This window comes from Nonomuraea purpurea (genome assembly GCF_042650645.1).
GTDB classification, from domain to species: Bacteria; Actinomycetota; Actinomycetes; order Streptosporangiales; family Streptosporangiaceae; genus Nonomuraea; species Nonomuraea purpurea.
The window spans coordinates 224,275-270,825 of sequence record NZ_JBHSBI010000015.1 but is presented as its reverse complement, the minus strand read 5'-3'; the positions used below and the strand labels follow the sequence as shown (position 1 = coordinate 270,825).

Here is a 46,551-nt window from a genome sequence, read left to right as displayed (position 1 = left end):
ACATTCTCATCGAAGGGCGACGCATCAACGGCTCGACCGTGGCCGCCGGGCCGGCTGGACACGGCATAAACGACTGTGGAGGGCAGGTCAGACCAGGTGAGGCAACTCCGACCCTGGCACAGCCCGAAACCTACGACGCGCACGCGGCGTAGCAGAAGCAGTAAGGACCCCACGGCGACGTGGGGAAGTCCCCGGCATTTACGCCGAGGAGGAGGTCAATTCCATGTCCAGCTCATGTACGTGTACGACACCGTTGAGGATCTCCGCTACCTCCGCTCGCGTGGGTTGCGCCGCGCCCATCTGGCCCGCGATCTCGCTGTCCATGCAGGAAGAGGCCACCTGCCGCGCCCGTCAGCAGCGAAGGCGCCGGATCCGCTGATGCGGTGACAACCTTGCCAGGCGCCGTGGCGCCAGTCCGTCGGACTCGTGGCGAGGGCCGCATGGCAGTGACCACGCTCCCAGAACGGCCAGAGGTCCGGCGATCAGGTGATGGCTTCGGCCAGGTCCACGTGACCGTGGAAGGGTGGGAGTCGTTCGCCCAGGAGGAGGCGGCGGGCGACGTGGGCGATCTGGCCGGCGGCGTAGCGGGCTTCACCGGCGAGTTGGGGATATCCGGACAGGTCGCCTCCGATGAGGCCGACCGAGTCTTTGGCGCGTTCGGACAGGGCCGATGGGCCGCCCAGCCATTCGACCAGGGCGGTGATGCGGTCGGCCGAGGCCGCGAGGTGGGGGCCGATCAGTCCGTGGAAGGGGGGAAGGTCAGGGTGTGTGGCTGAGGGTCGAGGTCATCGGACGCCTTCCGCGGACGCCTCATCGGCTATGGGCACCGTCGCGGCCAGGTCCAGCTCGAAGACCTGGCCGATGAGGTCGACGCCGAAGCTGTGGTGCTGTTCCTGTTCGACCTGGCGGAATCCGCGCGAGAGATAGATGGTGCGGGCGGCGACGAGTGGATGGTTGGTCCACAGCTTCATGCGTTCGTAGCGGGCCCGGCGGGCGAAGGCGATGCACTCGTCCACCAGCCGGGCGCCGAGCCGGTGTCCGCGCGCCGCCGGGTCGACCAGCAAGATCCGCAGTTGGGCCGTCGTCTCGTCCGCGGCGACACAGAAGACGCAGCCGACACGGCGGCCGTCGAGCTCGGCTATCCATGCGGCTTCGCGGGCCGGGTCGTTGTCGGCCGCGTAGTCGGCGACGATGCGCGCGACGAGTGCCTCGAAGTCGGTGTCCCAGCCGAATTCGGCGGCGTAGATCTCGCCGTGGGCCATCACCACCCAGCCGAGGTCGCCCGGCCGTCCCAGGCGGCGTATCGCCATCGTCTCGATCGACCGGTCGCTCATGGCGCCTCCGTGTGGTGCGAAGTCTCTATGTCCGCGACTACTGAAACAGTCGTTTCAGTGCAAGAGTAACCTCATGAGCCAGACAGCGCGACCCTTGTCCGCTCGCAAACAAGAACTCCTCGAACGGGCCTACAGCTACGTTCTTGAGCAGGGGCTGGCGAGTTTGTCCCTGCGGCCCCTGGCGGCCGCCATCGGCTCCAGCCCTCGTGTTCTGCTGTTTCTCTTCGGATCGAAAGAGGAACTGATCAAGGCCCTGCTGGCCCGAGCGCGCAACGATGAGCTGGACTTCCTCGCCAGGACCCGAGCCCAGGCCCAGGGCATCGGCGAGCGGGGCGACCTGGCCGCCACGGTACGCGTCATCTGGCACTGGCTCTCAGGAGAGCCGACGCGACCGCTGCTCAAGCTCTGGGTCGAGGCCTACGCGCGCTCAACGGCCGAGCCGGACGGCCCATGGGGGCCTTTCGCCCGGCAGACGGTCGAGGACTGGCTCGCTCTGCTGACCGCGGTCCAGCCCGAAGGGGCCACCGCGACGACGGCCGCGGCCGAACGCACCCTCGCCCTGGCCGTCCTGCGCGGCGCGCTGCTCGATCTCCTCGCCACCGGCGACCTCGAACGTGTCACCTCCGCGATCGAGCACTACCTGCGCCTCGCGAAGGGATGATCGTTCACTGGAACCGCGGCTGACCCGCGGGAGGTCAGAGAAGGAAGGTGAACAGTGGCGAGCCTGGCGGAATGCGCTCCACCGTGAGCGGGCCGGCCTTCATCCGGACCAGGAGGCTGTCGAGGTCGCCGGCCCGCTCGAGTTCGATGCCGACGAGCGCCGGGCCAGTTTCGCGGTTGTTCTTCTTGACGTACTCGAAGGCGATGATGTCCTCGCCTTCTCCCAGAACCTCGTCCAGGAAGTGGCGCAGGGCGCCGGGGCGCTGCGGGAAGGTCACCAGGAAGTAGTGCCTCAGCCCGATGTGCACGAGAGAGCGCTCCAGCACCTCGTTGTACCGGCTGACGTCGTTGTTGCCGCCCGACACCACGCACACCACCGGCGCTCCGGAGGCGTAGGGCAGGATCTCGCGGGCCGCGGCGCCCGCGAGAGCCCCGGCGGGCTCGGCGATGATGCCGTCGCTCTGGTAGAGATCCAGCATCTCGGTGCACACCGCGCCTTCATCGACCGTGACGACTTCGTCGACCAGGTCCTTGACCAGGGGGAACGTGGTGTCTCCCACCCTTCCGACGGCGGCGCCGTCCACGAAGGTGTCCAGCCGGGGCAGGGCGCGGGGCTCGCCGTGGTCGAGGGCGGCGCGCATGCTGGCCGCTCCGGCAGGTTCCGCGCCCACGATGCGGGTGCCGGGTGAGTGTTCGCGCAGCCAGACGGCGATGCCGCTGATCAGGCCGCCGCCGCCGACAGGGACGATCACGGTGTGCGGTGCCTGTCCGCTCTGCGCCAGGATCTCCAAGCCGACCGTGCCCTGCCCGGCCATTGTCCTGACGTCGTCGAACGGGTGCACGTAGATCGCGCCGGTCCGGTCGCTGTCGGCGTGCGCGGCGCCACTCGCCTCGTCGTAGGTGCCGCCGCCGACCACGATCTCCACCCGGTCGCCGCCGAGCGCCGCGATGCGCTCGCGCTTCTGCCGTGGCGTGGTGGACGGGACGTACACCCGGCCGCTGATCCCCAGACGCGCGCACGCGAAGGCGACGCCCTGCCCGTGGTTGCCCGCGCTCGCGCAGACCACGCCGCGCCGCCGTTCCTCCTGCGTGAGCGAGGCGATCAGGTTGAACGCCCCGCGCACCTTGTAGGAGCGGCAGACCTGCGCGTCCTCGCGCTTGAGCAGCACCTGACCACCGAGCAGATCGGACAGCCGCTGGTTCGGCTCCAGTGCGGTATGGCGGATCACCGGCCGCAACCGTTCAGCCGCATGGCTGATCATCGCGGCGGTGAGGCGGTCGCCCATTCACACTCCTGGCACAGCGGTGGATCAAGGGATGGTGGGAGCCCACAACGGCAGCCGAACAGGCGCCCGGGCACACCGATCACAACGATCCCACCAGGCCATGGTATTCCCACCGCGCCCGCCCCTCAGCCACGACGACGCGAAACCTCCGACGATGTGTTGCGACGCCCATGGATCCCCATCGATTCAGCCCCGAGACGCCGTCAGCATGGCGAACCGGGCTGTCTTGGAGCTGTCTCGTGCCTGTCGGCCGCGGAAGGGCGTGCGCCGGCTACGGACTGACGTGCTGTGACCTGCCGGTCCGCCGCTGGTAGGCGTCGGCGACCAGGACCAGCCACGCGATCTCGTCGTCGAGTGAGCGGTCGGGCTGGTCGGCGGCGCCTTCGTGCGCCGTCTGCTCCCCGTCGAGCGAGCGCGCCAGCGCCTCGGCCGCGGCGGCGGCTCATGCGGCGTCGGGCCGGGCGTCCTGGGCCAGGCCGGCGACGCCCAGGGCGAGCATGCCGTCGCTGATCTCGATCACGCGGCGGTACAACCGGTATTCGATGTCGAAGAAGGCCAGCGGCTCCCGGCCGCGCGGCCGGTGCAGGGCTATCTCCGGCATGGCGGCGTGCAGGCGCGACCACAGGGGATGGAGGCGCCGATAGGCCCGCAGATATCCGAGCCGCTTGCTGACCGTTTCGAGGAGTGTGCCGACCTTCGGCAGGGCGAGGCCGACGGCGCCGAGAACGACGGCCGTCAGCGCCAGCGGCGTGGACAGGAAACGTTCGTCCATCGGCAGGGCGGAACGGGTGAACTGGGCGACGATGTAGAACGCCTTGAACCCGCAGTAGGCGACGCCGGACAACGCGGCCCCGAAAACCAGCAGGCCGCTCAGCCGGAGGTAGGCGGCACTTCGCGGCCGGCGTCCGTACCGCCAGACCGACACTGCGATGTCCGCGCACGCCAGCGCGATCATCGCGATGAACAGGAACATGTACTGCGGGATGAACGGGGCTGTCGAATACCGGTCGGCGAATTCGATGGGCTCGGAGACGTCGACGGGCGCGAGCAGGAACAGCACCGCCATCGCGACCGCGACGGCACCGGCGAAGACGATCCGCCGTCGCACGCGCGCGCCGGCCCCCGGCCGATCGTTCTCCAGGCGCACGAGCATGACGCTGATGGCGCAGCAGGCGCCGATCGTGGCGAGGTGCTGCAGCAGCTTGCCCAGGTTGGGAACGTGGGTCAGCCGGTCGATCAGGGCGTAGATCGGCGGCAGCCCCACCGTCAGCGCGACGCTCATGCCGAGGCAGACGCCGACCAGGCTGCGCAGTCCCCGGTTCCCCGGATTCCTGAGCAGATCGGCCGTCTTCACGGCCAGCACGATCCAGCAGATCACGCCGATGCCGATGTGCGTCAGGCGCAGATACAGCGCGTCTCCCCCGAGCCAGTTCATTTGAGGAGCTCGTGCAGGCGCTGGTCGCGGCCGTCGTCGTCAGGGCCCGTCACCTCGCGGGCGATCAGCCCGGCGAGCAGGGACGCCAGCGTCTCGGCCTCCCGCTCCTCGCGCACCGCGTAGGCGGTCCTGCCCAGCATGCGCTGGATCGCGGTGTCGCCGAGGTTGGGGAGCAGCAGTTGCCGGTAGTCGCCTTCGAGGACGTGCGCGTGCTCGAAGATGAGGTGCGACAGTTCGTGCAGGATGATGTGCGAGCGGTGCACCGGCGAGGTGTTGTCGCGGTAGAGCACGAAGTCGGTGGCCGGGGTGGCGACCCAGATGCCGCAGGGGCCGCCGGAGTCGAGCCCGCTCAGAGGCATCAGGGTGATCGGACGGCGCCGGATCGTCTCCAGGTGCGTGCGAAGGCTCTGCACGGTCAACGGCGACGGCAGTCCGAGTTCCCGTAACTTGGCCGAGCAGGTCCTGCGTAAGCTTCGCCCCAACGACTCGTCCTCTACTTCGCGGGCGGCAGACCCTGCATCTGGCGGATCTGATCGATGATGGTGAGGATGGCGCTGCGGTTCTGCGGCGTCAGGTCCTTGCTGCGCAGGGCGATCTGCTGCACGTCGTTGTCGCGCATCGCCGTCACGAGTTCGAGCTCCGCGTCGATCTTGGCCGCGACCTCGTCGTCGAAGAAGTAGTTGACGCTGACGCCGAAGAACTCGGCCAGTCCTTTGAGGTGGTTGTAGGTCGGGTTGCCGCGCTTGCCGCTGCGCAGGAGCCCGATGTAGGCGTCGGTGATCGAACCGCCGTTCGCGCTGATCCCGGCCGCGACCTCGGTGTTGGAGTACGGCCCCCGTCCGCCGGGATGGATCGTCGCGAACAGGTGGTTGAGCTTGTCGGCCAACGTCCGGCCGCCCTCTTCTGCCACCGCACACTCCCAACTGTTGTTTGAGAACAGCCAGGGTCTCTCAAACACTGGTTGACACATCCCGCCTACACCAGTTTATGCTCCCTTTGCCACATGGGAGATGGGGGAAACGCATGAGGCCAGGCCGTGGCTTACGTTTCGGCGTGCTCGGACACTTGGAGATCACGAAGGACGACGCTCCGGTCATCGTCACCGCACCCAAGCAGCGAATCGCGCTGACCGCCCTGTTGCTCCAGGCCAACCAGCTCGTGACGAGGGACGAGCTGGTCGAGCACCTCTGGGAGAGCCGGCTCCCGTCGGACGTGTACGGCTCCCTGCACACGCACATGTCCCGGCTCCGGCAGGCCCTGGGGGGCGGGGACACGCTGATCGCCTCGCGCGACTCGGGCTACCGCGTCCTGGCCGACTCCGACACGCTGGACGTGCTGCGCTTCCGCCACCTGACGGCGCTGGCGGACGGGGCGAGGAAACGGGGCGACACCGCGCGGGAGTCGCGGTTGCTGCGCGAGGCGCTGGCGCTGTGGCGGGGGCCCGCGCTGGCCGGCATCGACTCCGGACCCTTGCAGCGCGAGGTGGTGCCGGTCCTGGAAAAGGAGCGCCTGCGGGCGCAGGAACGCTGGTTCGAGGTGGAGATCGGCCAGGGCAGGCCCGCCGAGGTGATCGCGAATCTCGAGGCGGCCGTGCGGGCGCACCCGACGCATGAGAGCTTCTGGGCCCAGTTGATCGTCGCCCACGCCCAGGCGGGACGTCCGGCCGAAGCGCGCGCGGCCTACCGCGCGGCCCGGAGCCTGCTCTCCGCCGAACTGGGCGCCGATCCGGGGCCGGAGATCCAGCAGGCGTACCAGCACCTGCGGGAGGGCGGCGTAATAGCCAGGACGGCGCAGCGGTTCGGCGGCGTCCCCGCCCCCGCCGAGCTGCCCGCCGACAACGACGCCTTCACCGGGCGCGCGGCCGAACTGGGCAGGCTCCACGCCCAGATGACCTCCGGCGGACGCCCGCCGGTCGTCGCGATCGTCGGCGCGGCCGGCATCGGCAAGTCGGCGCTGGCCATCCAGGCCGCCCACCAGATCGCCGGCCACTTCCCCGGCGGCCAGCTGTACGTGGACCTGTACGGCGCCACGCCCGGCGTCGAACCGCTGCGCCCCCTTGAGGTGCTCAGGCGGTTCCTGCGCTCCTGGGGGCTGGCGGAGGCGGCCATCCCCGGCTCGGTGGACGAGGCCGCGGCCCGGTTCCGGTCGCTCACCTACGACAGCCGGGTGCTCGTCGTCCTGGACAACGCCCGCGACGCCGCCCAGGTCCGCCCCCTCATCCCCGGCGGCCCCGGCTGCGGCGTGGTGATCACGAGTCGCCGCTCGCTCGTGCCGCTGGTCGGGATCGGCCAGACCCGTCTGGGCGCGCTGTCGGAGGAGGAGTCGTCCCTGCTGCTGTCGCGCCTCGTCGGCCGGGCACGGGTCGGCGCAGAACCCGAGGCCGCGGCCGAGGTGGCCAGGCTCTGCGACGGCCTGCCCGTGGAGCTGTGCTTCGCCGCCGCCCGCCTGGCCGCACACCCGGCGGAAACCCTCGCCGCGACCAGGGACCGGCTCGCGATGGAGCGGCACCGGCCGGCCGAGTACGCGGCGGGCTGACCACACTCACCGGATCCACTGCCCTGACCTGGCATGTCGGGCGCGCCGGGCGGGCAGAAGCGGACAAACGGTCTCTTTTACCCAGAGGGCGGAGCATTGACTGCAAACTTGCAGTGTGACATTGTACTGCCTCAAAGGTGGCCGTCACCTGCGGAAACACACGCACCACGAGATTGAGGTGCCCGTGAAATCACTGTCCAAGCCCTCCCGGAGGTTGGTGATCGCCGTCGGCGTGGCCCTGAGCCTCACGCTCGCGGGCTGCAACTCCGACGTCTCCCAGGTCTACTCCTCCAGCACTCCCCAGAACGGCAAGACGGGCCCCGTCCGCGTCGCCCTGCTCGCCTCCTCCAGCCAGAACGGCTTCAACAAGGCCGTCTACGACGGCGCCGTGGCCAGGGCCAAGGAGTACGGCGACGTCGAGGTGACCGTCTTCGACGGCAAGTTCGACAGCCAGACGCAGTTCAACCAGGTCCAGAACGTCGCCGGCCAAGGCACGTTCGACGGCATCGTCCTGGTGCCCAACGACAACGTGGGCATCGCGGCCGCGATCCCGGCCGCGGCGCGCGCCAAGATACCCGTCGTCACCACGCTGTTCCCGGTGGGGCCGCAGCTCACCGAGCTGAAACCGCAGGTGCAGGGCGTCGTGTCCACGGTCGCGGCCGACACGGAGGCCAACTCCAAGAAGCTCGCCGAAGGCGTCGTGGGCTACTGCGAGGGCAAGAACCCCTGCAGGGTCGCGATCCTGATCGGGCAGCTCCAGTTCCCCTTCGACAACCTGCGCAACAAGGCCTACAGGTCGGTGCTCGACGGGCACGCCAACATCAAGGTCGTGGCCACGGGCCAGGGCAACTACGACCGCGACACCTCGATGAAGGCCATGCAGAACATCCTGCAGGCCAACCCGAAACTCGACGTCCTGCTGTCCAACGCCGACCAGCAGACCATCGGGGCCCAGGTCGCGCTGGAGAGCGCCGGCGTGGACCCGAGCAAGATGTACATCACGGGCGGCGGCGGCAACCAGGAAGCCATCAAGCAGGTACGGGCCGGAAAATGGGCGGCCGACCAGGTGGACTTCCCCAACAGCATGGGCAAGGCCGCGCTGGAGCAGGTGGTCAACGCCGTACGCGGCAAGCAGGTCACCCCGGTCGTGGACGCGAACACGCTGGGCCCCGTACCGGTCATCGTCACCAAGGAGATCCTCGGCCAGCACCCCGACTTCGCCGGCGAGTGGGCTGATTGATGGGGTCCCCCGCGACAGTACGGGAGGTGTCCGTACGCTTCGGCTCCACGCAGGCGCTGGACTCGGTGTCGCTGTCACTCGTCGAAGGCGAGGTGCACGGCCTGGTCGGCGAGAACGGCGCCGGCAAGTCCACGCTCGGCAAGGTCATCGGCGGGCTCTACCAGCCGGATTCGGGCGAGCTTGAGGTGTTCGGCCGGCAGGTCCACCGCTGGGACACCAGGCGGGCGCAGGAGGCCGGGGTCGTCGTCATCGCCCAGGAGCTGTGCCTGGTCCCGGCCCTGACCGTGGCGGAGAACGTGTTCCTCGGCAGGGAGAGCCGCACGCTCGGCGTCCTGCGCGGGGACCTGCGCGGCCGATACCGGGACCTGGAGAAGATCTGCGGCTTCGGGCTGCCGCCCGACGCGCCGGTCCACACGCTCTCGATCGCCGACCAGCAGAAGGTCGAGATCATGCGCGCCCTGGCCCGCGACGCGCGGATCATCGTGATGGACGAGCCGACCTCCTCGCTGACCGCCGACGAGAGCGACCGCCTGCACGAGATCATGCGCCGGCTCCGATCGCGCGGCACCACGGTCGTCTACGTCACCCACTTCCTGGACGACGTGCTCGGCAACTGCGACCGCGTGACGGTCATGCGCGACGGCCGGGTGATCAGAACGGCGCCGGCGGCGCGGGAGACCAAGGCGAGCCTGGTCGAGGCGATGCTGGGCGAGCCCGTGGACATGGTGCTGCCCGAGCGTCCCCCGGCGCCGTCCCCGGGCACGGCTCCTGTGGCCGAGATGCGCGAGGTGCGGAGCGCGTCCGTACGGGAGGTGTCGCTGCTGGTGCGGCCGGGCGAGATCGTCGGCCTGGCGGGGCTGGTCGGCAGTGGACGTACGGAGATCGCCAGGGCGCTGTTCGGCTGCGACCGCGTCGAGTCCGGGCAGGTGCTGTTCGGGGGCGCGGTGGTCACGGCCGCCTCCCCGAGAGCGTCGATCGCCCGTGGCATGGCGATGATCCCCGAGGACCGCCGTGCCCAGGGTCTGGTGCTGCTGCGTCCCGTGCTGGAGAACGTGACGCTGCCGCACCTGCGCCGCTTCTCGCGCGCCGGGGTGCTGTCGCGCCGCGCGGAACGCGCCGCCGTCCGCGAACTGGTCGAGCGCCTCGGCGTGCGGCCGGCCGCGCTCGACGGCGACGTGTCCGTGTACTCCGGCGGCAACCAGCAGAAGGTGCTGTTCGCCAAATGGCTCCTGGGGCGTCCCGGGTTCCTCATACTCGACGAGCCCACCAGGGGCGTGGACGTGGGCGCCAAGTCGCGGATCTACCAGCTCATCGTCGAGATCGCCGCCGCCGGCACCGGCGTCCTGCTCATCTCCTCCGAGCTGGAGGAGGTCGTCGGCCTCAGCCACCGCGTCCACCTCGTGCGGGACGGCTCGATCATCGCGGAGGTCCCAGGCCCTGGGACGTCGGTGGACGAGGTCCTGCAGCGACTGTTCGAGGTGGGGGCGACATCCCCCGGTACAGAAGGAAGGCCATGACCGCGACCGCATCGGCGAGGGCGGCATCCGGCGTGAACGTGCCGGCCCTGATCCGCCACTACGCCGTCCTGATCATGCTCGTGGCGCTGTTCGCGGTGCTGAGCGTGTCGACGTCGTCGTTCCTGACGCTGACGAACCTGCTGAACATCCTCAACCAGAACGCCCCGCTGGCGATCATCGCCGTGGCCGGGACGCTGGTCGTCATCTGCGGCGGCTTCGACCTGTCCACCGGGGCGATCTTCAGCGTGGCGAACGTGGTGGCCGCGTGGGTGGCGCTGCACTTCAACAGCCCGTTGCTCGGCCTGCTCGCCGCGCCGCTGGCCGGCGCCGCGCTGGGCCTGGTGAACGGGGCGGCGATCACCCGGCTGCGCATCCACTCGTTCCTGGCGACGCTGGCCTCCAGCCTGGTGTACGGCGGGCTGGCCGTGCTGATCACCGGAGGGTTCCTGATCAGCGTCCCCGCCGGCGGGTTCACCGCGCTCGGCCGGGGCGGGATCGGCCCCGTCTACTATGCGATCGTCATCCTGGCGATCTTCGCCCTGCTGTCAGGATTTCTGCTGAACCGCACGACCTTCGGAAGGTACGTCCTGTCCGTTGGAGGCAACGCCGAGGCGGCCGAGCTGTCCGGGATCCGGGTGAACCGGATCAAGCTGTACACGTTCCTCTACAGCGGCCTGGCCGCGGGCATCGCGGCGGCGATCGGGGTGTCGCGGATCGGCACCGGGCAACCGCAGGCGGGCGACGGCATGCAACTGCTGGCCATCGCGGCGGTCATCCTCGGCGGCACGAGCATCTACGGGGGTGTCGGCGCGATCTGGCGCTCGGTCTGCGGCGTGTACCTGCTGGCCCTGATCGACAACGGCTTCGACATTCTCAACGCCAACCCGTTCTTCAAGGACCTCACGACCGGCGTGGTCATCCTGGCCGCGGTCGCGCTGAGCGTCGCGAGCAAGCGCCGATGATGGACCTGTCAGCCCTGGTGCTGCCCGACCGCGACCCTGCCGCCTTCGTCTGCGACGTGCGGGCGGCCGAGTCGCTCGGCCTTCGCACGGTGTGGACCTACGACCATCTGACCTGGACCGCGCTGAAGGACCGGCCGTGGCACGCGGCCGTGCCGATGCTGGCGGCGGCCGCGGTGTCCACCTCCCGGGTGCGTCTGGGCACGCAGGTGGCCACGCCCAACTACCGCCACCCCGTCACCTTCGCCAAGGAGATCATGACGCTCGACCACCTGAGCGGCGGGCGGCTGGAGATCGGCGTCGGCGCCGGAGCCGAAGGCGCGGACGCCGCCGTGCTCGGCGACGCGCCGCGTTCCCTCTCCGAACGCGCCGAGCGCTTCGCCGAGTGGCTCGCCCTGCTGGACCGCCTGCTCACCCACGACATCAGCACGGTGCGCGGGCCGCGCTACAGCGCTGTCGAGGCGCGCCAGATCCCCGGCTGCCTCCAGCGCCCCCGCGTCCCGCTGACCGTGGCCGCGACGGGCCCCCGCGCGCTGCGCCTGGCCGCGCGGCACGGCCAGGCGTGGGTCACCTACGGCCCCTACCGGCGTCAGGACGATCCAGAAGGCTGGTTCGCGGCGCTGCAGGAGCAGGGACGGGCGCTCGGCGCGGCGCTCGAAGCCGAGGGCAGGCCGCCGTCGGCGCTACGCAGGATCGCGCAGGTCGCCCTGGACATGGCCTGGCCGTTCGAGAGCCAGGACCGCTACGCCGACTTCGTCGGCCGCCTGCGCGAGACGGGCTTCGACGAGCTCACCCTGCACTGGCCGCGCCCGGACGACGGAAAAGGGATGCCGTCCGGCGCACTGGACTTCGTCGCGGCCACGCACCAGCTACCGAGGAAGGCGGATTGATGAGCAGGCTTGCGATCGACGTCGGCGGGACGTTCACCGACGTGGTGGAGTTGAACACCGAGACGGGCGCGCTCACCTTCGGCAAGGTCCCCACCACGCCGCAGGCGCCGTCGCGCGGCGTCATGAACGCCTTCGGCCTGGCCGAGTCCGGCACGCCGGCGATCACGATGTTCACGCACGGGACCACGCTGGGGCTGAACGCGCTGCTCACGCGTACGGGAGCACGCACCGCCGTGATCGGGACCAAGGGGTTCCGCGACGTCTACCTGCTCGGGCGCACCGATCGCAGGACCAACTACGACATCACCTATCGCAAGCCCCCGGCGTTGCTGGAGCGTTACGACACCTTCGAGGTGAACGGGCGCTGCCGGTTCGACGGAAGCGTGCACACCCCGTTCGACGTCGAGGATGCCCGCCGGGTGGCATCGGCCGTGGCGGAACGGGGCTACGACTCGGTCGCGGTGGCGTTCCTGCACTCCTACGCCAACCCGGAGCACGAACTGCGGATGCGCGAGGTCCTCGAAGAGGTCGCGCCCGGCATCGCCGTCACGCTGTCGCACGAGCTGTCCAGGGAGTACCGGGAGTACGAGCGGACGAGCACCGCCGTGCTGGACGCCTACGTCAAGCCGATCGTCCACCGCTACCTGCGGGAGCTGGAGGGCGAGCTGGCCGGCGGCGGCTTCACCGGACGCTTCCTGATGACCCGCTCCGGCGGCGGGTCGATGACCGCGCAGGCCGCCCGCGAACAGCCCGTGAGCCTCATCCTGTCCGGCCCCGCCGGCGGCGTCATCGGCGCGGCCGCGCTCTCCAGGATTCTGCAGGAGCCCAACCTGATCACCATCGACATGGGCGGCACCAGCCTCGACGCCTCACTGATCCTCGATCATGAGCCGGTGCTGTACCAGGGCGCGGAGTTCGAGGGGCTGCCGATCAACACGCCCTCGCTCTACATCCACACGATCGGCGCGGGCGGCGGGTCCATCGCCTGGCTCGACGAGGCGGACGCCCTGCAGGTCGGCCCCCAGAGCGCGGGCGCGGCCCCGGGCCCCGCCTCCTACGGCAGGGGCGGCACGGCTCCCACCTTCACCGACGCCGCTCTGGTGCTGGGCCACCTCGGCGCCGACAGCCCGCTCGGCGGCAAGCTCGCTCTGGACCACGAGCTGGCCGACAAGGCGCTGCAGCCCATCGCCGCCCGGCTCGGCCTGACCTGCGAGGCGCTGGCCCGCGGCATCGTCCAGATCTCCACGATGAAGATCATGGGCGCCGTCCGGGCGATCACCGTCGAGCTCGGACGCGACCCGAAGGACTTCGCGCTGCTGTCCTTCGGCGGCGGTGGCGGCCTGGTGGCCGTCGAGGTCGCCAGGGAACTGGGCATCGCGACCGTGATCGTGCCGCCGGGGCAGGGCGCGTTCTCCGCGTTCGGCATGCTGCTGGCGGACGTGCAGCACGACTTCGCCCGTACGGCCGTCACACCGCTGGCCACGCTCGACGCGGCGACGGCGGAAGCCGTGTACCGCGAGATGGAGTCACAGGCGGTCGAGCAGCTCGCCGCCGAGGGTTTCGGGCCGGGCCGGCGCGCGCTGGTACGCACGCTCGACGTTCGCTACCAGGGGCAGGAGCACTCGGTCACGGTGGCCTACCCCGATGAGGCGGCCACGTTCGCCGCCTCCGTACAGGCCGCCTTCGCCGCCCTGCACGAACGGCAGTACGGCCACACGATGGACGACCCTGTCGAGGTCACCACGTTGCGGCTGCGGGCCACGGGGACAGTCGAGAAGCCGCAGCTCCCGACCATGGCCGCACGTTCGTCGGGCGGGCCGCGGCCGGTGGGCGCGCGTCAGGTGTACCTGTCGCCGGACGAGCCCGCCGTCGAATACCGCATCTACACGCGCGAGGACCTGCTGGCCGGCGATCGCGTCGAAGGGCCGGCGGTCATCACCGAGCACACGGCCACGTCCGTCATCCACGCCGGCGACGTCGTGCGCGTCGGCCGGTACGGCGAACTGGTCATTTCCGTGAACGACAGCACCGGAGGGCAGCAGTGAGCGACTCCATCACCACCGAGATCATCCGGCACGGCCTGCTCGCCGCAGCCGAGGAGATGGCGCGCAACCTGTGCCGCACCGCGTACAACACCGTGGTCTACGAGATTCACGACTACGGCATCGGCATCCACGACGCCCAAGGGGACGTCGTGGCCGACGCGCCCGGCATCGCGGTGTTCACGCGCGGCAACGACCACGGCATCAAGAGGGCGGTGGAGTTCCTCGGCCGCGACGCGCTGGAGCCCGGCGACGTCTTCATCCTCAACTACCCGTACTGGGCCTCGGCCCACACGCTGGACCCGCTGGTGTTCGCGCCCATCCATCACGAGGGTGAGCTCATCGCTTTCGCCTCCTGCCGGATCCACGTGCTGGACCTGAAGCAGAAGGACCCCGGGTACGTGCTGGACTCCACCGACATGTACCAGGAGGGCCTCTTCTTCCCCTGCTCCAAACTCTACCGGCGCGGGGTGCAGAACGACGACGTGTTCAACATCATCCGCTTCAACAGCCGGATGCCCGAGCGCACCATCGGCGACATCCAGGCGCAGGTCTCGGCCTGCGTGACCGGCGTGCGCCGCACCCGGCAGATCGCCGCCAAGTACGGCGCCGGCGTGCTGGCCACCGCGATGGACGCGATCAACGACCACGGCGAGCGGCTCGCCAGGCTGGCCCTGGCCAAGCTGCCCAAGGGCACCTGGACGGCGCACGACTTCGTCGACAGCGACGGCGTGGACGCCGACCGTCTGATCAGGATGAACGTCACCGTGACCATCGGCGAGGACGAGATGGTCATCGACTGGACCGGCAGCGAACGCGATGTGAAGGGCCCGATCAACCTTCCCGTCGGCCAGACGGAGGCGTTCTGCAGCCTCGTCTTCAAGGCCCTGACCACGCCGGACACCCCGGTCGTCGCGGGCAACTTCCGCCCGCTGCGGGTGGTCACCGAGCCGGGCTCTGTGATGCACGCGGTGCCGCCCATGCCCACGTTCACGCTGTGGACGGGACTGCTCGGCGGCGAGGTCGTGCTCAAGGCGCTGGCCCAGGGCATGCCGGACCGCGTGCCCGCCTGCTCGGGCGGCGACGTCTGCTCCATGATGGGCCTCGGCGTCAACCCGCGCACCGGCGAGGCGTGGCTGGAGGCCACCAACGAGGCCGTCGGCTTCGGCGGCCACGCGGGCGGCGACGGCGAGGACGGCATCATGCACCTGTCCGAGCCCGGCTGCCGCAACAACCCGGTGGAGGTCCTGGAGACCAAGTCGCCCATGTTCATCGAGTCGTACGGCTACCGCCCCGACAGCGGAGGACCCGGACGGCACCGGGGCGGCGTCGGCGTCGGCCGTACGTACCGCTTCACCGCCCCCTCGACCGGCATCTGCCTGGTCTACAAGACCAGAACCCAGCCGTGGGCCATCGGCGAGGGACATCCCGGCCAGAGCAACCACGTCGTCCTCAACCCCGGCACCGGCCGCGAGGTGGTCCAGGGCGGCAGCTACAACCGGCTGGAAGCCGACGAGGTGCTGGTCAACAACACCGGCGGCGGTGGCGGCTACGGCGACCCCTTCCGGCGCGAACCGCGCCGCGTCGCCGCGGACGTCCGCAACGGCTACGTCAGCGCCGAGGCAGCCGAGCGCGACTACGGCGTGTCGGTCGACCGGGCCACGTTCGAGGTGGACGCCGAGACAACCGCACGGCTGCGCGCCGCGAGGAGGGCTGGCGCGTGATTCGGCCAACGCCTGCCATGCGAGACCCCGACATTTCTCAGTAACAACCTGGTAACACCCCCTTTCCTCTCGGCCATGTGACCGATCACACTCAAGCCACAGCTGATGTGACCGGTCACATCAGTGCACCTCCCCACGTTCCCCAGCACGCAAGGAGGTCGGCACAGCTATGAGGAGGAAACATGCATGGTCGGCAGCAGTGGCCGCGGCCCTCATGACGAGCGCCCTGACCACGACGCCGAGCCAGGCCGCGGCCGCGTCCCAGATCGTCGTCGACCTCGCCGCCCCGACCGGCGCGCCCAGGTACGGCGCCACCGGATTCCTGTACGGGCTGGGCGATGAGGGCATCCCGAACGAGACCATGCTGGCCGCGCTCAAACCCCAGGTCACCGCCCAGAAGGCGCCGGACGGCCTGCAGCACCCGAACGGCGACGCCCTCAAGATCGCGCCCATGTTCAAGCGGGCCGGCGGCCGCGACATCCAGATCTACATGCAGGACGTCTACAAGCAGTGGCCGTACGAGAACCTCGGCATCGACGACTACCTGGCCAAGGTGGACACGATGACCAGGAAGGTCGTCGCCGACCCGTACCGGGCCTCCTACGTCTACGTCCCGTTCAACGAGCCCGACCAGATCTGGTACGGCGGCAACCTGACCGCCTTCCTCAACGACTACAGGACCGTCCACCGCAAGATCCGCTCCATCGACCCGGGGGCGCGGATCGCGGGCCCGAACTTCGCCGGCTACCGTTCGGCGGACCTGCGCGCGTTCCTGCGCTTCGCCCGTGACAACAACGTGCTGCCCGACGTGATGACCTGGCACGAACTCGGTGACGACTTCTTCACGAGCTGGAACGAGCACTACGCCGACTACCGCTCGATCGAGTCGAGCCTGGGCGTCAGCCCCCGCCCGATCACGATCAACGAGTACGGCCGCTTCTCCGGCGATCTGGGCGTGCCGGGCAATCTCGTGCAGTTCGTGGCCAAGTTCGAAAACAGCAAGGTCGACGGCTGCCTGGCGTACTGGACGACGGCCGGCGGGCTCAACGACCTGGTCACCAGGAACAACCAGGCGACCGGCGGCTGGTGGCTGTACAAGTGGTACGGCGAGCTGACCGGCACGACGGTGGCCGTCACCCCGCCCGCGCCGGGCGGCTCGCTGCAGGCGCTGGCCGCGTTCGACCAGGGCAAGCGGCAGGCCAGGGTGATCTTCGGCGGCAACAACCCGGCGAGCGGCTCTTATGACGCGAACCTGGCCGTCAAGGGCATCCCGGCGGCGCTGGGCGGCACGGTCCAGGCGACGGTCTGGGGTGTGGACAGCACGGGGCTGAACCCCTCCCCCGGCCCGTACCGGATCTCGGCGACGAACCACACCGTCTCCGGCGGCCAGATCACGATCCCGCTGACGGGGCTGAAGGGCACCTCGGCGTACCACGTGGTGGTGACGCCGGCCAAGGACGTGTCCCCGTCGGCGTCGCGCTACGAGGCCGAGTACGCCGCCCTGTCGGGCGCGGCCCGCATCACCTACGGCGCCGCGGCGTCGTACGTCGAGGGCGGCGGCGTCACGTTCGTGGTGACGGCCCCGTCGGACGGCTACTACAACCTCGGCCTGCGGCTTTCCGGAGGCCCGGCCAGGCTGCGGCTCAACGGCTCCGACCTGACCGAGGTCACGGGCGCGTCCGGCTGGAACACGGTCACCACCAAGGTGTTCCTGACCGCGGGCGTCAACCGCCTGGAGGTGCAGGGCGCCTCCGTCGACTACGCCGACGTGGCCGCGACCACCGGCACGATCACCGCCTACCAGGCCGAGTCCGCCGCCAACACGCTCGGCGGCGCGGCCAGGGTGGCGTCCAACTCTGCGGCCTCCGGCGGCAGCTACGTCGGTTACGTCGGCGCGGGCGCGGCCAACACGCTGCGCTTCAACGACGTCACCGCCCCGAGGGCGGGTCTGTACCGCATGGTCGTCACCTACGCCAACGGCGAGCTCGGCGAGGGCTCCGACAACTACAACTCCAACATCGTCGACCGCTACGCCGACATCTCCGTCAACGGCGGCGCCGCCCGGCGGCACTATTTCCGCAACACGCTGGGCTGGTCGAACTACCGCACCACGGTCGTGGACGTCACGCTGGCCGCGGGCGCGAACACGATCACGTTCGGCAACGCCTCTGCCGGTTACGCGCCCGACCTCGACCTCATCCAGATCGCCGCACCGCTCGGCTAGCACTTTCAGGGAGCAGCAGTCTTGATGTCATCCAACACCAGCGTGGTCTGGGGCCATGAGCGCCTGCGGATCGTGCTGGACGTGTCACCCGACGGCCCGGTCGGCGTGCGCTCGCTGTCCGACGGCGGCCGCGCCGAACAGCGGCCCCGGACGACGCAGCCGCTGGTGGAGCTGCTGCTCCCCGGCGCGGGGCGGGCGCGCGCCTCGCACCGTTTCTCCCGCACGGCCGTCGGCGTCCGCCTGCTCTACCAGGGCTGTGAGCAGCGCGAGGACGGGAACTGGCGCGAGCTCCGGATCGACCTGCGCGACCCGGAGAGCGGGCTGGAGGCCGAGGTGCGCCTGCGTTCGGCCGAGGGCGTGAGCGCGTTCCAGGCGCGCACGCGGGTGACCAACCGGGGCCAGGAGCCGGTGCTGCTGATGGGCGTGACGTCGTTCGCCGCCGCCTTGGCAGGTGCCTGTCCCGATCGGGCCGAGGTGGTGCACGCCGAGAGCGAATGGCTCGGCGAGAGCCGCTGGACCCGAGAACCGCTGCGCAGGCACGTGCCCGATCTCGGGCTGGCCGCGCACGGGCAGGACGGGCGCGGCCTGCTGGCGGTCCTCAGCTCCGGCACCTGGTCCACCGGCGCCCGCCTGCCGACGGGCGGGCTGGTCGACGGCGAGCAGGCGTGGTTGTGGCAGATCGAGCACAACGGCGCCTGGCGCTGGGAGATCGGCGAGCGGCTCGACGCCCCCTACGTCGCGCTGCTCGGCCCGACCGACGTCGACCACCAGTGGCAGCGCCGGCTGCGTCCGGGAGAGTCGTTCACCACGGTCCCGGTGTCGGTCGCGGTGTCCGGCGGCGGGCTCGAAGGGGCCACCGCCGCGCTGACGGCCCACCGGCGGGCGATCGTCCGGCCGCACCCCGACAGGGAGCGGCTGCCGGTGGTGTTCAACGACTACATGAACACGCTGATGGGCGACCCGACCACGGCCAAGCTGCTGCCGCTGGTGGACGCCGCCGCCTCTGTGGGCGCCGAGGTGTTCTGCGTGGACGCCGGATGGTACGACGACGGCGGCGCCTGGTGGGACAGCGTCGGCGAGTGGCAGCCGTCGCAGACGCGCTTCCCTGACGGCATCGAGGAGGTGCTCGGCCGCATCCGCGAACGCGGCATGGTGGCGGGGCTGTGGCTGGAGCCCGAGGTGATCGGCGTGCGCAGCCCGATGGCGGACAAGCTGCCGGCGGAGGCGTTCCTGCAGCGCGGCGGCGTCCGACTGGTCGAGCACGGCCGCTACCACCTCGACCTGCGTCACCCGCGCGCGCTCGCGCACCTGGACCAGGTCGTGGACCGGCTGGTGGAGGACCTGGGCGTCGGCTACTTCAAACTCGACTACAACATCGACCCCGGCGCGGGCACCGACCTGGACGCCGACAGCGCGGGCGACGGCCTGCTGGAGCACAACCGGGCCCATCTGGCCTGGCTGGACGGGCTGCTGGCCCGCCACCCCGGGCTGATCCTGGAGAACTGCGCGTCCGGCGCGATGCGCATGGACTACGCGCTGCTGTCGCGGATGCACCTGCAGTCCACCAGCGACCAGCAGGACTTCCGCCGCTATCCGCCGGTCGCGGTGGCGGCGCCGATGTCGGTGCTGCCGGAGCAGTCGGCGAGCTGGGCCTACCCACAGCCGGACATGTCGGACGAACAGGTCGCCTACGCCCTGTGCACCGGTCTGCTGGGCCGCCTCTACCTGTCGGGCCGCCTGGACCGGATGCGGCCCGAGCAGCTCGGCCGGGTGCGCGAGGCCGTCCGCGTCCACCGGGAGCTGCGCGCCGACCTGGCGCGGGCCACGCCGGTGTGGCCGCTCGGCCTGCCGGGCTGGGACGACGCCTGGCTCGCGCTCGGCCTGCGTACCGAGGCGCACACCTACCTCGGGGTGTGGCGGCGTGAGGAGGCGGCGCCGTCGGTCCGGCTGGAGCTGCCCCACCTGGCCGGCCGGGCGATCGACCTGGACGTGCGCTTCCCCCGGCACCTGCCGGCCTGGGACGCCGACTGGGACCCCCGCGCCGGCGCGTTGACGCTGGTCTTCCGCGGCGAGGAGCCGTTCGCCGCCCGAATCCTCCGCCTCACGAACCACCGATGAGAGATCACCATGAACAGATGGACCGCTCTTGCCTGCGCGGCGGCGCTCGCGCTCGGGCTCGCCGCCTGCAGTGACCCCTCCGTCGAGGCCCCGGCCGCCACGGCCGCCGCCGCGACCTGGCCGGAACCGACGGCGAAACTGGACGGCGTCAAGCTGACGATCTGGGCCGCCCAGAACAGCAACACCGTGCCCGGCAAGGTCATCGCGGGCTTCCAGCAGGCCACGGGCGCCACGGTCGAGGTCGTGACGATCCCCGACCCGTACGAGCAGGGCATCCAGACCAAGGTCGCCACCGGCGACAAGCCCGACCTGGCCTTCTGGCAGCCGACCGCGTCGATGCTGACCGCGATCAACGCCAAGACGAACCTCCAGCCGCTGACCGACGCGCCGTGGCTGACGCGGCTCGCCCCCGACCTGCGCGACATCACCGGCATCCTGGACGGCGCCAGGTACGCCGCGCTGATCACCAGTCCGGCCGTCGAAGGCGTCTACTACAACAAGGAGGTCTTCGCCGCCAACAAGATCACCCAGACGCCGAAGAGCTTCGACGAGATGGTCGAGCTGGCCCGCACGCTGAAGTCCGAAGGCGTCACCCCGTTCTTCGAGATGGCGGGAGACAAGTGGGCGACGCAGTGGTGGGTGCAGGTCCAGCTCGCCGACGCCGCCAAGGACGGCCTGTGGGAGCGGATCAACACCGGCAAGGAGACCTTCACCGGCCCGACGGTCGTGGGCGCGATCAAGACCTACAAGTCGCTGATCGACGAGGGCCTGTTCAACCGCGACATCAGGACCGCCACGTTCGAGGACCAGGGGGCGGCGCTGCTGTCGGGCGAGGCGGCGATGGCCGTGCAGGTGAACTCGTTCTTCGGCCGGCTCCAGGCGAGCGCGGACACCGCGACGCTGAACAGGAAGATCGGCTTCTTCCCGATCTCGCCGTCGGGCAACGTCGGCACGTTCATCCCCGACCAGTCCAACGCCCTGGTGGCGTTCAGGACGGGCGACGCCACGAGGGAGGCCGCGGCGCGGCAGCTCATGGCGTACTGGATGGGGCCCGGCTACCAGGACTTCGTCGCCGACCGCGCGACCGTCTCGCTGCAGCCGTCCGTGCCGAACCCGCAGGGCGTGCCGCAGGCGCTGCTCGACGTGCACGCCGCGCTGCCTGGCTCGGTCGGCTCGATGCAGGCGCTGGCGATCGCCAACCCCGACCTGTACCTGAACCTGGCCGACATGATCACCGGGACGATGACGCCGGAGAAGGTCGCCGCGGCCACGCAGGAGCAGTTCGCCCAGCTCGCCAAGGCGGCCGGGGCGAGCGGCTTCTGAGGGCCCCGCGCATGCTGACGACCGCGCGGCCTCCGCGCACCCTCGCCGCCGGGCCCCGGCAGGCGATCCGGCGGCGAACCCACCCGATGTGGTTCATGGCTCCGGCGTTCGCGATCCTGCTGCTGTTCTTCTTCCTGCCGACGCTGTTCAACTTCGTCTACGCCTTCACCGACTGGTCCGGTTTCAAGAGTTCGATCCGCCCCGTCGGCATGGACAACTTCACCGACCTGGCCGGCAACGGCACGCTGTTCCGGTCGTTGCGGATCACGGTCGTGTACGCGGTGCTGGTGGCGATCTTCCAGAACGCCTTCGGCTTCGGCCTGGCCGTGCTGCTGGAGCGCGACACCCGGCTCAACCGCGTGGCCAGGGTGTTCTTCCTCATCCCCGTGCTGATGTCCGCGCTGGCCGTCGGCTACGTCTTCCAGGCCCTGCTCAAGCCGGCGGGCGGGGTGAACCAGCTTCTCGGCGCGCTGCTCGGGACCACGGTCGACTACGCCTGGCTGGGCGACACCACGTGGACGATCGTGGTCGTCGCGCTGATCCACTCCTGGAAGTGGATGGGCCTGTCGATGCTCATCTACCTGGCCGGGCTGAAGACCGTCCCCGAGGACATCGTGGAGGCCGCCAGGATCGACGGGGCCACGCGCTGGCGCACGTTCTGGTCGGTCCGCTTTCCGCTGCTGGCGCCGGCGATCACGTTCAACGTGGCCACGGCGCTGCTGGGCTCGATGAACGGCTTCGACGTGGTCCAGGCCACCACCGGCGGCGGCCCGGCGCGGACCACGGAGATCCTCAACATCTTCATCTACCGCACCTTCGGCCAGGGCCTGTTCGCGCAGGCGACGACGATGAGCCTGGTGCTGTTCCTGCTGGTGGCCCTCATGGCCTTCCCGGTCATTCATGTTCTGCGCAGGCGGGAGGAGATCCTTTGAGCGTGAGCGACGCGCGGATCTGGACGCGTCTGCAGCCGCTCGTCACGCCCGTGCTGGTGGCGCTGTCCATCGGCATCCCGCTCTGGCTGGTGCTGGTGACGGCGGCCAAGTCGCGCGGCGAGGCGCTCCAGCCGGACCTGTCGCCGCCGGCCCAGTGGCACCTGCTGGACAACCTGCGCCAGGTGTGGACCGACGGCGAAGTGTTGCCGGCCGCGCTGGGCAGCCTGCTCGTCGTGGCGCCGTCGGTGGCCGGGGTGCTGCTGTTCGGCTCGATGGCCGCCTGGATCCTGGCCCGCCGCGCCACCAGGCTGAACGCCGTCCTGTACGCGCTGGCCATCAGCGGCATCGTGCTGCCGCCCGCCGTCGTCACCGTGGTGCTGCTGCTGCGCCAGCTCGGCCTGGCCGGCACCGCGGTGGGGATGATCGGGGTCTACATGGGCATCTACATGTCCACGGTGATCTTCTTCGTGACGGGGTTCGTCCGCACGATCCCGGCCTCGCTGGAGGAGGCGGCCCAGATGGACGGGGCCGGCCCGCTGAAGATCTTCCGGCTGGTGGTGCTGCCGCTGCTGCGCCCGGTGCTGGCCACCGCCACGATCCTGGTCTGCCTGTACGTCTGGAACGACGTCTTCTACGCCTTCTTCGTCGTCGGCGGGCGGCTGGACACCTTGCCGCTGAACCTGTTCCGCGTGGCCAGCGCGGGGCTCTACCTCGACAACTGGCACCTGATCTTCGCCTACGTGCTGCTGATGAGCCTGCCGTTGATCGTGGTGTTCGCCGTCACCCAGCGCAAGATCATCGCGGGTATCACCAGCGGGGCCGTCAAGTAGCACCGCTTCGAGCCAACCTCGGGAAACGCGAGACAGACTGATTTGGAGAGGACGTTGTAGCACGAGTCGAGGAGTGAGGCATGGCCTGGCTGGATGGCGTGCGCGGCGACCGCGCGTTCGAAGGGGCGGGCCCGCTCGCTCCGTGGGAGAAGTCGTGGGAGAACTCGTGGGACAAGGGGCCGCACCGGCTCGCGCCGCTGCCGGCGCAACTGCTGGTGGGCGGCGCGGCGGTGCTGCTCGGCGCGGTCGTCTGGCACACGCTGCTCGAGGACTACGGCGTCCGCAACGTCACGGCGGGCACGCTCGGGCTGGCCGTGGCGATCTCCGTGGTGCTGGCCAGGCTCTGGCCCGTCGCCGCGTGGTGGTTGTCGCTGACCGCCGCCGTGCTGGCCGCCACGACCTCTCATCCCGCGCTCATGGACGTCGTGTGGCCCCCGCCGGTGCTGGCCGCCCACGCCAGCGTGCTCGGCCTGGCCGGGTTCGGGGCCCGTCAGCGCTTCCTGATCCAGATGTGGCTGGTGACGCTGGGCGCGGGGGTGGCGCTGTGGGCGCTGCTGCCCGGCGAGCAGACGCCGGTGGGGCTGATGGACATGTCGCTGCTGTCCGGCATGGTGCTGATCACCGTGGGCGCCTGGGGCGGGCGCCGCCGCGCGCTGCGCACGGCCGCGCTGGCCCACCGCAGGACCCGCGAGGAGCAGGCCAGGTCCGCGCTGCTGGAGGAGCGGGCCAGGATCGCCCGTGAGCTGCACGACGTGGTGGCCCATCACATGTCGGTCGTGGCGGTCCAGGCCGAGGCGGCGCCGTACCGGGTGGCCGATCCGCCGCAGGAGCTGACCAGCAGTTTCGCCACCATCCGGGCCAGCGCCGTGGAGGCGCTCACCGAGCTGCACCACGTGCTGGGGCTGCTGCGGAACGACACCCCGTACGGCGCGGGGCCGCCGCCGACCCTGGAGCGGCTGGGCGAGCTGGTCGGCCGGATGCGGGAGACCGGCATGCCGGTCAGCCTGGTGGTCGACGGGGAACGCCGCCGGGTCCCGCCGGGGGTCGAGTTGTCGGCGTACCGCATCGTCCAGGAGGCGCTGAGCAACGCGCTCCAGCACGCGCCGGGTGCCGAGGCCGGCGTGCGCATCCGGTACGGTCCTGACTGCCTGCGCCTCGACGTCGACAACGGCCCGCCGACGGGGGTGCCGCGCTCGGCCGACCGGCCGGGGCACGGGCTGCTCGGCATGCGCGAGCGCGTGGCCATGCTGGAGGGGCGGTTCACGGCCGGGCCGCGCGACGACGGCGGGTACCGCGTGACCGTGCTGCTGCCGCTGACGGGAAGGGAGGATGGGTGACGATCCGGGTGCTGATCGCCGACGATCAGGCGATGGTGCGCGAGGCGTTCGCGATCCTGCTGAACGCCCAGCCCGACATGGAGGTCGTCGGCGAGGCCGTCGACGGGCACGACGCGGTGGCCAAGGTCGCGGCGCTGCGGCCGGACGTCGTGCTGATGGACATACGCATGCCGGGCCTGGATGGCCTGCAGGCCACGCGGCGGGTGATCGAGCAGACCAGGGTGCTGGTGCTGACCACGTTCGACCTCGACGAGTACGTCTACGAGGCGCTGCGCGCCGGGGCCAGCGGCTTCCTGCTGAAGAAGGCCTCGGCGCGGGAGCTGAGCGAGGCCGTGCGCGTCGTGGCCGGCGGAGACGCGCTGCTGGCCCCCTCGGTGACGCGCCGGCTGATCAGCACGTTCGCGCGGCAGGGCCCGCCTCGGCCGTTCAGCGGGCATCCGTACGGGCCGCTGACGCAGCGGGAGACCGAGATCCTCACGCTCATCGCCCACGGGCTGTCCAACACCGAGATCGCCGAACAGCTCGTGATCGCCGAGCAGACCGTGAAGTCGCATGTCAGTAATATCCTGACCAAGCTGGGGCTGCGGGACAGGACGCAGGCGGCGGTGCACGCGTTCGAGACCGGCCTGGTGACCCCCTACCTGAGAGCTAGATCGGAATTTCCCCCCGCAGCGTCATGACCGGTGACGAGGCCGGCCCGTAGTTTCCGTCGGAAGACATCTCCCGACGGAAAGGGGCCCGGTGGCCAGGCTCGCCGACCTCATGCACCGCTCTGTCTTCAAGGCGGTCTCCCTGCTCGGCTCGAAGGGTCAGGGGGCGGTCCTGCGCCGGTACTTCGACTGGTGGCACCGCCGTCCAGACCCGTGGCACCTGTCGACGGACTCCTACGAGCGCCGCAAGTACCTGACCACGCTCGAGCAGGTGCCCGCCGGGTCGTACCGGCGGATCCTGGAGGTCGGCTGCAGCGAGGGCGTCTTCACCGAACTGCTGGCCACCACCTACCCGGAGGCCGAGGTGACCGGGGTCGACATCTCGGAGACGGCCCTGGAGCGGGCGCGGGAGCGGGCGGGCAACCTCGGCGAGCGGGTCAGATTCGTCCACGCCGACCTCCTCGAACACGACCTGGGAGAGCGTTACGACCTGGTGTTCTGCGCCGAGACCCTCTACTACGTGGGCCGCGGCGACCGGCTGCGGCACGCCTCCGACCGGCTCGGCGCGCTGCTGGCGCCCGGCGGCCTGCTCGTCCTGGTGCATCCCTGGCCGGAGTCCCGGCGGCTGCACGGGCCCGCCGACGCCGCGCTGTCCAAGGTCGGCGAGCGGGTCGACCACGAGGCCTGGCGCCCCTACGCGGTCTCCCTCTACCAGGGGTCGACGCGGGCGGCCCTGGACGTCAGCTGATCACCGAGATCCGGTCGGCTCGCGCATCAGGAGCTGGTCGAGCTTGGCGTTCACGGCGGCGAGCTCCTGTTTCATCTCCTCCAGTTCGGCCTGGGTGCGCGACTCCGCCATGGACGGCTCGGTGTCGTTCATGGCGTTGACGACCACGGCGATGAACAGGTTCAGCGCCACGAACGTGGACATCAGGATGTAGACGATGAAGAACAGCCACGCCCATGGCTTGTCCTGCATGACCTCCTGCGCCATGTTCCCCCAGTCGTCGCCCGTCATGATCTGGAACAGGGTGAACAGCGAACGGGGCAGGTCGTCGAAGCGTTCCGGCACGATGTCGCCGAACAGCTTGGTCGCGATCACCGCCGCGATGTAGATCATCAGCACGAGCAGGCCGATGATCGAGGCCATCCCCGGCACCGCGGCCAGCAGGGCGCTGACCACGCGCCGCATGCTCGGCACCGCCGAGACCAGCCGCAGCGCCCGCAGGATCCGCAGCGCCCGCAGCACCGAGGTGGGCCCGGAGGCGGGGATCAGCGCGATCGCCACGATGACGGTGTCGAACCAGTTCCACGGGTCGGTGAAGAATGATTTGCGGTAGGCGAACAGGCGGGCCGCCAGCTCCACGATGAACACCGTCAGCGCGATCCGGTCCACGGCGTGCAGCAGCCCGCCGATCTGCTCCATCAGGTACGCGCTCGTCTCGCAGCCGATCGTGATCGCGTTGACGACGATCACGAAGATGATCGCCCTCTGGGCGAAACGATGTTCGAGCACGGCACGGACGCGTTCCTGCGCTGACAACGGCGATCGCTCCCCTGCGATGTAGGCCACAAACGGTGATCATCGTAGGGGGAGCTGGCCTCGCTTGCGGCTTAAATCCGACACTCCGGTAACGTCCTCATGAAGGCTTCGGCATGAATGAGCAGGACAGGATGGTGATGTGTCCGTGACGACGGACTCGGCGGCCCGAATCTGGCGGTGGCGATGAGCGTGGCGCTGGGCTTGGTGGCCATCTTCGTGCTCACGGCCGCCACCGGCTACTTCGTCGCCCAGGAGTTCGCCTACGTCAGCGCCGACAGGCTGGCCCTGTCCGCACAGGCCGCCGCAGGCGACAAGAAGGCGGCCAGAGCGGTCAAGGTGATGGAGCGCCTGTCGTTCATGCTGTCCGGGGCGCAACTCGGCATCACCGTGACCGCCCTGGTGGTCGGCTTCATCGCCCGTCCGGCGCTGGCCGAGCTGATCGCGCCGGGGCTGACCGCGCTGGGCCTGCCCGAGGCCGCCGTCGGGGCCGTGGCCCTGGCGATCGGGTTCGCGCTGGCCACCATCATCCAGATGGTGCTGGGCGAGCTGGCCCCCAAGAACCTGGCGCTGGCCAAGCCCGAGCCGCTGGCCCGCGCCCTGGCCGGCTCCACCCTGGCCTACCTGGCCGTCGCGGGCCCGATCATCAGGTTGTTCGACGCGACGGCCAACAAGCTCCTGCGCGCCGTCGGCATCGAGCCGGTCGAGGAGCTGCACCACGGCGCCACCCTGGAGGAGCTCGGCCACATCATCGGCGAGTCCGAGGCCCACGGCAAGCTGCCGGGCAGCCAGGCCGACGTGCTGGAGCGGGCGCTGGCCTTCTCCGACCACACCGCCGAGGAGGTCATGGTGCCGCGCGTCGACGTGGTCACCATCAGCGGCGCGGCCACCGTGCCCGAGCTGGACGAGCTGATCGCCGTCCACGGCCACACCCACTACCCGGTGCTCGGCGAGAGGATCGACGACGTGATCGGCCTGGTCAGCCTGCGCGACGTCGCCGCCGTCCCGGCCGACAAGGCCGCCGGCACCAAGATCGCCGACATCGCGCACGACGTGCTCGTCGTCCCGTTCTCGCTCGTGCTGCCCGACCTGGTACGCCAGCTCCACGAGCGCGGTGAGGAGGTCGCCTGCGTGGTCGACGAGCACGGCGGCCTGGCCGGGCTGCTGACCTGGGAGGATGTGGCCGAGGAGCTCGTCGGCGAGATCGCCGACGAAAACGACCTCGACACCCCGGCCGCCGTACGCCACGACAGCGCCTGGGAGATCGACGCCGGGCTGCGCATCGACGAGGTCGCCCTGGAGACCGACCTCACCCTGCCCGACGAGGACGAGTACGACACGCTCGCCGGCCTCATCCTGTACCGGCTCGGCCGCTTCGCCACCCCCGGCGACACCGTCACCGTCGACCTGCCCGCCACCCTCGACCCCGGCGCGCCCACCCACGCCCGCGTCGAGGTCCTGACCATCAGCCGGCACGTCCCAGAACGTGTCCGCCTGACCCCCTACCGTGACGAGAACGAGGAGGAGCGGTGAGCCTGACCACCGGCCTGGCGCTGACGTTGTTCCTGCTCATCGGCAACGGCTTCTTCGTCGCCGCCGAATTCGCGCTGGTCGCCGCCAAGCGCCACCGGCTGGAGAAGGCCGCCGCCCACGGGAGCAGGGCCGCCGCCGCGGCGCTGGCGGGCATCAAGGAGTTGTCGCTGATGCTGGCCGGCGCGCAGCTCGGCATCACGCTCTGCTCGCTGGGGCTCGGCGTCGTCTCCGAGCCGCTGATCGCCGGCACGCTCACGCCGCTCTTCAACTCGGTCGGCCTGCCCGATGCCGCCGCGCACACGGTCGCGTTCATCATCGCGCTGGCGATCGTGACGTTCCTGCACATGGTTCTGGGCGAGATGGCGCCCAAGTCCTGGGCCATCGCCCACCCCGAACGCTCGGCGACCATCCTCGCCCTGCCGTTCCGCGGCTTCACGCTGCTGGTCCGGCCGCTCATCAGCGCGCTGAACGCCGTCAGCGACGGCATGCTGCGCCTGGTCAAGGTGTACCCGCGCGAGGAGGGCGCCAATTCGCGCACCCCCGACCAGCTCCAGCACCTGGTGGAGGAGTCGCGCCGGCTCGGCCTCATCGAGGCCGACGACCACGCCGTGCTCACCCGGGCGCTGCGCGCGCCCAGCGCCGGCATCGCCCCGCTGATCGTCGCGCCCGAGCGCATCGTCACCGTACCCGCCGACGCCACACCCCAGCAGATCATCGACACCGCGGTAGGCGCCCGGCGCACCCGCCTGCTCGTCGGCCCCGTCTCCGACCCGGCCGGGGTGGTCCACCTCCGTGACGCCTACCTGGCGCGCAAGCGCGGCGCTGCGGCCACGGCGGGGCGGCTGGCCTATCAGGTGCCGGTGCTGCCGCCCGAGGTGTCCGTGGCGGAGGCGGTGAGCCGGATGCGCGCGGCGCGCAGTCAGCTCGCCGTGATCCGCGGTGACTCCACCCAGGGGCTCATCACCCTCGACGATCTGCTGACCACGCTGCTCGTTCCGTCCTGATCGCGCATGAGAGCTCTCTCATCCGGCCCTCATGCGGGGGCCATGGCGTTCGCGCAGGATGAGGGGGCCAGCGCGAAATGACGGATGGGGGCGCCGATGGTACTGGCACGAGGAGGGTTCCTGCTGGCGGCGGTGGTCGCGCTCGTCATCGGGGCCGACTCCGGCGCCTTCGTAGGAGGCGCGCCGGTGACGCCCGGGACGGCGTTCGTCGCGTCTGCCTTCGCCGACGACGACGGGGGCGATGACGACGATGACGGGGACGACGATGACGACGACGGGTACGTGCGCGTCACGCGCAACCGGGTGAACGGGCGGAGCGCGCCGCAGCGCAGGGAGCCGGAGCGGCGTGCGGAGCCGAAGAAGGACGCCGACCGGGGCACGTCCGAGGGCGGAACGGCTCCCTCCCCCGCGCCTACCGGCCCGATCGCCTCCCCGGCGCCTTCCCGCTTGAACGCCTCCCCGGCGCCTACCGGCCCGATCGCCTCCCCGGCGCCTTCCCGTTTGAACGCCTCCCCCGCGCCTACCGGCCCGGCCGCCCCTCCGGCGCCTGCGAGCCCGGCCCCCTCAGAGAGCGGCGCGGACCCCTCCGCGACGCCCGCCGGGGCGGTCGGGCTCGATGGTGACAACGCCGGCGGCCTCGCCGGCCCGGTGGGGCTGTGGGTGCTGCTGGCCATCGTGGGCACGGGCGCCTTCGCCGCCACTGCGATCTGGGCCGCGCGCAAGCTCGGCCCGTCCGACTGACCGTGGCGCCCGGGGCCCTGCGACGGTGGAGGGCCCCGGGCGCCGCGGTCACCTTGTCAGACGCGGTCGGCGGCGATCAGCAGGTACTGGAAGCTGCCATTGTTGTAGGCGTCGAGGAAGGCGGCTTCGATGCCGGTCGCCAGCGACGTCCTGGCCCGCAGCTCCCAGTACGGGATGGTGGCGGCGGTGAGGTCGATGACGCTGATCGGGATCAGGCGGTTGGCCGCCATCTCCTTGAAGTAGGTGCTGCGGGGATGGATGTCGCAGATGTAGTGGGCGTTGATCTGGCTGACGGCCCTGGACGGCAGGCCGTAGGCGTCGTTGTAGCAGCCGGTGATGCACACGTAGCGGCCGCCACGGGCGAGCAGGCGGGAGTGTTCGGCGAAGAGCTGGGCGAGCTCGACGTACATCGTGCTCTCGTTGTTCCAGATCGCCTGGAACGCTCCAGTTTCGAATCCGGTGTCGAGCATGTTGCGGAAGTGGAAGCGGACCTTGTCGTCCACGCCGCGCTTCTTGGCCTGCTCGTTGGCGAACGACACCTGCGACTCGGATATGGAGACGCCGTCCACCTGGCAGCCGTGCCGCGCGTTGACGAGGAAACTTGACCCGCCTCGGCCGGAGCCGGCGTCCATGACCCGATGGTGGGGGCGGAGCCGGCCCAACTGGCTGATGAGCACGTCCGCCTGGGCGGACTCCAGCCGGTGCAGCTCCTCGACGACGCGTTTGTCGCGGGTGTCCTCGGGGCCCTCCAAGACCGACCAGTCCACCTCGCCGATGCCGTAGTGATGGTGGTAAATGCCGTCCACGTCGCCCAGACGCAGGTTGACCGGGTTCCTTTCCGCGTTCCAGTAGTCGGCGACGGAATGCTGGTAGAGGCTGGCGAGAACGGGGGTTTCTGCGGTCACCGGATGAGTTCCTTTCAAGAGGTGTAACGGCTGCTGGAGGAGTGCCATTCGATACCGCCGGCCATCCAGCCCTGCGCGCCGCGCAGGAACCGTTTCAGCTCGACGGACGGCACGGCCGCCAGCTTGCGGTGGCTGTTTTCGAAGCCTTTGACGAAGTCGTTGTGCAGATGGACCGCGCGTTCTGTCGCTTCGCGCGTGGAGCAGCCCTCCTCTTCGGCGATGAGCAGGATGAGGTTGGAGTCGGGAAGTTCGTCGGCCGCCTCCTTGGCGACGGAGTGCAGGTCGTTGACGATGACGCTGGCGGTGCCCGCCTGCATGAGCGCGGTGTGGAAGACCCTGTCGGCGAACAGGCCGGCGGGCAGTTCGTAGGCGCCCACGATGTCGATGAGCGTCATGGAGGTGTAGAAGCTGTCGTGCTGCCGCGCCGCCAGGTAGCGCCACACCGGAGGCGGCGCCTCCAGGTACCGCCAGGCGGCGTAGGCGTCCCAGCTCACATACATCTGCGAGGTGATGTTGCAGATCCGCATGACCTGCGCGGCCGTGGCGTGGCGGGCCACGTGACGCCTGGCCGAGCGGAGCGAGACCAGGACGGGGTCGCCCTCGATCACCTCCTCCAGCTGGCGGGTGTAGTCGCCCGCGTCCGGCGGCGGGTCCATGGCCGACATGACCAGGGCCAGCCGGGGCGGCAGCTCCGTCGGGGTCGCGCCGAGGTCGGTCTCGTCGGCGTAGTAGTCGTCGGCGGCCCACCAGGCGGCGTTCATCTGGGCGGCCACCAGCAGCAGGTCGGGGTCGTCGCTGTCGGGGTGGGTGAGCATGGCCAGCCGCCCGAACCCGGTCGCGTCGAACTCCTCCAGCCGCCCCTCGTGGATGCCGACCCGCTCCGCCCACGCCACCAGCCTCCTGTTGACCTCGGCGCCGAGGTCGTCGTCGATGCGGACGGTCGCGGGACAGTACAGCGGCGGGTAGGAGCCGTCGCCCCACTGCCGCTCCACGTAAGGAAGCGGGGCGACGTCGAGCCCTCTGGAAAAGGAGGACAACGACAGTTTGCGGGGGCCGGGGCTCTGGTGGCCGTCGCCGTCGTCGAGGACGGGTGCGGGCGGGCGGGCGGGTGGCGCGGGGAGGCGGAGCGTGGTGGTGCCCAGGCCCGTGGGACCCGCGGGCAGCAGCGCCGAGGGAGTCGGGCGGGCGGTCTCATGTGCGGGCATGACGCCTCTTCCTCGCAACGGTCAGGAACGCGGGGCGGCGATGTCGACGTTCTCGAGGATCCCGATCGCGTCGGGGACCAGGATGGCCGCCGAATAGTAGGCGCTGACCAGGTACGACATCACGGCCTTCTCGTTGATCCCCATGAAGCGCACGTTCAGGCTCGGCTCGTACTCCTCCGGGATGCCGAGCTGGTGGAGGCCGACGACGCCCTGGTCGTCCTCACCCGTGCGCATGGCCAGGATCGAGGTGGTCTGGTGCTCCGAGATCGGGATCTTGCCGCACGGGAAGATCGGGATGCCGCGCCAGGCCGGGACCTCGTGGCCCTCGACGTTGGTGCTGCCGGGCACCAGCCCGCGTTTGTTGCACTCGCGGAAGAACGCGGCGATGGCCTTGGGATGGGCCAGCAGGAAGCGGGTCTTGCGGCGCATGCTGATCAGGTCGTCGAGGTCGTCCGGGGTCGGCGGGCCCGACCAGGTGTAGATGCGCTGGCTGTAGTCGGCGTTGTGCAGCAGCCCGAACTCGGGGTTGTTGAGCAGCTCCCCTTCCTCGCGCTCGCGGATCCCGTGGACGGTCAGGCGGAGCTGCTCCTCGACCTGGTTCATGGGGCCGTTGAAGAGGTCGGCCACACGGGTGTGCACACGCAGGACGGTCTGCGCCACGCTGAGCTCGTACTCGCGCGGCTGCACGTCGTAGTCCACGTACGTGCCGTCGATGGACGGCTCGCCGGCGTGCCCGGAGGCGATGGCGACCTCGGCCTCGCCCCGGCGGTTGACCGGCTTGCGCGCGTTGTCCAGGTAGGTTTCGATGTGCCGGCGCAGGTCGGGGGCGTTGCCGAGGATGCGCTGGAAGTCCGACCACCGCGACACCAGGAGCGTGCCGTCGGTGGCGGCCCTGAAGGTGTGCCGCCAGTGCGGCACCTCCTGCCCGAGTGCCTCGTCGCCGAACTGGTCGCCGTCGGCTATGACGCCGAGGTTCTCCGTGCCGCCGTACTTGCCGACGGACAGCCGTTCGAGGCGGCCGTGGGCGATGACGTACGTCTCGGTGACGGGCGTGCCGGCCTCGACGATCACCTCGCCGGCCCGGATCCGGCGCGGATTGAACGTCTCCGCGATCGCCCGCAGCACGTCGATGTCGTCGTAGCCGCGCAGGACGGGGAGCTCCGCGAGCGTCTCCGGGATGATCCGGATGTCGCTGCCCCCGTTCTGCAGCACGCTCACCCGTCCGCGTCCGACCGTGTGCGTGAGCCGGCGGTTGACCCGGTACGTTCCTCCCTTCACATCGACCCACGGCAGCATGCGCAGCAGCCAGCGGGAGGTGATCGCCTGCATCTGCGGGCGGGTCTTGGTCGTGGTGGCCAGGTTGCGCGCGGCCTGGGTGCTCAGGCTCAGCTGCGACTGTGTCGCGGGCTCCGTTGACTCCGTGGACATGGTTCCTCGCAATCGCCAGATCGGACAAGGGACGAAGGTCCTTGCGGTAACCCTGGTAGATCGGAATTCACTACTGAAAGTAATCATTTAGATACTGCCGGTAGAGTATCCCGAAGGTAATGGGCTGCTGGCGGTCGCGGAAGCTCGGCCTTACGTCGCCGTGCGGATGGCGGCGGCGAAGAAGTCCAGCGAGGCGTTCACTCCGTCGAGCGACGGCGTGCGGTTGAGGTGGCCGTGCGGCATGCCCTTGGCCACGTACGAGCCGACGGGAACCCCGGCCTCGCGGAGCTGACGTTCGAGCAGCTCGCCCGATGGCCGCAGGTCGTCGTACTCCGACAGCAGGATGCGGGTGGGCGGCAGGCCGTCGAGACGGGCGGCGCCGGGGAGCGCGTCGGGCGGCAGGTCGCTGATGCGGCCGACGTAGTTGCGGACCATGGCCTCGATCGAGGCGACCGGGAAGCGCAGGGTCGCGGGCAGGGCGGCCATCTCAGCGGCCGACTCGGCGTCCAGCGCCGGGTTGGGGAAGTGCGCGAAGGGATAGGCCAGCAGCAGGCCGGCGACCCGGTGGTCGCTGCCGCGATCCCGGTTGCGGAGTGCCGCCGCGAGCGCGAGGGCCGCGCCGGCGCTGGCCCCGCCCAGCACCAGGCGATCGGCGACGCCCGCCCCCGCGAGCCAGCGCCAGGCCGCTCCGACATCGTCCAGGGGCACGGGGTAACGCACGCCGTTCACGGCCAGCCGGTAGCCGACCGAAGCGACGAAGGCTCCCGCACGGGCGGCCAGCTCGGCGCTCACGGTGTGGGCCTCCGGCATGTCCAAGTCACCGGCCCAGAATCCGCCGCCGTGCACCCACAGCAGCGCGGCCGCAGGCGTCTGTCTGGGCCGGTAGGTGCGGACGGGGATCGGACCGTGCGGCCCATCGACGTTCAACTCCTCGATCGTCACCTCCGGCATCGTCCACTCCGCCGGGTCCTGAAAGTACCGGGCGATCCGCGCGGCGGCCTCCGGATCCGATTCGGCGTCCTTCCAGGTGATGCCCTCAAGCAGGTGCAGCTTTTCCGCAAGAAACGGGTCGAACGGCACGATCTCTCATTTCTGTCAGGTCTGGTGGCGAGGCGGGATCATTGTCCTCCAGCCCACCCAACAACCGGGCTCCCGGGCCAGGCCAGACGCTCGCGCACGTCGGTCCCGTCAAGCAGCCAGACGACCACGTCAGCCTCGTAAGGCAGCGAGCGGTCAAGCGACCGGCACGACACCATCCTCGCCAAGCAGCGGTCGAAACGACCGGCACAGCAGTCACACGTGCCTGCCCGGTCGGGCAAGAGGCGTACGCCGAAATGGAGCAGGCGGCAGTTGATCGACGGGATCCGGTGGCGGATCCGGACCGGGACGCCGTGGCGGGACACGCAGGGCAGGGGGGCGACAGCCCGCAGTTCATCCCGGTGCTGGAAAGAATCCGGGTGGCCCGCATCGACGGCGGCCGTCCCAGGACCCGCCCGGGATCGAAAGGAGGGCGTCCGCCTGCCTTCGATCCCGCGCTTTACCGGCTGCGCCACGCCGTCGAGTGCGGCATCAACCTGCTCGAAGGCAATCGCGGGATGGCAACCCGCTACGACAAGCTGGCCGTACCCTACGAAGCCGTCATCATCATCGCTGCGATCAACCAGTGGCTCAACGCCTTATGAAACACTGCCTGGGCAGGCTGTGCTGTCGAGGAGTGTTTTTTGCTGCGGCCACCGTTCTCCAGGGAGAATCATGTTGGGTTGTCGGCAGCCAGGTGAAGCAGCGTCCTCGACCTTCGTCGTCGCCCCGGACGCCGACTGCCGCCACTCGCCCCCGATGAGCCGGCCAGTGGGGACCACGTCGAGGACCTTCCGTTCGAGATCGGAGCACGTCACGGTCACGGTCTAGCTAGCTCTCCTCCGCGTCGAAGGTGATGATCTGTCGGAGCGCCGTTCCGTCCGCGAGCGCGTCCATCGCCTCGTTGATCTCGTTGAGCGTGATGTGCGAGGAGATCAGCTTCTCTACCGGCAGCAGGCCCTTGCGCCACATCTCCGCGTACCGCGGGATGTCCCGGGCCGGCACGGCCGAACCCAGGTAGCTGCCGACGACGGTGCGGGCCTGCGCGGTCACCACGAGCGGCGAGATCGATGACCGCGCGTTCGGATTGGGGAGTCCGACGGTGACGGTTGTCCCGCCGGGATCGGTCGCCGCGAACGCTGCCTCGAACGCGCGGGGGTGGCCGGCGCACTCGATGACGTAGCGGGCGGTCACGCCGTCCTCGGCCAGCTCGGCCGAGGTGTAGGTCTCGTGAGCGCCGAGGGCCCGCGCCGTCTCCAGCTTCCCGGGAACCTGGTCGACGGCGATGATGCGCTCCACCCCCTCCGCAGCGGCGACCAGCAGCGCGGCCATGCCGACACCGCCGAGACCGACGACCATGACGCTGTCGGTCGGCTTGGGGCGAGCGGCGTTCACGACGGCTCCACCGCCGGTCAGCACCGCGCACCCCAGGACAGCGGCAACGTCGGCGGGGACGTCCGCGTCAATGGGGACAGCGGAGGCCCGGTCGACGACGGCGTGGCTGGCGAAGCCGGAGACACCCAGGTGGTGGTGGACGACATCGCCCCGCCTGCTGAGCCGGCGGTCGCCGTGCAGCAGCTCGCCCGCGTTGTTCGCGGCGGTGCCCCGCTCGCAGGGGAGCCTGCCGTCCTCCGCGCAGGAGGGGCACTTCTCACAACGTGGCAGGAAGGACATGACGACCCGCTGTCCGGGCGCGATGTCGTCGACCCCCGTACCCGCGGCGACGACGATCCCCGCCGCCTCGTGCCCGAGAAGCATCGGCAGCGGACGCAGCCGGTTCCCGTCGACCACGCTGAGGTCGGAGTGACAGATGCCGGCGGCCTCGATGCGGACCAGCAGCTCGGTGGGTCCCGGGTCGGCGAGCTCCAGCTCGTCGACGACGATCGGGGTGGACTCGGCGAAGGGCCTGCTGCGGCCGGGCTCCTGGAGGACCGCTCCGCGGATCCTCACCGAACCGGGATCTCGACGGTCTGCAGCGGAATGAACTGCTGTGCCGCATGCATGTCGCGGTCCCCGACCGAGCCCTGGGGTGTCTTGCGCGGGTAGGAGACCTTGACGACCTGCAGGTCTGGGATGAAGAAGATCTTCACCTGGTCGGGGCGCACGCCATACATGTCTGCGATCAGCTCTGGCACGATCACGCCTGACGTCGCGACGCAGTCGTAGGCCGCGTCGTCGTCGAAGAAGATGTCGACGGTGACCCAGAACGGGCCCGCGTTCTTGGAGCGGATGTACCGAGAGAGCTCACCCAGCGTGCGGGCGCCTGCGGTGGTGGTGGGCATCAGCTGATCTCCATAATCTCGAGTCGGAACAGTTCGGTGGGAGTCAGGGCGTCCACGACGTGCTGCAGGACAAAGCCGTAGAGCGTGCCGCGCTCGGTCTCCGCGGGCGAGGTGAGGAACGACCAGCTCGGGACGCCGCTGGCACCCGGCAGCGGATGGTGCAGCAGGTACGGATTGGCGAACTTGGCAATGGCGGTGGCGGTGGCCTGATCCTTCGCCGTCGCGATCATGACGACCCCGACCTCGCGCGGGGTCGCCGTGCTCGGGTCGAGCTCACCGAGCACGGCGTTCCAGCCGTACGGACGCAACTGGATGTCGTAGTCGTCGGCGACCAGGTCCAGCACGTCGGGGATGTGTGCGTGCAGGAAGGCGGCCAGCGACTCGACCCACTCGTCGATGCGTGCCAGCACCTCGTTGTCGCGCAGACCGACGATGCTCAGGGTCTGGGCGCCCTGCGCGGCCGAGCCCTCGAGCTTGGCGGTGTGCTGCTCGACCAGCTCGAAACGGGAGCCCTCGACGCGGACACGACGATCGTCGAGCGCGATGTAGCGGGCTTCGGTGGTGTTCAGCGTGCCCGCGGGCTCGCGCAGCCGGAAAGGGTCGGTGTTCTCGTAGAGCAGGTGCGCCGACACCGTGTACGGCGTGCAGGCGGCGTCCGGCATGACCGGCTCCACCTCGAAGCCCCCGGCATCGATCGAGACGATGACGCCGCCCTGGCCCGAACCGGTGGTGCACAGCGCCCCGCACTCCGCGATCTTCGCGGCGTGCCACGTCGGCCCGAAGTCCGCGCCGCGCATCAGAGGCACGGCCGCGATGACCGCGCAGTCCGTTGCGCGCCCGGCCAGCACGACATTCGCCCCCGCGACGAGCGCATCGGCGATCGGTTCGTGGCCCATCAGCGCGACGATGTGCTCGCAGCGGTCGATCTCGGCATCGGTCAGCGGACCGGCGGGCTCGAGCGGATGGATGCGACCCTCGCCGAGCCGCTGCTTGAGGAACGTCTTGTCCTGCTCGCTGTAGATCCGAGCGACCCGACGGCCGGGGATGCCTTCCTCGGCGACGATCTCCTCGACGATGCCCGCGACCCAGTCGACGCCGTCGTTCGTCCCCGAGGTGCCGCAGGATCCGATGATGACCGGGATGCCCGCCTCGGCGGCCGGGCCGAGAATCTCCCGCAGGTCGCGGCGCACCGCGCCGCGCGCGGTCTTCGGCTTGGAAGCGCCGAGGTAGTACGGCCCCGAGTCGGTGGAGCCGCCATCGATCGCGATCGCGTCGACGCCGGCCTCGAGCGCGATCTTCACGGTTCCCTCGGGGAACCCGATTCCCAGCATCCCGTTGGGCACCAGGACGCGAGTTCGCTCAGTCATGAATTGCTCCTCTTGGTTCGACGAGGCGGGTCGGTCGGTGGCGGGCCTGACGTCATCGGCCGACCGGTACCGCGCCGGTGAGCAGGGTGGCGGCGATCATGACGAGGGACACCGCGAAGGCCCATGGCAGTGCCTTCCTCTGCAGGTCGCCGAGATTGAGCTGGAGGCGCCCGGACAGCAGGTAGAGCGAGGCGACCAGCGGGCTCAGCGCGTGCACCGGGGCGCCGGTGAGTGCGGCTCGCGACACCTCGGCTGCCGAGAGGCCGTGCGCAGCGCCACCCTCAGCCAGCAGCGGCAGGACACCGAAGTAGTAGGCCTCGTTGGACAGCACGAACGTGAGCGGCAACGCGGTGATCGCGACCATCGGACCGTACACGGCGCCGAGGCTGTCCGGGATCACCCCGACCAGGGCTTTACCCATCGCGTCGATCATGCCGGTGCCCTCGAGGACACCGACGAACACCCCGGCGGCGAGGATGAGACCGATGATCGGGATCACCGAGGAGCTGTACGACGCGATCCGCTTCCCCTGCTCCGCGACTCGGGGGAAGTTGACCATCATCGCGATGGCGAAACCGGTGGCGAAGAGCAGCGGAAGCGGCCAAACCTCCAGGACCAGGCACACCATGAGCCCGAGCGTCAGGGCCGCGTTGATCCAGTACACGCGCCGGTGCCACGGGGCGAGCGGGTCTTCGGCACGCTCGTCGGCGCCCTCGACCTCGTCGGCACTCGACCCGGAGGGGGTGGCGCCCGCTCCTCCACCCGACGGACCGACACCAGCGCCGACCCGGACCTCCTCCAGCGAGAGCCCAGCCCGGACGAGGCTGCGCCGCTCGCGCAAGCCCATGACGTAGGCGAAGGCCACCGTGGCGAGCGCACCGGCGATCATGGTCGGGATCATCGGCAGGAAGATATCGGCCGGGTCAACCCCCAGCGCACTGCTGGCACGACTGACCGGCCCGCCCCACGGCGTGAGGTTCGTGCAGGCGACGCCGAGCAGGGCGACGGTCGCGAGGACCAACCGCGACATGCCGAGCCGGTCGTAGAGCGGCAGGAACGCGGCGCAGACGATCAGGTAGGTCGAGGATCCGTCGCCGTCGAGCGACACCAGCAGGGTCAGCACTGCCGTCGCCACCGCGACCTTGACGGGATCGGATCCCGAAACCTTCAACGCGAACCGGACGATGGGATCGAACAGTCGTACGTCGATCATCACGCTGAAGAACAGGATGGCGAAGGTGAGCAGAGCCGCCGTCGGGGCGAGCGAGCGGATCCCGTCGAGGACCGCATCACCCAGAGCACCGACCTGACCGAGCAGCAAACCTGCGGCCAGTGGGATGAGGATAAGAGCGACCATCGCCGACAGTCGCTTCGTCATGATCAAGAGGATGAACATGACGACGACCGCGTAGCCGAACGCTGCGAGCATCCGGTCCTCCCGTCGTTGGAAGTGTCATGGATGGTGAGTCGGGGTGTGTGCGGCCGCCTCACCTCGAAGGGCGCGGCGCCAGACCTGCACAGATTGACAAAGGCTGAACAAACCCGTCAACATTGATTCAATCAACATTGATTGATCGGTCTTCGACCACGACTGAGGATCTCGATGCCCGAAGAGTGCTTCCTGACCACCAGCGACGTGGCGAAACGCCTCGGCGTGAAACCCGAGACCGTGTATGCCTACGTCAGCCGCGGCCTCCTCACGAACGTCCGGCCAGGAGACCGACGCGGGAGCCTCTTCGCAGAGTCCGAGGTCGAGGCCCTCGCGGAGAGGCGACGATCCAATCGACGACCGACAGGTGTCGTCGAGCGGACCCGAACCAGCCTCACCCTGCTGACCGAGAATGAGGTCTACTACCGCGGCCTGCCGCTGTCCGAGCTCGTCGCCACGGAGCCGTTCGAGGCCGTTGCACGCCTACTGTGGACCGGACGACTCGGTGATCGCGAACCCTTCCGAGCACCGCGAGAGCTGCTCGACGTGGCGACTCGCGCGGTGGCTACCCTGCCCCAGGGAGTGCGGACGACCGACCGCATCCGCGTCGCCGTGGTCACCGCCGGAGCGGCGGATCATCTCCGCCACGATCCCGATCCGACTGCGACGACGCGGCGAGCTGCAGCCATCATGGCGGTTGCCGTCGATGCGCTCGCCGAGCACCCGCACGGCGACGAACGTGGACTCGGCGTGAGGCTCTGGCCAAGCCTCGCCGGAGGACGGGACGCCACCGCCGACGAGGCGACGGCGCTGACCACGCTGCTCACCGTGATGGCCGATCACGACCTCGCCGCTTCGACACTGGTCGCACGCGTCGCGGCGAGTACCCGGGCGCACCCCTACGCGGTCGTCTCGGCAGGGCTCGGCGCGATGGACGGCGAGCAGCACGGATCGACGAGCACGCTGGCCCGCCGACTCCTGCTCGACGCGCTCGACGACCCGGTCGCCGCATTGGCCGAGCGCCTGCGCGGCGGGGCGCCGATCCCCGGCTTCGGCCACCGCGTCTACACGGCACAGGACCCTCGCGCGAACATCATCTTCGCGCTGCTGCAGGACTCTCCGGTGTTGGCCACCGTCGACTGGCTGACCGAACAACTGGCCGACAGGCCGGAGCACTTCCCGAACGCCTCGCTCGCCCTTGCCGCTTTCGCGATCCATCACGGGCTCGTGGCCGACGCGGGTGAGTCGATCTTCGCCATCGCCCGCATGGCCGGGTGGGTGGCCCATGCCCTGGAGGAGTACGGAGAGGCGACACTCCGGTTCCGGGCAGAAGGTCTCTACCGCGGCCCGTCACCCGGCAGGTCACGCCTGGCAGCACCTCAAAGCGGCACCTCCGCCGGCGGGGCGGATGATCCGTCGAAACCGTCGTCACCATCGCTGCGAGCAACCAGTGACTCAAAGCCTTATGGAACACCGCCTAACGGACAATCAAGGCTCCCGGCACGAGCCGTTGATTCCGCAGAGCAAGGGGCCAAACGTGGACGCGCTGGCGGCTGATTGACGGAATACCGTGGCGGACCAGAACCGGGTGCCGCAGCGAGCCCTCCCCTCAACCGACGAGAGGGCCCCGGCCGGTGCCGAGGCCCTCTCGTCGTTACCGCCGGTAGGGGATTAGAAGTCGAATTCGCCCTTTTTCGCACCGTCAATGAAGGCGGCCCACACCTCGGGTCGAACGACAAAGGGGGGCTGGTCGGGCGCTTCGCTGTCACGAATGCCGATACGGCCGCCGGACAGTGGTGCGACTTCGAGGCAGTTTCCGCCGTTTCCGGTCGAGCGTGTCGCCTTGCGCCAGGCTGCCGTCTGCAGCTCGGCCGTCAGGTCCATTTCTCCACCATCTTCCTGATGAATTCGACCGACGCCCTCTTGGGGAGAGCCTCCGCCCTGATGGCGTCCAGTTTCATCGTAACCAGCTCAACCACCGCGGCATAGCTCGTCACGACGGGCTCAGCGGCGGTCTCCAGATAGACCGTGTGACGGGTGCCGTTGAGTGCTTGCGCGATGGCGATACCACCACTCAGTCCGGGGTTGGCACCCAGCGGACAGATCTGCACAGTGATGTGTGGGGCTCGTGCCGCCTCCAGCAGCTGCTCCAGTTGCTCCCGCATGACGCCAGGGCCGCCGATGGGCCGGCTGAGCACCCCTTCATCCAGCACCACCAGGTAGCGAGGGGGGTTGGTGCGGGTGAGGATCTTCTGTCTGGCCAGGCGGGTGGCGACGAGGGCATCGATGCGTTCGCCGTCGTAGCCGGACTCGCCTTCCAGCAGGGCGCGGGCGTAGTCGGCCGTCTGCAGCAGCCCCGGGACCACCAAGGGCTCCCAGGTGCGCAGGGACTGGGCCTGTTCTTCCTCCTGGAGCCAGGGGGTGAACCAGGTGGGGGCGGTGTCGCGGTGACGGGACAGCGACGCCCACAGTTCACGCAGACCGGGGCCGAGTGCTTTCTCGCACTCGGCGAGGAACTGCTCGGTGGGCGGGCGTTTGCCGACCTCGACCGCGCCGATCTGGCTGGATGAGTACCCGGCGCGGTGGCCGAGCTCTGCTTGGGTGAGCTGTGCCTCCTCGCGCATGCGCCGCAGCTCGGCGCCGAAAGCCGCTGTCCTGCTCTCGTTCGGATCGAGTTTGCGTGCCGCGGGCATGTCCACCTCCGCATGACTGGTCCCACACCAACCGCGCATCCAACACTCAGGAATGCGACAACCTGTCGAATGAATGGCGGTGAAAACTGTCCCACAAATTGCCGCCGAGACGCAATGCTATGGAGAGGCCACAGGGAGTCAAGAGATTCGGCAACCCCTATCCCACAGAAAATCTCGGAAACGGCGTGGCATTCGCGAGCAACAAAGAGAAAAAGCGACAAGGTGGCAACTTACGTTACTTTGCGACCGATAATCGAGAAATAGCGAGGCGAATTCGGTGATCTACCTACCAACGCTGACTGAACGTCAGGAACTCGGCGTTATCCAACTGGGGCGCAATGATCGGGCGCCGCATCTGGCGCGGGAGGCGGTCACCGCCTGGACGGGAACCACGCACCCCGCCCGGGAGATCTTGATCTTGGTGGCGTCCGAGCTGGTCACCAACGCCGTCAAACATGCTGCTCTCGACATCGACCCCAGCGGCAACCTCGACTGGGTCAAGCTCGAACTGTCTCAGGGACCGGAGTTCCTCCGACTGGTGGTGACCGATCCAGGGTCGGCTTCCTCGACACCCTCGTGCATCCCGATGCAGGCGCCGAACCTGTACGCCGAGCAGGGGCGGGGACTGGCGATCGTGGAAAACCTGTCGCGCGGGCGATGGGGAAGCCACCGGCTGCCCGCGAGTGGGCACCGTGTCGTGTGGTGCTACCTCGACCTCAGCCCTACCCCGGCGCAACTCGAAGAGCTCTTCCGCCCCTCCGCCTGACCGGCTGTTTCGGGTGCTCAGCGCCAGCCCCGCCCACCCCATGAACAGCGGGACACCTTCCTTCCTCACCACCCGCCTACCCTCGGAGTCAGCCATGCCCGAGCCCATCACCCCCGCGGTAGCCGCCCAAGCCGCCACCCACCTCACCACCCTGCAGGAACTGCTGCACAACCTCGGCCTGCACACCCGCCTGCTCACCCAGGACGAACGGCTACCACGGCTACGCGTGATCAACCCCGAAGCCACCACCCTGTCCGAGGTCATCACCGCCGAACCGGAAGAAGACCAATGGCTGTTCTGGTGGTCGTGGACAGAACCGATCACCGAAGTCGCTCATCTCGCCGCAGCAGCCGATCGCATCTGCCGCGTACTGGCCACAGCGTCCCGAGCGCCGCGAACCCCCAATCAGCGCGACACGGCCGACACTCAAACCGCCGCCCCAATGCTCCCGATGCCCCGGTCATAGCGGTCAACGGCCGGATCGCGATCTCCAGGCTCAACGCCTTCCCAAGACCTGGTGGCAGACCGGACCGCGAGAAGGTCCCGGTCAGCCACCACTCGGCGACGATCACGGCGCTTCCCCATTCGCCTGAACGTCGCCAGGGCGGTCCCTCGCCTTCCGGGACAATCGCGGAATCCAGGGCCGCGATGCGAGGGACCGCCCACCGACAGGCCTCCTCCATCTGTACTACGCATTCCCCACGCTCCGCGTCACCGCTCGAGGAGATCTGAGCAGCGCACTGGCATCACCTCAGGCTCATGGCCCGGCTTGACGGCGGTCGTCTCGTCGGGCAGGAAATTCCGGGGAATCCGGCAGTCCGCCTTGTTACGGTGCCCGTATGCGTTCTCAGCCGGCCTTGCTGCCGCGCTCGACACCGGCGGCTTCGGGGGTCTCGTCCCGTTCGATCGCCGCGTTGCTGGACCGGCTCGAAGCACAATCCGTCGAGCTCCACTCCATCATGGTCGTACGCCACGGTCACGTCGTGGCCGAAGGTTGGTGGGCGCCGTACTCGGCCGTGCGCCCGCATCTGCTCTATTCGCTGACCAAGTCGTTCACCTCGGTCGCGGTGGGGCTCGCGATCGCCGACGGGCGGCTCTCGCTGGACGACCGGGTGGTGGACGTGTTGCCCGACCACATTCCGGCCGACATCTGCGAGCAGGGACGCCGCATCACCGTGCACCACCTGCTGTCCATGACGGCCGGGCACGACACGGACAGCCTCGCCGAGGCCTGGCAGCTGGAACCGGACGACCTGGTGAAGGGCTTTATGCGCGTACCGTTCTCCGAGCCTGAGGGAACCCGGCACGCCTACGACAATGCGACCACTTTCGTCCTGGCCCGGATGGTGGAACGGGTCACCGGCCGCGGCCTGCCGGAGCTGCTCGACGACCGCCTGTTCCAGCCGATGGGCATCGACCACGCCGAATGGGATCGGGTGGCGAGCGGTGCCGCCTTCGGATTCCACGGGCTGCACCTCACGACCGAGGCCGTCGCCGCTTTCGGCGAGTTGCTGCTGCGCGGAGGCGTCTGGGGCGACCGCCGGCTCGTCCCGCGCGAATGGGTGGAACTCGCGACCAGACGGCACATCGATACCCGGCAACTCGAGGACGGCTCGGCTGACCCCGACTTTCTTTGCGGCTACGGCTACCAGTTCTGGATGTCACGTCACGGTTACCACGGTAACGGCGCGTTCGGCCAGCAATGCGTGGTCGTCCCGTCCCACGATCTCGTGGTCGTCGTGACCGCCGCCGTCGAGCAGACACACGCACTGCCCAGCGTCTTTTGGGACTGCCTGCTGCCCGGCCTGGACGACGTGGGAAGCGCCCGGGACGACGAGATCCTCGCCGATCGGCTGCGGCGGCTGTCACTCGCGCCGGTGCCGGGTTCGGCTGCCCCTTCCCGTTCCGGTGCGGCGAGGATCGTCGCCTCCGCCGAGGATTCGGCCCTGCCCGACGGAACCACGGTGGCCGTCGAGCCGGTGGACGGCGGATGGCACCTTCAGCTCGGGGCGTCCCTCAAGGTCGCCGTCGGCCACGGCGAATGGCGGGAAAGCTCGCCGCTCGGCCGCCCGGTCGTCGCCGGCGGCGCCTGGCAGGGCGACACGTTCGTCGCCGACCTCTACGTCATCACCACCCCGCACCGGGTCCGGCTGGTGCTCGACGCCGACGTGGGGACAGCGGTGGCGACCTGGAGCACCGTTCCCCTGACCGGCCCCAGCCTGGAGTTGCATCTGCGGTCGCCGCTGATGACCCGGCCCGACGTCGCCTAGCCCCGGCGCCGGGCTAGGGAATTGCCGGAACTTCCCCTCACAGCGACAGGCAAGGTGGATCACCAGATACTGGACCGCCTCACGGGCGATCCCGTGCACGGTCACGACGCCTGATGAGATGCGGGAAGATCGAGAACATGCCGATATCCATGCCATCCGCGGACCGGTGCCCCTTTTGCGACTACCTCGCCGGGTTGCACCCCGTCACCATCCTGGAACAGGGGGAGCAGGTCGCCATCCTGGTCACCCGTTGGCAGCGTGGGCAGGGGCACGTGCTGGTGATCCCGGTCGCTCACCGCCCGACGATCATGGACGTGGCCCCGGCGGAGGAGCAGCAATTGATGAACGCCGTGCGGCGGGCGGCCCGGGCCATCGCAGCCGCCTACGACCCCGGGGGCATCGCCGTCTGGCAGAACAACGGAGTGCCCGCGCACCAGACCGTCCCCCATGTTCACTTCCATGTCGCCGGCACTCTGGCCGACGGCGGTACGCGGTCGGGCGAGGTCCCTCGTCTCAACCTCGATGAGACCGACAGGATCGCCAAGCGTCTCAGCCCTCATCTCTGAGCGGGCCCGCCTGGGATGAATGCCGGGCGTTCTGAAGTGGCGACTTTACCGGGCCGACCTTTCCCGAGGCGGGGGCCGCCGCCCAATCCCGAGCCGCCGCCGTAACCGGATCCGGCGAGGGCCTTGGGGCTTCACGGCCGACCGGGCTGTCGAGTTTCCACACTCCACAGGCTGCGTCAGGTTCGTCGCCGCATATTTCGCGAATATAACGCGCGCCCGTAATTCGTAACGACGATTTCACAGCCAATCATGCTTGGCCGCGTGCCAAACGAGCTGGAGCCGGGTTTCCACACCGGCCGAACGGATGAGTTGGCTGACGCGCCTTTGCACGGTCCTGTGGCTGAGGCCGAACTGTTTGCTGATCGCGAGATCGGTGTATCCGGCGATGATCAGCGACAGCAGCCGCTGATCGTCTGGGCTGAGCGTGTTCTTGGTCGCGGGGAAGGGCACCGCACCGGCCCACACGGTTTCGAAAACCCAGTTGAGCACGTCCAGCAACGCCCCCGAGGTGATCACCAGCGCGGCCGGTTCCACGCTGGCCGACATCGACGGTACGAATGCCGCCCGTTCATCGAAGATCATCAGTTTGGTCGGCACGAAGGTCGCGATGCGCATCAGTTCGCCGTTGGCCGCCGACCAGGCCAGTTGGTGCGGATCCCCGGGTACGTCGATCATCGCGCGCTCGTACACGACCCGGTAGACGACGCCG

Annotated in this window: 43 protein-coding genes (1 of these 43 only partly in view); 26 read left to right on the top strand and 17 right to left on the bottom strand. The window is 69.7% G+C overall.

The window, feature by feature from the left end; translation table 11 throughout:
- Positions 1–440 precede the first annotated feature (440 nt).
- Positions 441–776, top strand: coding sequence for a hypothetical protein (locus ACFOY2_RS29345; protein ID WP_379531318.1), 336 nt, complete (start codon positions 441–443; stop codon positions 774–776).
- 9 nt (positions 777–785) lie between these two features.
- Here ACFOY2_RS29345 and ACFOY2_RS29340 read toward each other — a convergent pair whose 3' ends face one another.
- Entirely contained in the window at positions 786–1,334 is a 549-nt protein-coding gene (locus ACFOY2_RS29340) for a GNAT family N-acetyltransferase (RefSeq protein WP_379531317.1), read from the bottom strand.
- A gap of 73 nt (positions 1,335–1,407) precedes the next feature.
- Between ACFOY2_RS29340 and ACFOY2_RS29335 the strand changes: the two genes are divergently transcribed.
- The gene (locus ACFOY2_RS29335) at positions 1,408–1,995 is read left to right on the top strand and encodes a TetR/AcrR family transcriptional regulator (protein WP_379531316.1); all 588 of its coding nucleotides are present in this window, start codon (positions 1,408–1,410) and stop codon (positions 1,993–1,995) included.
- A gap of 34 nt (positions 1,996–2,029) precedes the next feature.
- Here ACFOY2_RS29335 and ilvA read toward each other — a convergent pair whose 3' ends face one another.
- From ilvA to ACFOY2_RS29315, 4 genes are all read right to left on the bottom strand, one after another.
- A complete protein-coding gene (gene ilvA / locus ACFOY2_RS29330) occupies positions 2,030–3,280 on the bottom strand; it encodes a threonine ammonia-lyase IlvA (RefSeq protein WP_379531315.1) in 1,251 nt (416 codons plus the stop codon).
- A 442-nt stretch (positions 3,281–3,722) separates the two neighbouring features.
- Positions 3,723–4,715 (bottom strand): MAB_1171c family putative transporter, encoded by a 993-nt coding sequence (locus tag ACFOY2_RS29325; protein WP_379531314.1) that lies wholly within the window; start codon positions 4,713–4,715, stop codon positions 3,723–3,725.
- On the bottom strand, positions 4,712–5,197 hold the full coding sequence (locus ACFOY2_RS29320; RefSeq protein ID WP_379531313.1) for a hypothetical protein: 486 nt from the start codon (positions 5,195–5,197) through the stop codon (positions 4,712–4,714). The genes ACFOY2_RS29325 and ACFOY2_RS29320 overlap by 4 nt, the downstream gene beginning before the upstream one ends.
- Before the next feature lie 11 nt (positions 5,198–5,208).
- Positions 5,209–5,625, bottom strand: coding sequence for an XRE family transcriptional regulator (locus ACFOY2_RS29315; RefSeq protein WP_379531312.1), 417 nt, complete (start codon positions 5,623–5,625; stop codon positions 5,209–5,211).
- Between the two features lie 143 nt (positions 5,626–5,768).
- Between ACFOY2_RS29315 and ACFOY2_RS29310 the strand changes: the two genes are divergently transcribed.
- The 15 genes from ACFOY2_RS29310 (at position 5,769) to ACFOY2_RS29240 (ending at position 25,784) form a co-directional block, all read left to right on the top strand.
- Positions 5,769–7,250 (top strand): AfsR/SARP family transcriptional regulator, encoded by a 1,482-nt coding sequence (locus ACFOY2_RS29310; protein ID WP_379531311.1) that lies wholly within the window; start codon positions 5,769–5,771, stop codon positions 7,248–7,250.
- Positions 7,251–7,434: 184 nt separating this feature from the next.
- Positions 7,435–8,490: a sugar ABC transporter substrate-binding protein gene (locus tag ACFOY2_RS29305; RefSeq protein WP_379531310.1), complete on the top strand. Its 1,056-nt coding sequence runs from the start codon at positions 7,435–7,437 to the stop codon at positions 8,488–8,490.
- 26 nt (positions 8,491–8,516) lie between these two features.
- Positions 8,517–10,007, top strand: coding sequence for a sugar ABC transporter ATP-binding protein (locus ACFOY2_RS29300; RefSeq protein ID WP_379531309.1), 1,491 nt, complete (start codon positions 8,517–8,519; stop codon positions 10,005–10,007).
- Complete coding sequence (locus ACFOY2_RS29295; protein ID WP_379531308.1) at positions 10,004–10,969, top strand: ABC transporter permease; 966 nt, start codon at positions 10,004–10,006, stop codon at positions 10,967–10,969. The genes ACFOY2_RS29300 and ACFOY2_RS29295 overlap by 4 nt, the downstream gene beginning before the upstream one ends.
- Positions 10,966–11,856 (top strand): LLM class flavin-dependent oxidoreductase, encoded by an 891-nt coding sequence (locus ACFOY2_RS29290; protein ID WP_379531307.1) that lies wholly within the window; start codon positions 10,966–10,968, stop codon positions 11,854–11,856. Before ACFOY2_RS29295 ends, ACFOY2_RS29290 begins: the two co-directional genes overlap by 4 nt.
- A complete protein-coding gene (locus ACFOY2_RS29285; RefSeq protein ID WP_379531306.1) occupies positions 11,856–13,901 on the top strand; it encodes a hydantoinase/oxoprolinase family protein in 2,046 nt (681 codons plus the stop codon). The genes ACFOY2_RS29290 and ACFOY2_RS29285 overlap by 1 nt, the downstream gene beginning before the upstream one ends.
- Positions 13,898–15,622: a hydantoinase B/oxoprolinase family protein gene (locus ACFOY2_RS29280; RefSeq protein WP_379531305.1), complete on the top strand. Its 1,725-nt coding sequence runs from the start codon at positions 13,898–13,900 to the stop codon at positions 15,620–15,622. Before ACFOY2_RS29285 ends, ACFOY2_RS29280 begins: the two co-directional genes overlap by 4 nt.
- Before the next feature lie 199 nt (positions 15,623–15,821).
- Positions 15,822–17,846, top strand: a complete 2,025-nt coding sequence (locus ACFOY2_RS29275; RefSeq protein ID WP_379531304.1) for a hypothetical protein — start codon at positions 15,822–15,824, stop codon at positions 17,844–17,846.
- Positions 17,847–17,870: 24 nt separating this feature from the next.
- Positions 17,871–19,964 (top strand): glycoside hydrolase family 36 protein, encoded by a 2,094-nt coding sequence (locus ACFOY2_RS29270; RefSeq protein WP_379531303.1) that lies wholly within the window; start codon positions 17,871–17,873, stop codon positions 19,962–19,964.
- Positions 19,965–19,973: 9 nt separating this feature from the next.
- The gene (locus ACFOY2_RS29265; RefSeq protein ID WP_379531302.1) at positions 19,974–21,287 is read left to right on the top strand and encodes an ABC transporter substrate-binding protein; all 1,314 of its coding nucleotides are present in this window, start codon (positions 19,974–19,976) and stop codon (positions 21,285–21,287) included.
- A gap of 11 nt (positions 21,288–21,298) precedes the next feature.
- Positions 21,299–22,219, top strand: coding sequence for a carbohydrate ABC transporter permease (locus ACFOY2_RS29260; RefSeq protein ID WP_379531301.1), 921 nt, complete (start codon positions 21,299–21,301; stop codon positions 22,217–22,219).
- A 2-nt stretch (positions 22,220–22,221) separates the two neighbouring features.
- Positions 22,222–23,049 carry a carbohydrate ABC transporter permease gene (locus tag ACFOY2_RS29255; RefSeq protein ID WP_379531300.1) on the top strand — a complete coding sequence of 276 codons (828 nt, stop codon included), beginning with the start codon at positions 22,222–22,224 and terminating at the stop codon, positions 23,047–23,049.
- Between the two features lie 80 nt (positions 23,050–23,129).
- Positions 23,130–24,386, top strand: coding sequence for a sensor histidine kinase (locus tag ACFOY2_RS29250; RefSeq protein WP_379531299.1), 1,257 nt, complete (start codon positions 23,130–23,132; stop codon positions 24,384–24,386).
- Positions 24,383–25,066 (top strand): response regulator, encoded by a 684-nt coding sequence (locus ACFOY2_RS29245; protein ID WP_379531298.1) that lies wholly within the window; start codon positions 24,383–24,385, stop codon positions 25,064–25,066. Before ACFOY2_RS29250 ends, ACFOY2_RS29245 begins: the two co-directional genes overlap by 4 nt.
- A 61-nt stretch (positions 25,067–25,127) precedes the next feature.
- Positions 25,128–25,784 (top strand): class I SAM-dependent methyltransferase, encoded by a 657-nt coding sequence (locus ACFOY2_RS29240; protein WP_379531297.1) that lies wholly within the window; start codon positions 25,128–25,130, stop codon positions 25,782–25,784.
- Here the strand turns inward: ACFOY2_RS29240 and ACFOY2_RS29235 are convergent, their stop codons facing one another.
- Entirely contained in the window at positions 25,785–26,579 is a 795-nt protein-coding gene (locus ACFOY2_RS29235; protein ID WP_379531296.1) for an ion transporter, read from the bottom strand. It abuts the gene before it with no gap.
- A gap of 183 nt (positions 26,580–26,762) precedes the next feature.
- On the opposite strand from ACFOY2_RS29235, the gene ACFOY2_RS29230 reads away from it, so the two are divergent.
- The 3 genes from ACFOY2_RS29230 (at position 26,763) to ACFOY2_RS29220 (ending at position 29,854) form a co-directional block, all read left to right on the top strand.
- Positions 26,763–28,109 carry a hemolysin family protein gene (locus tag ACFOY2_RS29230; RefSeq protein WP_379531295.1) on the top strand — a complete coding sequence of 449 codons (1,347 nt, stop codon included), beginning with the start codon at positions 26,763–26,765 and terminating at the stop codon, positions 28,107–28,109.
- Positions 28,106–29,113: a hemolysin family protein gene (locus ACFOY2_RS29225; RefSeq protein WP_379531294.1), complete on the top strand. Its 1,008-nt coding sequence runs from the start codon at positions 28,106–28,108 to the stop codon at positions 29,111–29,113. Before ACFOY2_RS29230 ends, ACFOY2_RS29225 begins: the two co-directional genes overlap by 4 nt.
- A gap of 96 nt (positions 29,114–29,209) precedes the next feature.
- Positions 29,210–29,854, top strand: coding sequence for a hypothetical protein (locus ACFOY2_RS29220; RefSeq protein WP_379531293.1), 645 nt, complete (start codon positions 29,210–29,212; stop codon positions 29,852–29,854).
- Between the two features lie 56 nt (positions 29,855–29,910).
- Here the strand turns inward: ACFOY2_RS29220 and ACFOY2_RS29215 are convergent, their stop codons facing one another.
- The 4 genes from ACFOY2_RS29215 to ACFOY2_RS29200 form a co-directional block, all read right to left on the bottom strand.
- Positions 29,911–30,759 (bottom strand): geranyl diphosphate 2-C-methyltransferase, encoded by an 849-nt coding sequence (locus ACFOY2_RS29215; RefSeq protein ID WP_379531292.1) that lies wholly within the window; start codon positions 30,757–30,759, stop codon positions 29,911–29,913.
- Between the two features lie 14 nt (positions 30,760–30,773).
- Positions 30,774–31,964 (bottom strand): family 2 encapsulin nanocompartment cargo protein terpene cyclase, encoded by a 1,191-nt coding sequence (locus ACFOY2_RS29210; protein ID WP_379531291.1) that lies wholly within the window; start codon positions 31,962–31,964, stop codon positions 30,774–30,776.
- Between the two features lie 21 nt (positions 31,965–31,985).
- Positions 31,986–33,392 carry a family 2B encapsulin nanocompartment shell protein gene (locus ACFOY2_RS29205; RefSeq protein ID WP_379531290.1) on the bottom strand — a complete coding sequence of 469 codons (1,407 nt, stop codon included), beginning with the start codon at positions 33,390–33,392 and terminating at the stop codon, positions 31,986–31,988.
- 150 nt (positions 33,393–33,542) lie between these two features.
- Positions 33,543–34,472, bottom strand: coding sequence for an alpha/beta hydrolase fold domain-containing protein (locus ACFOY2_RS29200; protein ID WP_379531289.1), 930 nt, complete (start codon positions 34,470–34,472; stop codon positions 33,543–33,545).
- A 254-nt stretch (positions 34,473–34,726) separates the two neighbouring features.
- Here ACFOY2_RS29200 and ACFOY2_RS29195 point away from each other — a divergent pair, with 254 nt between their 5' ends.
- Positions 34,727–35,074, top strand: a complete 348-nt coding sequence (locus ACFOY2_RS29195) for a hypothetical protein (RefSeq protein ID WP_379531288.1) — start codon at positions 34,727–34,729, stop codon at positions 35,072–35,074.
- A gap of 226 nt (positions 35,075–35,300) precedes the next feature.
- On the opposite strand, the gene ACFOY2_RS29190 is transcribed toward ACFOY2_RS29195, so the two are convergent.
- The 4 genes from ACFOY2_RS29190 to ACFOY2_RS29175 are packed head-to-tail and all read right to left on the bottom strand — an operon-like array spanning position 35,301 to position 39,547.
- On the bottom strand, positions 35,301–36,419 hold the full coding sequence (locus ACFOY2_RS29190; protein WP_379531287.1) for an alcohol dehydrogenase catalytic domain-containing protein: 1,119 nt from the start codon (positions 36,417–36,419) through the stop codon (positions 35,301–35,303).
- Complete coding sequence (locus ACFOY2_RS29185; RefSeq protein WP_379531286.1) at positions 36,416–36,751, bottom strand: DUF4387 domain-containing protein; 336 nt, start codon at positions 36,749–36,751, stop codon at positions 36,416–36,418. The genes ACFOY2_RS29190 and ACFOY2_RS29185 overlap by 4 nt, the downstream gene beginning before the upstream one ends.
- Complete coding sequence (locus tag ACFOY2_RS29180; RefSeq protein WP_379531285.1) at positions 36,751–38,118, bottom strand: acyclic terpene utilization AtuA family protein; 1,368 nt, start codon at positions 38,116–38,118, stop codon at positions 36,751–36,753. The genes ACFOY2_RS29185 and ACFOY2_RS29180 overlap by 1 nt, the downstream gene beginning before the upstream one ends.
- Positions 38,119–38,170: 52 nt before the next feature.
- Positions 38,171–39,547 carry a CitMHS family transporter gene (locus ACFOY2_RS29175; RefSeq protein WP_379531284.1) on the bottom strand — a complete coding sequence of 459 codons (1,377 nt, stop codon included), beginning with the start codon at positions 39,545–39,547 and terminating at the stop codon, positions 38,171–38,173.
- A gap of 174 nt (positions 39,548–39,721) precedes the next feature.
- Here ACFOY2_RS29175 and ACFOY2_RS29170 point away from each other — a divergent pair, with 174 nt between their 5' ends.
- Positions 39,722–41,104 carry a citrate/2-methylcitrate synthase gene (locus ACFOY2_RS29170; protein ID WP_379531283.1) on the top strand — a complete coding sequence of 461 codons (1,383 nt, stop codon included), beginning with the start codon at positions 39,722–39,724 and terminating at the stop codon, positions 41,102–41,104.
- Positions 41,105–41,218: 114 nt separating this feature from the next.
- Here the strand turns inward: ACFOY2_RS29170 and ACFOY2_RS29165 are convergent, their stop codons facing one another.
- Both ACFOY2_RS29165 and ACFOY2_RS29160 read right to left on the bottom strand, forming a co-directional pair.
- Complete coding sequence (locus ACFOY2_RS29165; protein WP_379531282.1) at positions 41,219–41,431, bottom strand: DUF397 domain-containing protein; 213 nt, start codon at positions 41,429–41,431, stop codon at positions 41,219–41,221.
- A complete protein-coding gene (locus tag ACFOY2_RS29160) occupies positions 41,422–42,240 on the bottom strand; it encodes a helix-turn-helix domain-containing protein (protein WP_379531281.1) in 819 nt (272 codons plus the stop codon). The genes ACFOY2_RS29165 and ACFOY2_RS29160 overlap by 10 nt, the downstream gene beginning before the upstream one ends.
- A gap of 277 nt (positions 42,241–42,517) precedes the next feature.
- Here ACFOY2_RS29160 and ACFOY2_RS29155 point away from each other — a divergent pair, with 277 nt between their 5' ends.
- The 4 genes from ACFOY2_RS29155 (at position 42,518) to ACFOY2_RS29140 (ending at position 45,842) form a co-directional block, all read left to right on the top strand.
- On the top strand, positions 42,518–43,006 hold the full coding sequence (locus ACFOY2_RS29155; protein WP_379531280.1) for an ATP-binding protein: 489 nt from the start codon (positions 42,518–42,520) through the stop codon (positions 43,004–43,006).
- 94 nt (positions 43,007–43,100) lie between these two features.
- Positions 43,101–43,472, top strand: coding sequence for a hypothetical protein (locus ACFOY2_RS29150; protein WP_379531279.1), 372 nt, complete (start codon positions 43,101–43,103; stop codon positions 43,470–43,472).
- A 373-nt stretch (positions 43,473–43,845) separates the two neighbouring features.
- Positions 43,846–45,276: a serine hydrolase domain-containing protein gene (locus ACFOY2_RS29145; protein ID WP_379531278.1), complete on the top strand. Its 1,431-nt coding sequence runs from the start codon at positions 43,846–43,848 to the stop codon at positions 45,274–45,276.
- Positions 45,277–45,425: 149 nt separating this feature from the next.
- Positions 45,426–45,842 (top strand): HIT family protein, encoded by a 417-nt coding sequence (locus tag ACFOY2_RS29140; protein WP_379531277.1) that lies wholly within the window; start codon positions 45,426–45,428, stop codon positions 45,840–45,842.
- Between the two features lie 237 nt (positions 45,843–46,079).
- Here ACFOY2_RS29140 and ACFOY2_RS29135 read toward each other — a convergent pair whose 3' ends face one another.
- Positions 46,080–46,551, bottom strand: the 3' portion of a protein-coding gene (locus ACFOY2_RS29135; protein ID WP_379531276.1) for a helix-turn-helix domain-containing protein. The gene runs 461 nt beyond the window's last position; the window shows 472 of its 933 coding nt (coding positions 462–933); its start codon lies off the right edge, out of view; its stop codon occupies positions 46,080–46,082.

What these genes read in the sequence shown, in the direction of transcription:
- ACFOY2_RS29345 (WP_379531318.1), top strand. Translation starts at nt 441, where the DNA reads ATGGCAGTGACCACGCTCCCAGAACGGCCAGAGGTCCGGCGATCAGGT.
- ACFOY2_RS29340 (WP_379531317.1), bottom strand. Translation starts at nt 1,334, where the DNA reads ATGAGCGACCGGTCGATCGAGACGATGGCGATACGCCGCCTGGGACGG.
- ACFOY2_RS29335 (WP_379531316.1), top strand. Translation starts at nt 1,408, where the DNA reads ATGAGCCAGACAGCGCGACCCTTGTCCGCTCGCAAACAAGAACTCCTC.
- ilvA (WP_379531315.1), bottom strand. Translation starts at nt 3,280, where the DNA reads ATGGGCGACCGCCTCACCGCCGCGATGATCAGCCATGCGGCTGAACGG.
- ACFOY2_RS29325 (WP_379531314.1), bottom strand. Translation starts at nt 4,715, where the DNA reads ATGAACTGGCTCGGGGGAGACGCGCTGTATCTGCGCCTGACGCACATC.
- ACFOY2_RS29295 (WP_379531308.1), top strand. Translation starts at nt 10,004, where the DNA reads ATGACCGCGACCGCATCGGCGAGGGCGGCATCCGGCGTGAACGTGCCG.
- ACFOY2_RS29290 (WP_379531307.1), top strand. Translation starts at nt 10,966, where the DNA reads ATGATGGACCTGTCAGCCCTGGTGCTGCCCGACCGCGACCCTGCCGCC.
- ACFOY2_RS29285 (WP_379531306.1), top strand. Translation starts at nt 11,856, where the DNA reads ATGAGCAGGCTTGCGATCGACGTCGGCGGGACGTTCACCGACGTGGTG.
- ACFOY2_RS29270 (WP_379531303.1), top strand. Translation starts at nt 17,871, where the DNA reads ATGTCATCCAACACCAGCGTGGTCTGGGGCCATGAGCGCCTGCGGATC.
- ACFOY2_RS29265 (WP_379531302.1), top strand. Translation starts at nt 19,974, where the DNA reads ATGAACAGATGGACCGCTCTTGCCTGCGCGGCGGCGCTCGCGCTCGGG.
- ACFOY2_RS29260 (WP_379531301.1), top strand. Translation starts at nt 21,299, where the DNA reads ATGCTGACGACCGCGCGGCCTCCGCGCACCCTCGCCGCCGGGCCCCGG.
- ACFOY2_RS29250 (WP_379531299.1), top strand. Translation starts at nt 23,130, where the DNA reads ATGGCCTGGCTGGATGGCGTGCGCGGCGACCGCGCGTTCGAAGGGGCG.
- ACFOY2_RS29230 (WP_379531295.1), top strand. Translation starts at nt 26,763, where the DNA reads ATGAGCGTGGCGCTGGGCTTGGTGGCCATCTTCGTGCTCACGGCCGCC.
- ACFOY2_RS29220 (WP_379531293.1), top strand. Translation starts at nt 29,210, where the DNA reads ATGGTACTGGCACGAGGAGGGTTCCTGCTGGCGGCGGTGGTCGCGCTC.
- ACFOY2_RS29210 (WP_379531291.1), bottom strand. Translation starts at nt 31,964, where the DNA reads ATGCCCGCACATGAGACCGCCCGCCCGACTCCCTCGGCGCTGCTGCCC.
- ACFOY2_RS29205 (WP_379531290.1), bottom strand. Translation starts at nt 33,392, where the DNA reads ATGTCCACGGAGTCAACGGAGCCCGCGACACAGTCGCAGCTGAGCCTG.
- ACFOY2_RS29195 (WP_379531288.1), top strand. Translation starts at nt 34,727, where the DNA reads ATGGAGCAGGCGGCAGTTGATCGACGGGATCCGGTGGCGGATCCGGAC.
- ACFOY2_RS29185 (WP_379531286.1), bottom strand. Translation starts at nt 36,751, where the DNA reads ATGCCCACCACCACCGCAGGCGCCCGCACGCTGGGTGAGCTCTCTCGG.
- ACFOY2_RS29180 (WP_379531285.1), bottom strand. Translation starts at nt 38,118, where the DNA reads ATGACTGAGCGAACTCGCGTCCTGGTGCCCAACGGGATGCTGGGAATC.
- ACFOY2_RS29175 (WP_379531284.1), bottom strand. Translation starts at nt 39,547, where the DNA reads ATGCTCGCAGCGTTCGGCTACGCGGTCGTCGTCATGTTCATCCTCTTG.
- ACFOY2_RS29170 (WP_379531283.1), top strand. Translation starts at nt 39,722, where the DNA reads ATGCCCGAAGAGTGCTTCCTGACCACCAGCGACGTGGCGAAACGCCTC.
- ACFOY2_RS29165 (WP_379531282.1), bottom strand. Translation starts at nt 41,431, where the DNA reads ATGGACCTGACGGCCGAGCTGCAGACGGCAGCCTGGCGCAAGGCGACA.
- ACFOY2_RS29160 (WP_379531281.1), bottom strand. Translation starts at nt 42,240, where the DNA reads ATGCCCGCGGCACGCAAACTCGATCCGAACGAGAGCAGGACAGCGGCT.
- ACFOY2_RS29150 (WP_379531279.1), top strand. Translation starts at nt 43,101, where the DNA reads ATGCCCGAGCCCATCACCCCCGCGGTAGCCGCCCAAGCCGCCACCCAC.
- ACFOY2_RS29145 (WP_379531278.1), top strand. Translation starts at nt 43,846, where the DNA reads ATGCGTTCTCAGCCGGCCTTGCTGCCGCGCTCGACACCGGCGGCTTCG.
- ACFOY2_RS29140 (WP_379531277.1), top strand. Translation starts at nt 45,426, where the DNA reads ATGCCATCCGCGGACCGGTGCCCCTTTTGCGACTACCTCGCCGGGTTG.